This window comes from Streptomyces pseudovenezuelae (assembly GCF_029892565.1).
Lineage (GTDB): Bacteria > Actinomycetota > Actinomycetes > Streptomycetales > Streptomycetaceae > Streptomyces > Streptomyces pseudovenezuelae_A.
The window spans coordinates 109,906-163,997 of the sequence record NZ_JARXVH010000002.1; the positions used below are offsets into that span (position 1 = coordinate 109,906).

General features: G+C 70.9%; 55 protein-coding genes and 2 pseudogenes (2 of these 57 only partly in view). 30 read left to right on the forward strand and 27 right to left on the reverse strand.

Going from position 1 to position 54,092, the window contains the following annotated elements; genetic code table 11:
- On the forward strand, positions 1-803 hold the 3' portion of the coding sequence (gene sigJ / locus M2283_RS05245; protein WP_280874832.1) for an RNA polymerase sigma factor SigJ. Its footprint begins 91 nt before the window's first position; 803 of the gene's 894 nt are visible here — the last part of the coding sequence; its start codon lies off the left edge, out of view; its stop codon occupies positions 801-803.
- Here the strand turns inward: sigJ and M2283_RS05250 are convergent.
- Positions 787-1,974, reverse strand: coding sequence for a serine hydrolase domain-containing protein (locus tag M2283_RS05250; RefSeq protein ID WP_280874833.1), 1,188 nt, complete (start codon positions 1,972-1,974; stop codon positions 787-789). The two genes, sigJ and M2283_RS05250, sit on opposite strands and share 17 nt — an antisense overlap.
- 4 nt (positions 1,975-1,978) lie before the next feature.
- A complete protein-coding gene (locus tag M2283_RS05255) occupies positions 1,979-2,566 on the reverse strand; it encodes a TetR/AcrR family transcriptional regulator (protein ID WP_280874834.1) in 588 nt (195 codons plus the stop codon).
- 68 nt (positions 2,567-2,634) lie between these two features.
- Between M2283_RS05255 and M2283_RS05260 the strand changes: the two genes are divergently transcribed.
- Entirely contained in the window at positions 2,635-3,459 is an 825-nt protein-coding gene (locus M2283_RS05260) for a pentapeptide repeat-containing protein (protein WP_280874835.1), read from the forward strand.
- On the opposite strand, the gene M2283_RS05265 is transcribed toward M2283_RS05260, so the two are convergent.
- Positions 3,427-4,968 (reverse strand): cytochrome P450, encoded by a 1,542-nt coding sequence (locus tag M2283_RS05265; RefSeq protein WP_280874836.1) that lies wholly within the window; start codon positions 4,966-4,968, stop codon positions 3,427-3,429. The genes M2283_RS05260 and M2283_RS05265 overlap by 33 nt on opposite strands.
- A gap of 108 nt (positions 4,969-5,076) precedes the next feature.
- Here M2283_RS05265 and M2283_RS05270 point away from each other — a divergent pair, with 108 nt between their 5' ends.
- Together M2283_RS05270 and M2283_RS05275 are read left to right on the forward strand one after the other, a co-directional pair.
- A complete protein-coding gene (locus M2283_RS05270) occupies positions 5,077-5,682 on the forward strand; it encodes a TetR/AcrR family transcriptional regulator (protein WP_280874837.1) in 606 nt (201 codons plus the stop codon).
- A gap of 112 nt (positions 5,683-5,794) precedes the next feature.
- Positions 5,795-6,520, forward strand: coding sequence for a DUF2470 domain-containing protein (locus M2283_RS05275; protein WP_280874838.1), 726 nt, complete (start codon positions 5,795-5,797; stop codon positions 6,518-6,520).
- On the opposite strand, the gene M2283_RS05280 is transcribed toward M2283_RS05275, so the two are convergent.
- The 3 genes from M2283_RS05280 to M2283_RS05290 form a co-directional block, all read right to left on the reverse strand.
- Positions 6,488-7,720, reverse strand: a complete 1,233-nt coding sequence (locus tag M2283_RS05280) for a lactonase family protein (RefSeq protein WP_280874839.1) — start codon at positions 7,718-7,720, stop codon at positions 6,488-6,490. The genes M2283_RS05275 and M2283_RS05280 overlap by 33 nt on opposite strands.
- Before the next feature lie 167 nt (positions 7,721-7,887).
- Complete coding sequence (locus M2283_RS05285) at positions 7,888-8,970, reverse strand: hypothetical protein (RefSeq protein WP_280874840.1); 1,083 nt, start codon at positions 8,968-8,970, stop codon at positions 7,888-7,890.
- Between the two features lie 55 nt (positions 8,971-9,025).
- Entirely contained in the window at positions 9,026-10,297 is a 1,272-nt protein-coding gene (locus M2283_RS05290; RefSeq protein ID WP_280874841.1) for an FUSC family protein, read from the reverse strand.
- Between the two features lie 165 nt (positions 10,298-10,462).
- On the opposite strand from M2283_RS05290, the gene M2283_RS05295 reads away from it, so the two are divergent.
- The gene (locus tag M2283_RS05295) at positions 10,463-11,803 is read left to right on the forward strand and encodes an erythromycin esterase family protein (RefSeq protein WP_280874842.1); all 1,341 of its coding nucleotides are present in this window, start codon (positions 10,463-10,465) and stop codon (positions 11,801-11,803) included.
- Here the strand turns inward: M2283_RS05295 and M2283_RS05300 are convergent.
- On the reverse strand, positions 11,767-12,354 hold the full coding sequence (locus M2283_RS05300) for a CGNR zinc finger domain-containing protein (RefSeq protein WP_280874843.1): 588 nt from the start codon (positions 12,352-12,354) through the stop codon (positions 11,767-11,769). The genes M2283_RS05295 and M2283_RS05300 overlap by 37 nt on opposite strands.
- A gap of 153 nt (positions 12,355-12,507) precedes the next feature.
- Between M2283_RS05300 and M2283_RS05305 the strand changes: the two genes are divergently transcribed.
- Positions 12,508-13,506, forward strand: coding sequence for a quinone oxidoreductase family protein (locus M2283_RS05305; protein ID WP_280874844.1), 999 nt, complete (start codon positions 12,508-12,510; stop codon positions 13,504-13,506).
- Between the two features lie 33 nt (positions 13,507-13,539).
- Here M2283_RS05305 and M2283_RS05310 read toward each other — a convergent pair whose 3' ends face one another.
- Positions 13,540-14,034: an FBP domain-containing protein gene (locus M2283_RS05310; protein ID WP_280874845.1), complete on the reverse strand. Its 495-nt coding sequence runs from the start codon at positions 14,032-14,034 to the stop codon at positions 13,540-13,542.
- 84 nt (positions 14,035-14,118) lie between these two features.
- On the opposite strand from M2283_RS05310, the gene M2283_RS05315 reads away from it, so the two are divergent.
- Positions 14,119-15,081 carry a DUF3626 domain-containing protein gene (locus M2283_RS05315; RefSeq protein ID WP_280874846.1) on the forward strand — a complete coding sequence of 321 codons (963 nt, stop codon included), beginning with the start codon at positions 14,119-14,121 and terminating at the stop codon, positions 15,079-15,081.
- 44 nt (positions 15,082-15,125) lie between these two features.
- Here M2283_RS05315 and M2283_RS05320 read toward each other — a convergent pair.
- Together M2283_RS05320 and M2283_RS05325 are read right to left on the reverse strand one after the other, a co-directional pair.
- Positions 15,126-15,488, reverse strand: a pseudogene (locus tag M2283_RS05320) (LuxR C-terminal-related transcriptional regulator); the annotation flags it as partial.
- Positions 15,489-15,834: 346 nt separating this feature from the next.
- Positions 15,835-16,035: a hypothetical protein gene (locus M2283_RS05325; protein WP_280874847.1), complete on the reverse strand. Its 201-nt coding sequence runs from the start codon at positions 16,033-16,035 to the stop codon at positions 15,835-15,837.
- 231 nt (positions 16,036-16,266) lie between these two features.
- On the opposite strand from M2283_RS05325, the gene M2283_RS05330 reads away from it, so the two are divergent.
- From M2283_RS05330 to M2283_RS05340, 3 genes are read left to right on the forward strand one after another with little or no spacing between them, the layout of a single operon-like run.
- The gene (locus M2283_RS05330; RefSeq protein WP_280874848.1) at positions 16,267-16,527 is read left to right on the forward strand and encodes a hypothetical protein; all 261 of its coding nucleotides are present in this window, start codon (positions 16,267-16,269) and stop codon (positions 16,525-16,527) included.
- Positions 16,499-17,026 (forward strand): DUF6879 family protein, encoded by a 528-nt coding sequence (locus M2283_RS05335; RefSeq protein ID WP_280874849.1) that lies wholly within the window; start codon positions 16,499-16,501, stop codon positions 17,024-17,026. The genes M2283_RS05330 and M2283_RS05335 overlap by 29 nt, the downstream gene beginning before the upstream one ends.
- A 27-nt stretch (positions 17,027-17,053) precedes the next feature.
- On the forward strand, positions 17,054-17,902 hold the full coding sequence (locus M2283_RS05340) for a helix-turn-helix domain-containing protein (protein WP_280874850.1): 849 nt from the start codon (positions 17,054-17,056) through the stop codon (positions 17,900-17,902).
- 118 nt (positions 17,903-18,020) lie between these two features.
- Here M2283_RS05340 and M2283_RS05345 read toward each other — a convergent pair whose 3' ends face one another.
- Complete coding sequence (locus M2283_RS05345) at positions 18,021-18,218, reverse strand: hypothetical protein (RefSeq protein WP_280874851.1); 198 nt, start codon at positions 18,216-18,218, stop codon at positions 18,021-18,023.
- Positions 18,219-18,498: 280 nt separating this feature from the next.
- On the opposite strand from M2283_RS05345, the gene M2283_RS05350 reads away from it, so the two are divergent.
- From M2283_RS05350 to M2283_RS05365, 4 genes are all read left to right on the forward strand, one after another.
- Positions 18,499-21,732, forward strand: coding sequence for a cytochrome P450 (locus tag M2283_RS05350; protein WP_280874852.1), 3,234 nt, complete (start codon positions 18,499-18,501; stop codon positions 21,730-21,732).
- A 26-nt stretch (positions 21,733-21,758) separates the two neighbouring features.
- A complete protein-coding gene (locus M2283_RS05355) occupies positions 21,759-22,724 on the forward strand; it encodes a phosphotransferase family protein (RefSeq protein WP_280874853.1) in 966 nt (321 codons plus the stop codon).
- Between the two features lie 108 nt (positions 22,725-22,832).
- The gene (locus M2283_RS05360) at positions 22,833-24,122 is read left to right on the forward strand and encodes an ROK family transcriptional regulator (RefSeq protein WP_280874854.1); all 1,290 of its coding nucleotides are present in this window, start codon (positions 22,833-22,835) and stop codon (positions 24,120-24,122) included.
- A gap of 58 nt (positions 24,123-24,180) precedes the next feature.
- Positions 24,181-24,414 (forward strand): hypothetical protein, encoded by a 234-nt coding sequence (locus tag M2283_RS05365; RefSeq protein WP_280874855.1) that lies wholly within the window; start codon positions 24,181-24,183, stop codon positions 24,412-24,414.
- 59 nt (positions 24,415-24,473) lie between these two features.
- Here the strand turns inward: M2283_RS05365 and M2283_RS05370 are convergent, their stop codons facing one another.
- A complete protein-coding gene (locus M2283_RS05370) occupies positions 24,474-25,436 on the reverse strand; it encodes an SDR family NAD(P)-dependent oxidoreductase (RefSeq protein ID WP_280874856.1) in 963 nt (320 codons plus the stop codon).
- Between the two features lie 294 nt (positions 25,437-25,730).
- Positions 25,731-26,753 carry a PHP domain-containing protein gene (locus M2283_RS05375; protein ID WP_280874857.1) on the reverse strand — a complete coding sequence of 341 codons (1,023 nt, stop codon included), beginning with the start codon at positions 26,751-26,753 and terminating at the stop codon, positions 25,731-25,733.
- Between the two features lie 67 nt (positions 26,754-26,820).
- Here M2283_RS05375 and M2283_RS05380 point away from each other — a divergent pair, with 67 nt between their 5' ends.
- Positions 26,821-27,057, forward strand: coding sequence for a hypothetical protein (locus M2283_RS05380; protein ID WP_280874858.1), 237 nt, complete (start codon positions 26,821-26,823; stop codon positions 27,055-27,057).
- A gap of 45 nt (positions 27,058-27,102) precedes the next feature.
- On the opposite strand, the gene M2283_RS05385 is transcribed toward M2283_RS05380, so the two are convergent.
- The 3 genes from M2283_RS05385 to M2283_RS05395 form a co-directional block, all read right to left on the reverse strand.
- A complete protein-coding gene (locus M2283_RS05385) occupies positions 27,103-28,365 on the reverse strand; it encodes a ricin-type beta-trefoil lectin domain protein (RefSeq protein WP_280874859.1) in 1,263 nt (420 codons plus the stop codon).
- Positions 28,366-28,543: 178 nt separating this feature from the next.
- A complete protein-coding gene (locus M2283_RS05390) occupies positions 28,544-29,158 on the reverse strand; it encodes a VanZ family protein (RefSeq protein ID WP_280874860.1) in 615 nt (204 codons plus the stop codon).
- Between the two features lie 92 nt (positions 29,159-29,250).
- Positions 29,251-29,913: a DUF4230 domain-containing protein gene (locus tag M2283_RS05395; RefSeq protein ID WP_280874861.1), complete on the reverse strand. Its 663-nt coding sequence runs from the start codon at positions 29,911-29,913 to the stop codon at positions 29,251-29,253.
- A 210-nt stretch (positions 29,914-30,123) separates the two neighbouring features.
- Between M2283_RS05395 and M2283_RS05400 the strand changes: the two genes are divergently transcribed.
- Together M2283_RS05400 and tuf are read left to right on the forward strand one after the other, a co-directional pair.
- Positions 30,124-31,077, forward strand: coding sequence for a ribose-phosphate diphosphokinase (locus tag M2283_RS05400; protein WP_280874862.1), 954 nt, complete (start codon positions 30,124-30,126; stop codon positions 31,075-31,077).
- A 55-nt stretch (positions 31,078-31,132) separates the two neighbouring features.
- Complete coding sequence (gene tuf, locus M2283_RS05405) at positions 31,133-32,326, forward strand: elongation factor Tu (protein WP_280874863.1); 1,194 nt, start codon at positions 31,133-31,135, stop codon at positions 32,324-32,326.
- 6 nt (positions 32,327-32,332) lie between these two features.
- Here the strand turns inward: tuf and M2283_RS05410 are convergent, their stop codons facing one another.
- Together M2283_RS05410 and M2283_RS05415 are read right to left on the reverse strand one after the other, a co-directional pair.
- Positions 32,333-32,713 (reverse strand): anti-sigma factor antagonist, encoded by a 381-nt coding sequence (locus M2283_RS05410; protein ID WP_280874864.1) that lies wholly within the window; start codon positions 32,711-32,713, stop codon positions 32,333-32,335.
- A 208-nt stretch (positions 32,714-32,921) separates the two neighbouring features.
- Positions 32,922-33,359, reverse strand: coding sequence for a MarR family winged helix-turn-helix transcriptional regulator (locus M2283_RS05415; RefSeq protein ID WP_280874865.1), 438 nt, complete (start codon positions 33,357-33,359; stop codon positions 32,922-32,924).
- Positions 33,360-33,483: 124 nt separating this feature from the next.
- On the opposite strand from M2283_RS05415, the gene M2283_RS05420 reads away from it, so the two are divergent.
- Positions 33,484-34,938: an aldehyde dehydrogenase family protein gene (locus M2283_RS05420; protein WP_280874866.1), complete on the forward strand. Its 1,455-nt coding sequence runs from the start codon at positions 33,484-33,486 to the stop codon at positions 34,936-34,938.
- A 30-nt stretch (positions 34,939-34,968) separates the two neighbouring features.
- On the forward strand, positions 34,969-36,075 hold the full coding sequence (locus tag M2283_RS05425) for an NAD(P)-dependent alcohol dehydrogenase (RefSeq protein WP_280874867.1): 1,107 nt from the start codon (positions 34,969-34,971) through the stop codon (positions 36,073-36,075).
- 27 nt (positions 36,076-36,102) lie between these two features.
- Here M2283_RS05425 and M2283_RS05430 read toward each other — a convergent pair whose 3' ends face one another.
- A complete protein-coding gene (locus tag M2283_RS05430) occupies positions 36,103-37,053 on the reverse strand; it encodes an NADP-dependent oxidoreductase (protein WP_280874868.1) in 951 nt (316 codons plus the stop codon).
- A gap of 71 nt (positions 37,054-37,124) precedes the next feature.
- Here M2283_RS05430 and M2283_RS05435 point away from each other — a divergent pair, with 71 nt between their 5' ends.
- Together M2283_RS05435 and M2283_RS05440 are read left to right on the forward strand one after the other, a co-directional pair.
- On the forward strand, positions 37,125-38,084 hold the full coding sequence (locus M2283_RS05435; RefSeq protein WP_280874869.1) for a GlxA family transcriptional regulator: 960 nt from the start codon (positions 37,125-37,127) through the stop codon (positions 38,082-38,084).
- A gap of 72 nt (positions 38,085-38,156) precedes the next feature.
- A complete protein-coding gene (locus tag M2283_RS05440; protein WP_280874870.1) occupies positions 38,157-39,023 on the forward strand; it encodes a hypothetical protein in 867 nt (288 codons plus the stop codon).
- A gap of 7 nt (positions 39,024-39,030) precedes the next feature.
- Here the strand turns inward: M2283_RS05440 and M2283_RS05445 are convergent, their stop codons facing one another.
- Together M2283_RS05445 and M2283_RS05450 are read right to left on the reverse strand one after the other, a co-directional pair.
- Positions 39,031-39,594 carry a TetR/AcrR family transcriptional regulator gene (locus tag M2283_RS05445; RefSeq protein ID WP_280874871.1) on the reverse strand — a complete coding sequence of 188 codons (564 nt, stop codon included), beginning with the start codon at positions 39,592-39,594 and terminating at the stop codon, positions 39,031-39,033.
- On the reverse strand, positions 39,591-39,953 hold the full coding sequence (locus M2283_RS05450; RefSeq protein WP_280874872.1) for a DUF1304 domain-containing protein: 363 nt from the start codon (positions 39,951-39,953) through the stop codon (positions 39,591-39,593). The genes M2283_RS05445 and M2283_RS05450 overlap by 4 nt, the downstream gene beginning before the upstream one ends.
- A 98-nt stretch (positions 39,954-40,051) precedes the next feature.
- Here M2283_RS05450 and M2283_RS05455 point away from each other — a divergent pair, with 98 nt between their 5' ends.
- The 6 genes from M2283_RS05455 to M2283_RS05480 all read left to right on the forward strand — a co-directional run bounded on the left by M2283_RS05455 (position 40,052) and on the right by M2283_RS05480 (position 45,113).
- Positions 40,052-40,528, forward strand: coding sequence for a GNAT family N-acetyltransferase (locus M2283_RS05455; protein WP_280874873.1), 477 nt, complete (start codon positions 40,052-40,054; stop codon positions 40,526-40,528).
- Positions 40,529-40,786: 258 nt separating this feature from the next.
- A complete protein-coding gene (locus M2283_RS05460; RefSeq protein WP_280874875.1) occupies positions 40,787-42,496 on the forward strand; it encodes an ATP-binding protein in 1,710 nt (569 codons plus the stop codon).
- Positions 42,497-42,501: 5 nt separating this feature from the next.
- Positions 42,502-42,912 (forward strand): roadblock/LC7 domain-containing protein, encoded by a 411-nt coding sequence (locus tag M2283_RS05465; protein ID WP_030043913.1) that lies wholly within the window; start codon positions 42,502-42,504, stop codon positions 42,910-42,912.
- Entirely contained in the window at positions 42,909-43,280 is a 372-nt protein-coding gene (locus M2283_RS05470) for a DUF742 domain-containing protein (RefSeq protein WP_123996251.1), read from the forward strand. Before M2283_RS05465 ends, M2283_RS05470 begins: the two co-directional genes overlap by 4 nt.
- Positions 43,261-43,866, forward strand: coding sequence for a GTP-binding protein (locus tag M2283_RS05475; protein ID WP_280874876.1), 606 nt, complete (start codon positions 43,261-43,263; stop codon positions 43,864-43,866). The genes M2283_RS05470 and M2283_RS05475 overlap by 20 nt, the downstream gene beginning before the upstream one ends.
- Positions 43,863-45,113, forward strand: a complete 1,251-nt coding sequence (locus tag M2283_RS05480; protein ID WP_280874877.1) for a cytochrome P450 — start codon at positions 43,863-43,865, stop codon at positions 45,111-45,113. The genes M2283_RS05475 and M2283_RS05480 overlap by 4 nt, the downstream gene beginning before the upstream one ends.
- Positions 45,114-45,183: 70 nt before the next feature.
- Here the strand turns inward: M2283_RS05480 and M2283_RS05485 are convergent, their stop codons facing one another.
- From M2283_RS05485 to M2283_RS05500, 4 genes and pseudogenes are all read right to left on the reverse strand, one after another.
- On the reverse strand, positions 45,184-46,914 hold the full coding sequence (locus M2283_RS05485) for a hypothetical protein (RefSeq protein ID WP_280874878.1): 1,731 nt from the start codon (positions 46,912-46,914) through the stop codon (positions 45,184-45,186).
- A 329-nt stretch (positions 46,915-47,243) separates the two neighbouring features.
- Entirely contained in the window at positions 47,244-47,399 is a 156-nt protein-coding gene (locus M2283_RS05490) for a hypothetical protein (RefSeq protein ID WP_280874879.1), read from the reverse strand.
- A 178-nt stretch (positions 47,400-47,577) separates the two neighbouring features.
- On the reverse strand, positions 47,578-49,212 hold the full coding sequence (locus tag M2283_RS05495) for an amidohydrolase (RefSeq protein ID WP_280874880.1): 1,635 nt from the start codon (positions 49,210-49,212) through the stop codon (positions 47,578-47,580).
- A 10-nt stretch (positions 49,213-49,222) separates the two neighbouring features.
- Positions 49,223-50,756: pseudogene (locus M2283_RS05500) on the reverse strand (APC family permease).
- Between the two features lie 127 nt (positions 50,757-50,883).
- Here M2283_RS05500 and M2283_RS05505 point away from each other — a divergent pair.
- Positions 50,884-51,603, forward strand: coding sequence for a TetR/AcrR family transcriptional regulator (locus M2283_RS05505; RefSeq protein ID WP_280874881.1), 720 nt, complete (start codon positions 50,884-50,886; stop codon positions 51,601-51,603).
- A 95-nt stretch (positions 51,604-51,698) separates the two neighbouring features.
- Complete coding sequence (locus M2283_RS05510) at positions 51,699-52,163, forward strand: pyridoxamine 5'-phosphate oxidase family protein (RefSeq protein WP_280874882.1); 465 nt, start codon at positions 51,699-51,701, stop codon at positions 52,161-52,163.
- Positions 52,164-52,195: 32 nt separating this feature from the next.
- Here M2283_RS05510 and M2283_RS05515 read toward each other — a convergent pair whose 3' ends face one another.
- Entirely contained in the window at positions 52,196-52,495 is a 300-nt protein-coding gene (locus M2283_RS05515; protein ID WP_432423037.1) for a DUF4235 domain-containing protein, read from the reverse strand.
- Between the two features lie 255 nt (positions 52,496-52,750).
- Here M2283_RS05515 and M2283_RS05520 point away from each other — a divergent pair, with 255 nt between their 5' ends.
- Complete coding sequence (locus M2283_RS05520; RefSeq protein ID WP_280875555.1) at positions 52,751-53,665, forward strand: cation diffusion facilitator family transporter; 915 nt, start codon at positions 52,751-52,753, stop codon at positions 53,663-53,665.
- A gap of 90 nt (positions 53,666-53,755) precedes the next feature.
- Here M2283_RS05520 and M2283_RS05525 read toward each other — a convergent pair whose 3' ends face one another.
- Positions 53,756-54,092 carry the 3' portion of a nitroreductase family deazaflavin-dependent oxidoreductase gene (locus tag M2283_RS05525; protein ID WP_280874884.1) on the reverse strand. 116 nt of this gene lie beyond the right edge of the window, so only the last 337 of its 453 coding nucleotides appear in the window; the start codon falls outside the window, past its right edge; its stop codon occupies positions 53,756-53,758.

The window sequence follows — 54,092 nt, forward strand, 5'->3', positions numbered from 1 at the left end:
AGGCGGAGGACGCCGTCCAGGAGACGTGGGTGAAGCTGAGCCGCACCGAGGCGGACGACATCCGCAACCTCGGCGGATGGCTGACCACGGTGGTCGGCCGGGTCTGCCTCGACCTGCTGCGCTCGCGGAACCTGCGGCGCGAGGAGCCGATCGACGACACGTTCGTCCCGGACCCGGTGATCAGGCCGCTGTCGCAGATCACCGACCCGGAGCAGGAGGTGCTCCAGGCGGACTCGGTGGGGCTGGCCCTCCTGGTGGTCCTGGAGACCCTGGAGCCGGCCGAGCGGCTGGCGTTCGTACTGCACGACATGTTCGCCGTGCCGTTCGACGACATCGCGCCGATCGTGGAACGGAGTTCGGCTGCCACCCGGCAGCTCGCCAGCCGGGCCCGGCGCCGGGTGCGGGGCGCCACGCCGTCGGCGGAACCCGACCTCGGCCGGCAGCGACAGGTCGTCGACGCCTTCATGGCGGCGGCCCGTGCCGGTGACTTCGAGGCGCTGGTCGCGGTTCTCGACCCGGACATCGTGCTGCGCGTCGACTCCGGCGCCCTGGTGGGCGGCGCGGCCGCCTCCAAGCTGGTGCGCGGCGCGAAGAGCGTGGCCGAACAGGCGATGACGTTCCGGCAGTTCGCACCGCAGGCCAAGGTGGTGCTGGTCAACGGCTCGGTCGGGCTGGTCAACGTCGTCGAGGGTCAGGCGCAAGCCGTCATGGGCGTCACCGTCGTCGACGGCAGGATCGTCGCGATGCACATCCTGGCCGACCCGGACCGCCTCGCCGACCTCGACCTCAGCGCGCTGGACTGAGCGTTGGACGGCGCCGCACCGCGTCGTGGAGCGCGTCCAACAGATCCAGCGGCCGGCGATCGGGGAATTCCGCACGCACCAGATTCATCGCGTACGAGAATCCGACGCGCTCACCCGGCCAGGCACCGTGCCGGGAGCCGCCGAAGCCCGCGTGCCCGAAGGTGTCCCGCGGAGGCCCGAACAGGGCCGGTTCGGTGCGGAGTTCGTAGCCCGCGCCGTACGCCATCGGGCTGCCCCACAGCGGTGAGGTGCCGCGCCGCAGCTCCCGGCGGCCGAGTTCGACGGTCGCCTCCTTGAGCACGCGGACGCCGTCCAGTTCACCGCCCCTCGCCAGGCAGGCGTAGAAGCGGGCTATCGAACGGGCCGTCACATGCGCGCCGACGGCCGGGAGTTGGGCCCGGCGGAAGGCGGCACTGTTCCAGAGGTCCGGTGCGTCGGGGGTGGTGAGGGGGTTGCGGACCAGGACGCGCAGCGGGTCGTCGTCATCGTCCTGCGGCAGCAGAACACCCGGGCCCGCGAGCGATGTTGCGGCACGGCCGTGCTCCTCGTCCGGCAGGCCGAGCCACACATCCAGACCGAGCGGCCCGGCGAACTTCTCGGCGAAGAAGGCCCCCACCGTCCGCCCGTCGACCCGGCGCACCAGCTCGCCCGTCAACCAGCCCCACGTCAGCGCGTGATAGACGAACCCGGCCCGCGGATCGTCCGACGGCGTCTGCGCGGCCAGCAGCCTCGCCATGTGCTCGGGATCCAGCAACTCCGCGGTACTGAAGGGCTGTTGCACACCCGGCAGCCGGGCCTGGTGGGAGAGGATCTCGCCGACCGTGATCCGGTCCTTGCCGGCGGCGGCGAACTCCGGCCAGTAGCGGGCGGCAGCCGATTCCAGGTCCAGCAGCCCACGCTCGACCAGCAGCAGGACGCAGGCGGCCGTCAGCCCCTTGGCGCCCGAGAACACGAGCTGGAGCGTGTCGGCACGCCAGGGGCGGCCCGTCGCCGGATCGGCGGTGCCGCCCCAGAGGTCGACGACGAGTTCGCCGTCCCGGTAGGCGGCGAAGGCGGCGCCCGCCTCGCCGCACCGCTCGAAGTTCCCGGCGAAGGCCTCGGTCACGGACTCGAATCCGGGTGCCGTCCATCCCTCGACGCCGCCAGGCGCGGTGAAGGCTTCGGTCGTCATCGCGTCACGCCCCCTCGGCCGCGAGCAGGGTGAGAGCCGCCCGCTTGGCGTCCTGCGCCGCCAGCCCGTCCGGGTCGTGATGATCCGCGACGACCGTGGCGCCCTCCAACAGGATCAGCAACTGCCGTCCCAGGCGCTCCGGTTCGGGTACTCCGGTGCGCTCGGCGATGCCCGTCAGGAGGTCCCGGTAGCGGCCCAGGTGGCGGTCGGCGACCGGGCCGGCGGGTGGCGCGTGGTGCTGGGTCGCGGCGTTGACGATCGCACAGCCGCGGAAGCCGGGTTGCCGGTACCAGTCGCCCAACGCGTCGAAGAGTGCCGCCAGTTGAGCGCGCGGATCGGCCCCCGCCTCCTCGACCGTTGCCGTGAGCCACTGCACGACCCGGTCGCTGCGCGCCGTGAGGACCGCCTCCACGAGGCCGTCCTTGGAGCCGAAGTGCCGGTAGAGAGTCTCCTTGGAGGCGCCCACCGCGCGGCACAGCTCGGCCACGCCGACGCCGTCGAGGCCGCGCTCGTAGAAGATCGCGGTCGCCGAGGCGAGGAGCGCCGCGCGGGTGCGCTCCGGATCGAGGGTCGTGCCTTTCGGTACGGGCATGCGGTAGATGGTACCGATCGGTTCGATGGTGGTCCAGGGAATGGGCGTACCTCGATAAACTGGGCGTCGTGCCAGATCAGACAGTGGAACCGACCGAACTGCGCGCCGACTGCGGGCGGTGCTTCGGGCTGTGCTGTGTCGCGCTCCCCTTCACCGCCTCCACGGACTTCGCGATCGACAAGGAGGCCGGCAGCCCGTGCCCGAACCTGCGGGAGGACCACCGGTGCGGCATCCACGCCCGGCTGCGGCAGGAGGGGTTCAACGGCTGCACGGTCTACGACTGTTTCGGCGCCGGGCAGAAGGTCTCCCAGGTCACCTTCGGCGGGCGGGACTGGCGTGAAGGTTCGCGGGAGGACGCCCGGCGCATGTTCGACGTCTTTCCGGTCGTCCGGCAGCTGCACGAACTGCTCTGGTACCTCACCGAGGCGCAGACCCTCCCCGCCGCGCGCCCGATCCACGCCGATCTGCGGCTGCTGCTGGCGCGGACCGAGGAGCACACCCGCCGTACGCCGGAGGAGCTCGCCGCACTGGACGTGGGCGCGCACCGGCAGGAGGTCAACGTCCTCCTGCTGAAGACCAGCCAGCTGGTGCGGGCGGGCATCCGCGGCCGAAAGAAGGAGCGGCGGGGCGCGGACCTGATGGGCGCCCGGCTCAAGGGCACCGATCTGCGCGGCGCGAACCTTCGCGGCGCCTACCTCATCGCCGCCGACCTGACCGGTGCCGATCTGCGCCAGGCGGACATGATCGGTGCCGACCTGCGCGACGCCGACCTCACCGACGCGGACCTGACCGGCGCCTTCTTCCTCACCCAGCCCCAGGTCAACGCGGCCCGGGGGAGCGCGGGCACCCGGCTGCCGGACTCAGTCACCCGTCCCGTGCACTGGGCAACGTAGGTCCTGCGACGGGGAGTTGTCCGGGGTCGGTGCGGCCGACGCGCTCGCCGTCCGTCGCTCCAGGCGCAGCCGCAGCCCGTCCGGCATCAGCGTCAGACGCTCGGTCACGCGCAGCCGGTATTCCGGGTCGGGCCGCAGCTCGTAGCGGCGCAGCAGCAGGCCGAGGACCAGCGTGGCCTCGTGCAGCGCGAACTGCCGCCCGATGCACGCCCGCGCGCCCGTCCCGAACGGTTTGAAGGTGTGCGGCGCCCGGGAGCGTACGGACTTCGGATCGAAGCGGTCGGGGTCGAAACGCTCGGCGTCCGCGCCCCACACCTCCGGATCGCGGTGCAGCATCGCCGTGAGGACCAGCGCCCACGCGCCGCGCCGCATCGGATGGCCGCCCGCCAGCACCGTGTCCTCGCGGGCCTCCCGGGCGTAGGCCGGCGCCGTCGGCCACAGCCGCAACGCCTCGTCCAACACCCGCCGCACATAACGCAACTTGGCCACCTGGTCGTACCCCGGCACCTCGGCATCGCCCCAGACACCGTCCACCTCGGCCCGTGCCCGGGCCGCCACCTCGGGGTGCAGGGAGAGATAGTGCAGGGCGAAGGAGAGCGCGCCCGAGGTCGTCTCGTGCCCGGCCACCAGGAACGTGATGACCTGCCGGCGGACGTTTTCCGCGGACAGCCGCTCGCCGGTCTCCGAATGGGCCGTCTCCAGCATCCGGTCGAGCAGGTCACCGCCACCGTCGGCGCTCGACGCACGCCGGGCCCGGACCAACTCGTCGACCGTGCGGTTGAGATACGAGATGTCGGCCGCGTTGCGCCGCGAGGCGCCCCGCAGCAGGTACGGAGCCAGCGGCGAGGGCACGGTGTTGAGCCGTTGCGCGTAGGTGAGCGTGCCCACCATCGCGGAGACGAAGGGGTGCGGTCGAGAGCGCTCGAAGGACCCGAAGTCGTGCCCGAACCCGGTGCGCGCGATGGTCTCCAGCGTCAGCTTCGTCATGTCGCCGGGCACGTCCACCGCCCGCCCCGCCGTCCGCTCGCGGTCCCAGTGGTCGGTGAGCCGCCCGGCCACCGCCAGCATCATCGGGTGGTAGGCCTCCATGGCCTCCCGGCTGAAACCCGGCGCCAGGACGTCGTGCGCCAACTGCCAGTTCGGCTCGTGGTTGTACGCCGTGAACAGCCCGTCGCCGGCCACCGGCCGCAGATTGGCGACCCCCAGACCGACATGCTTGGCGAAGCGTGACTCGTCCGCCATGTCGGCCGCGGGCTCCGCGCCCCACACGAACACGAACTCCTTGCCGAACGCCTTGCGCCGGAACACCGGGCCCAACTGGGCGCCGTAGCGCAGGGTGTCCTGCAGCGGAGTGCGCCGACTGGCGCCGATCACGTCGCCGAGGAAGGGGACCCGGTGCGGGGGATGCGGGATGCGCTGCAGCTCCGGCCAGCCCTGTTCGGCGCTGCGGAAACCCCTCGGGAGTCCGTTCCCGCCCGTCGGCCTCGTCTCCGTGTCCGTCTCCGCCATGACGTGATCTCCCTTGATCCAGCGGCAGGTTGAGCATGTTGTACGTGGGTTCAATAGCGTGATTCAGTTTGATCCCCTTGTTGAACTCGCGTCAAGTAAAGTGCGGGGATGGCTGCGAACCAGGGCGAGCGCACGCGCCGCCGGCTCAGCACCGAGGCGCGCCGGGAGCAGCTGCTGTCGGTCGGTGCGCGGCTGTTCTCGGAGAGTCCGTACGACGAGGTGTGGATCGAGCAGGTCGCCGAGATCGCCGGGGTGTCGCGCGGGCTGCTGTACCACTACTTCCCGACGAAACGGGACTTCTTCGCGGCGGTCGTCGAGCGCGAGAGCGAGCGCATGCTGCACATGACGGCGGCCGTCCCCGGGGCCCCGGTGCGCGAGCAGCTCACCGCCGGGCTCGACACGTATCTGACGTACGTGGAGGCGCACGCCCACGGCTTCCGTGCTTTCCACCGTGCCGACGCGGCAGGTGACCAGGCCGTGCGGCGCGTCTACCAGCGGGCGTTGGGAGTTCAGGAGCGTCAGATCCTGCTGGCGCTCGCCGCGGATCCGGAGTTCGGTCCGCTCTTCGAGGAGCGCCCTGACGTCCGTCTCGCGGTCCGTGGCTGGCTGGCCTTCACGACCGCCGTGTGCCTGGAGTGGCTGCGTGGCGGGGAGTTGACGCGGGAGCAGGTGCGGGACCTGTGTGCCCGGGCCTTGCTGGGAGTCATCGCCTGAAAGGAATCGCCTGAAAGGAATCGCCCTGGGGGACGCGCCGAGTGCGCCCCCATGGTTGGCGTGTGCCTGGATCTTCGGTAAGTTAGGCAAGGCTTACCTAAGGAGGTTCGGAATGGGTGACAGCCAGGCCTGGACGGCCGCGCCCCCCGCCGCGGAACGCGCCCGCTCGGTGCTCGCTGCCGCGTGGTCCTGCGCGGTGACCGGAGAGGGCGGCCGTGAGGAGTTCGTCGGCGCGCACACCGTGACCGACAACGGCCGGGTGCTGGTGCAGGTGCCCGAGGACAGCGCGCTCAACGCCGCGGCGATCTGCGCACCCCGCGGAGAGCCGTCCGCCGTCCTGGAGTTCGCCGACGTCGCGCCCGTCCCGGTCCGCAACCGTATCCGGGCCAGGCTCTGGCTCGCCGGGTACTTCGTCCCCGAGGACGGCCAACTCGCCTTCCAGGCAACGCGCGTGGTGCTGCGCCCGCCGTCCGGCGCGGTCGTCGTCGCCCTCGACGAGTTCGCCGCCGCCGCGCCCGACCCGCTCGCCACCGCCGAGGCCCGGCTCCTGACGCACCTCGCCGACTGCCACGCCGACGCCGTCGAGCGGCTCACCCGGCTCGTCGACCACGACAGCCTGCACGGCGCGGTCCGCGTCCAGCCCCTCGCGGTGGACCGGCAGGGACTGACGCTGCGCATCGAGCGCAACCGCACCCATGGCGACGTACGACTGCCGTTCCACAAGCCCGCCGACGACGTCGGGCAGCTCACCGAGCGCATGCACGTGCTGCTCACGCAGGCCAGCAGCGCGTCCTGCCAGCGCCCGCTACAGCGGCAGCGCACAGACGGCGACGGGTGAGGCGAACGGCTCGCCCGTGAGCCGGAGTTCACCGCTGTCCTCGGCCACCTGGAAGACGCTGACGGTGCCGGACTTCTGGTTCGCGGTGAACAGCAGCGTCCCGTCGGGGGAGAAGGCGATCTGCCGCGGGAAGTCGCCGGACACCGGGACCGTGTCGAGCAGCCTCAGCCGCGCGCCGTCGGCCTCCACGGCGTAGCGCGCCAGGCTGTTGTGGCCGCGGTTGGCCAGGTAGGCGTAGGCGCCGTTCGGCGTGACCAGGATCTGGGCCGGGTAGTTGGTGCCCGAACCCGAGCCGGTGGACTGCGGTTCACCGATCGTCAGGCGGCCGGTCGACGGGGTGTAGGCACAGACCGCGATCGTGTCGTCGACCTCGTTCGCCAAGTAGGCGTACCGCCCGCCGGGGTGGAAGGCCAGATGGCGCGGACCGGCGCCCGGGCGGGTCTGCGCGCGGGACGTCTCGGTGAGGCGGCCGGCGCCCTCGTCCAGTCGGTAGGTGTAGACGGTGTCGGTGCCCAGGTCGACGGCGAGCACATGTCCGCCGTCCGGGCTGGTGGCGAACTGGTGGGCGTGCGGGCCCTGTTGGCCCGGTCCGGGCGCTGGGCTGGAGTGCGTGACCAGGTCGGTGCGCTCGCCGAGCGCGCCCGAGGCGTCGATCGGGTGCACGGCCACGCTGCCGGAGGTGTAGTTCGCGCTCAGTAGCCATTTGCCGCTCGGGTGCACGGAGAGGTGGCAGGGGCCCGCCCCGCCGGTGCTGCGGCTGCCCAGGACCTTGCGGTCGGCGAGGCGCACGGCGGTCACGGCGCCGTCCTCGCGCTCGTTCACCGCGTAGAGGGTGCTGCCGTCGGGGTGCACCGCGAGATACGACGGGTCGCCGACGCCGGTGATCGTGCCCGTGCCGGTGATCTTTCCGGTCGCGGAGTCGTAGGTGGCGAGGCCGATGCCCTTGCCGCCTCCGTCGACTGAGGTGTAGGTGCCGAGGTAGAGAGGTCGGGGGCCCACGGGTTCCCGCGTGGGCCGCTGACCGGTGGCGGGGTGCTCCTTCGGGGCCACCGCCTGGTCGGGAGCCGTCGTGGAGGACGTAGGCGTGGATCTGGGCGGGGCCGGCGCGGGCAGCGCCGTCACGGCGGCCGTGCCCGCGAGCGCGCTCATGAAGCGGCGCCTGTTCCAGCCGCTGCCCGTCGCTCCTGTCCCACTGCTCATGTCCGCACCTCAGGTGATCGGTCGCCCCGGTCGTGACAGCCACCTTGACGTGGACCACCCGGCGGACGCAAGAACGGCACCGGGCGTTGCGCGGAGTGCAACGCCCGGCCGTGCCTTGCGAAACGCCGTGCCTTGCGGAAGAGCCGTGTCCTGTGAAACGCCGTGCCCTACCAGTCGCCGTCCTCGACCGGCTTGCCCGATGCGTCACCCAGTGGCTTGACCTGGTGCGGGGTGGGCGGCGCCCAGGGCTCGTGGTCGTCGCCGAGCCACTCGCCGACCGGCTGTACGCCCTCCAGGGTGTCCGTGGGGGCGAGATCGTGCGCGTCCTGGTCGTAGTAGTCGTACCAAGGCAGCCCCGCGCGCGTGTACGCCGCCCGGTCCACCGGTGACGGCGGGGGCGCCTCGCCGGTGATGCGGCGCCACTCCGGCGGCGTCACCAGATGGACGAAGACGCGCCCGGCGGGCTCCTCGGTCCAGTCCGTGAGCGGCCGGTCGTCCGTGTAGACCTCCTGCCGCATCGAGCCGCCGACGCCCAGGCCCATCGCCGCGGTGGCCTGCCGCCGTGCCGCCACCGGGACCGGCCCGCCACTCGGTGCGGGCGGGGCCGACATGGGCATCGCCGCGCCGTAACCCCCGGCCGCCATGGGCATCGCCGCGCCGTAGCCCCCGGCCGCCATGGGCATCGCCCGCGCCCGCTCCGCCCGGCGCCGCTCTTCCGCCCGCCACTCGGCCAGCTCCCGTTCCCTGAGCGGGAAGGACTGCAGCTGTACGCCGCCCCAGACCTCCTCGCCGGTGACCTGGCCCTCGACGGTCGCGCCCAGGCCCAGCGGCACCGCCACGAACTGGCGGACCGTGCCCTTGCCCGAGTTGATGCCGTCCAGCCAGGGCTGGCGGGGCAGCACCACGTAGTTCTGCGGCTTCCGGGCCAGCCGGTCGCTCCACGGCTTCCCGGAGACCGCGCACACCTTGCCCACCCCGACCTGCAGGGCGGCCGGCTCCGTCGTCCCGCCGAAGCTCAGCCACATCGCCTCACGCAGATACACCGGCAGCATCACACCGCCGCGCGCACGCCACTCCTCGGGCACCGTGTCGGGGAAGTCGGCGACCCGTCGGACCGGGAACTCGCCGAGCCCCGGCGGCAGCGGGTGAGTGCCCGTCTCGGGCAGCCGCAGGGTACGGATGAACCGCACAGCCACTCCGCCTGGCAGCCGCAGTGTGTTCCCGTCGATCCGCACGGTGCTGTCGGTCATCCGCCCGCCCCCTCGTAGCCGGTGCCGGAAACGTACGTCGCCCCCGGTGACTTCGTCACCTAGAACGACGGGGGGTGTCGCCACGGTTCCGGCGCAGGGCGTCCGGGACCCGCGGCAGGTCGGAATCGTGAAGGGCTTCCTGCAGCCGGGTCAGCCGCGGCATGCGCTCGCGCTGCTCCTGGGAGACGCGGTCCAGCTCCTCCAGGAGCCGGCGCGAGCGGTGCTCGGTGTCCAGCTCGTCGAGGGTGCGGTTGACCTCGGTCAGCACGGCCCCGTACAGCTGCCAGGTGCGGGCGTCGCGCTGGACCTCCTCCAGGAGCAGCAGGGCCAGCTTGTCTCGGGTGGCCGCGGCCTGGCGCAGCTCGGCGGCGAGCCGGGCCTCCGCCGACTCCGCGCTCATGCTGACGTCGGCGGTGACAAGGACGGCGAAGCTGACCACGGCGTCGGCGACCTCCGACAGCAGCCGCTCCACCACGCTCCCCGTCTCGGCCGGGAACAGCGGCTCGGGGTCGCGCTCCTTCGCCAGGTCGGTGAAGGTGCGCGCCAGCACGCGCAGCACCACCGTGCAGATCTCCAGCGTGTCCAGCCCCGTCCGCAGCACCACCCGGTGCAGCAGCCCCTCACGCACGCGTGGATTGAGCCGCAGGCTGTCCTCGGCCTGCCGCAGCGCCGCGTCCACGTCGATGATGTCGTGGTCGAGCCGGCGCGCCTCGTGCAGCCGCTGGGTCGCGTGTTCCACCGGCGTACGCCCCGCGGCCTCCTCGCCCATCCGCAGCATCAGCCGCCGCACCCGCCGGGCCAGCCCCTCGATCGACTCGCCCGCCTCCTCCACCCACACCGGTGGTGCGAGGAGCAGATTGCAGCCGAGCCCTACGACCGCGCCGATCAGCGTCTCCACCACCCGCGCCCAAGCCGTGTCCCCGACGGTCGTCACCCCGAGCACCAGCATCGCGCTGATCGCCACCTCGGGCACGTACTCGTTGACCCGCACCAGCCGTCCCACGACCAGTGAGGCCAGGATCAGCAGCGCGAGACTCCACCAGGTCAGGCCCACCAGGAGGCTGAAGGCGATGGCCACCAGCACACCGGCCACCACGGCGTTCACACGCCGGATGCCATTGGTGAGCGTGGCGTACAGGGTGACCTGGACGACCAGCAGGGCCGTCAGGGGAGCGGTGAGCGGCGCCGGCTCGGGGCTCAGACGCAGGGCGACGACGTAGGCCACCGTCGCCGCGACCGCCGATCGCAGCGTCTGCACGACCACAGGGTCCCTACGTCGCTTCACGAAGCGCACGAGGGACGACCTCCACTCACGTACATCACGCATCCTCGGGCCCTTCCCCTTCTACCTTCGCATCGAACCCGTCACCGAGGCCGGACATCGAAGATCGTGAGCGGAGGAAAACCCCCGACGCGACCCCGTGGTTGTCCGCACCTCACGACGGAGGACTGCCGGATGGTCGACGCCGGGCCGTCCCGGGAGCCTTGGATCATGACAAGGCATCGGACCGCGATCGTCCTGACTCTGCTCCTCGGCCTCGGAGCCACCGCGACCGTCACCCCGGCCGTCGCCGCGCCGCCCCCTCGGTCATCTCCGTCCGTCGTCGACGCGCTCGACCACGCCGCCCACCACTTACGGACCGTCGAACCGGGCGGCGACACCCGGGACTTGAGCCCCCTCGACCGGATGATCGGCGGCGCACGGGTCGTCGGCCTGGGCGAGGCCACCCACAGCTCGCACGACTTCTTCGCCCTCAAGGACCGCGTCTTCCGCCACCTGGTGGAGAAGAAGGGCTTCCGCACCTTCGCCCTGGAGGCCAGTTGGAGCACCGGACTGCGCCTCGACGACTACGTGGTGCACGGCAAGGGGGACCCCCGGCGCATCATGCGGGAGGAGTTCCAGCGCGACTACCTGTGGTGGAACAACGCGGAATACCTCCAACTCGTCGAGTGGATGCGGTCGTACAACACCCACCACCCCGACGACCCCGTCCGCTTCATGGGCGACGACCTCGCCTGGACGGGCCGCGAGGTGTACGACGAGGTCACGGACTACGTGGCCGCCACGCACCCCGAGTCGAGCGCACGCCTCGACGAGCTGTACCGCGGCCTGCGGCCCGACGTGTCGACGGGGACGTACATCGAGAGGTACCTGAACAAGCCGTACGCCGAGCGCATGGACATGGCGCGGCGCACCGGCGAGGCGCTTGACCTGCTGCGACGGCAGGCGCCGGGCACGGACCGGAAGGCCTACGAGTGGGCCGTGCAGCAGGCCACGGCGATCGACCGGACGGCCCGGCAGTACGCCTTCGACTTCGAGGACCCGGCCCAGCTCGCCGAGTCGATGCGCTACCGCGACGAGGCCATGGCCGCGAACACCGTCTGGTGGCAGGAGCACACCGGCACGAAGGTGCTGCTGTCCGCGCACGACGCGCACATCGGCTATGTGACGAGCGAGCCCGCCCGCTACCCCAAGATGCAGGGTGCGTTCCTGCGCGACCGCCTCGGCACGAAGTACATGAGCGTCGGCCTGACCTTCGACCGGGGCTCGTTCAACGCCACCGGACCCGACGGGGCCATCCACCGCTGGACGTTGGGCCCGGCGCCCGCGGGCAGCAACGAGGAGACCCTCGACCGGGTCAGGGCCCGGGACTACGTCGTCGACCTGCGCTCCGTCGGTTCACCGGCCCGCGAGTGGCTGGCGGGAGCCCGGTCCACCCGCACCATCGGCACCGACTACCCGGACGGCCCGTACGACATCGCCCTCGCCCGCACCCACGACGTCCTGATCCACCTTCACCGGGTGTCGGCGGCCCGGCTGCGGGACCGGTAGCCGGCGACCTTGGCCAGGTTGCCGCAGCGCTCCATGGAGCACCAACGTCGGCGCCGGGCCTGGGAGTCGTCGAGGAACAGCAGTGAACAGCCAGGGTTCTCGCACTTCTTGACCCGCTCCAACAGGGGGCCGCCCACCAGGAGTACGGCGTCCCGGGCGACCGTGGCCAGCGCCGCGCGGGCCGGGTGGCGTGAGGTCCAGCGCACGGGGCCCAGCTGGGGGGCGAGGTCCGGCCGGGCGGCCAGGTCGTTGACCCGCTGCACGTCGGCCGCGTCCGGTCGGCGCCCGTCCATGGCGGCTCGCAGGACGCGGTGGATCGCCTCGCGCAGGACCCGGGCGTCGACGAGGTCCCGGGAGGCGACCCGCACCGGTTCGTCGCTCGCGGCGAGCTCCGCCTCCGTGATCCAGCGGGACAGCGCGGCCGTGTCCGGGATCCGCTCCAGCGGGGTGGCATGCCGCCGGCCCAGCGTCGCCACGAAGTCCAGGCAGGGGCGGCCACCGATGAAGGGGAAGGCGAGTGCCGGGTCGGCGGGTACGGGGGCGCTGCTCATGGGGGTGAGGGTACACCGGTTCATGCGGTGTCGTATCCGGATGTCTGTATCTGGGCGCCAGCCCTTGACACTGGTTGAAGTGGTGTCGGATGGTGACACCACTTCAACCGGTGTCAGTCGTCTCGGTGGCTGCGGCAGGAAAACAGGTGCGGTATGCGTGCGGTACGGATCGACGAGTTCGGCGGGCCCGAGGTGCTGGTGCCGGTCGAGATGCCCGACCCCGTGGCGGGGCCCGGACAGGTGCTGGTGCGGATCGCGGCGGCGGGCGTGAACCGCGCGGACGCGCTGATCAGGGCCGGGCTCTACCACCGGGCCGGGCGCCCGCCGCTGATCCCCGGGGTCGAGGCGGCGGGGATCGTCGCGGCCGTGGGGGAGGGGGTGAGCGAACTCGCCGTAGGGCAGCGGGTGATGGCGCTCGACGGGATCAGCGCCCCTGGGTTCTATGCCGAGTTGGCGGTGGTTCCGGCCGAGCGGGTGACCGTCCTGCCGGACGGTCTCGGCCTGACCGAGGCGGCCACGCTGCCTGTCGCCTGGCTCTCCGCCTGGTACTGCCTGCGGAGCCTCGCCCGGGTCACCAAGGAGGACACGGTGGTGGTGAAGGCCGCCGCCAGCGGCGTCGGAACCGCGGCCGTACAGATCGCCGCCGAGACCGGGGCCCGGGTGATCGCACTCGCGGGCTCGGCCGAAAGGGCCGCGTGGGCAGGGGAGTTCGGGGCCCAGGACGTCCTTGACACCTCCGCGTTTCCCGACGACGCGGAGGTCGAGGAGATCCTGCGACTGACCGACGGCCGCGGCGCCGACGTCGTCCTGGACACCGTCGGCGGCCCGGCGTTCGGGCGGAGCCTGCGTGAGGTGGGGCACGGCGGCCGGGTCGTCGCGCTCGCCAACGTCGCGCTGGAGCCCAGCACCGTCGACACCCGCGACTTCTATCCGAAGAACGCGGCGATCCTCGGCTTCCAGCTCACCAACCTCCAGATCCACGGCTATGACCCCCGCGCGGACCTGCGTGAACTGGCCGAACGGGTCGCCGCCGGGGCCTATCGCGTGCCGGTGGAGACCGTCGTACCCCTCGAAGAGGCACGGGCCGCGCACGAGCGGCTGGCGAGCCGGGACAACCGGGGGAAGATCGTGCTGGCGGTGGCGGATCTCTGAGGGGCGGTCGTCGGACGTACGGCCCTGTCGGCGTCAGACGTACAGCTTGTCCAGGAAGTTCGACAGGTTGCCCGTCGTCCGGGCGACCTGCTCGGCCAGGGTCAGGCTCTCCTCGAAACGCGCGCCGCTCCGGGAGATCTTCTTGCCGCGTACGTAGAGGGAACACGCGAGGTCGGCGCACATGTACAGGCCCACGGAGTTCCCGTCACGGCCCGCCTGGCCGGCCTTGCGTGCGGTCATGAGCGAGACGCCGCCGCGTGGGTGGGTCGTCAGGCACAGTGAGCACATGCTGCGGTGCATGTAGCCGTGCTGTGCGGGCGGGAAGCGCAGAGTCACGCCCACGAGCCCCGCCTCACGCTCCATGACCAGATAGCTCCGGTCGGGCGCCCCGGGATCGCGCCAACCGAGGAAGTCCAGGTCGTCCCAGGGGTGTTGGTCGAGGTCACGGGGGACCGCGAGGCGTTTGGCCTCTCCCTTCGAGCAGTTGACAAATGAGTTGCGGATGTCGGGCGCGGTGAGTGATCTCATGGGTGGGGCTCCTGCGATCGAGGGCGAAAACCTAGGGCTCCTAGGTTATGGGCAATGGTATATAGCTTCAGTGAGGGGAAGCCAATGGATTTCGGGCACGTCGGGTCGTCGCGGGCGCGTCGGGCGCTGGGTCATGTCGCGACACGCTCGGCGGGGCCGACCGTCGCCCCGCACCTCCGGATCACCCTGAACTTCCATCCCGACCGCCTCGCGGGCGACCTCCCCGTCCTCCTGCGGCTGGCCCAAGACGGCGCCTACCACTCGCAGTTCGTGACGGGCACCAGCAACGGCGGCCTCACCGCGCACCCCGGCGGCGACCGCTGGCGCTGGGAGAGCCGGATCTTCGGCGGTTCCTACGACGATGCCGTCGCGCACGACCGACCCGTGTACGGCGCCCTGAACTTCCGGCACCAAGTGGTGGGCGCCGCCCCGCGGTTCGGCTCCTCGCACTTCCGGCTCGCCCCGGCCGCCCTCGCCCGCGCCACCTTCTGCTACCCCGACAGCGCGGCCGAGCCGACCGACTTCGGCGTCGCCGCCGGCATGTCCCTCATCGCCCAGGCCGAGGCCGACGAGCAGGACGCCCTCGACGACTACATCGAGGCACAGGTGCACGGTGGCGTCGGGCTGGTCGGGGACGTGGAGGCCCTGGTCCTGGACGCGAGCTACCGGGGGACACCGGTCGAGGCCGCGGCGGAGCACCTCCCGTGCGCCGTCGAGTGGCACCCGGGGTACGTCCTGTCCGTGCCGGAGCTGCGCCGGCATGCCGACTATCGGGGCCAGGAGTACGTCGACCTCGGCGCCCGGATCGCCGAAGGCGGCCGCGTGGACCCACGGATCATCGGCGATGCCGCCCGCACCGGCCTCTACGAATTGCAGGACCTGAAGAAGGTCTGGCACACGCTGGCTCGATTCGGCGCGCCGGAGGGCGCGGGAACGGCGAACGGGGCGGGAGTTTCGGCAGGGCCCGCGGAGGGCCGGTCGGAGTCGGTGGCGAGCACTCCGCGAGGGGCTGGGAGCCCGCCGCAGGAGACCGCGAGCCCGCGCTAGCCGGCGCCCGCGTCCGCGTCCGCCCCACCCACCGGTACCGGCGGCTACACCCCCGCCACAAGCACCCCTTTCGCATAGGCCCGCGCCACCAGTTCCGTCCGGTTCGTCGCGCCCCACCGGGCTGACAGCCGCCGCAGGTGATACGTGACGCCGTCCGTGGTGAGCCCGGTCTCGCGGGCAGCCTTGGCGGTGGTCGCGCCACCGGCGAGCAGCGCAAGGATCCTGCCCTCCATCGGCGTGACCGGAGTGCCCCGCGCCGATGACTCCGCGCTCGGCTCACGCTCGCCGAGGACGCGCAGCATCACCAGCAGGGCGGGGCGACCTACAACTGCCAGAGCCCCGACAGCTTCCGCAGGACCGCGAGGGTCATGCCACCGCAGGCGGCGGCGTCCGTCATTTCGCTGCCTCGTTGATCGTTCACGAAGATCGGTCTACCAACTCGTCTTGCTGTATGAGTGCCAGTGCCCGCCGTTGCCACCCCGCGGCGGATGGCCGGCGGGCTCGGTACAGCGGACGCTCGTACGCGGGTGCTCGGCCCAGCAGTAGCCGTGACCGTGGAGTCCGCCGGGAAGCTTCGTCCTTCTCACCTGGCGTCTCCGGTCTTCGCAGTATCACGGCGGCCGTGGCACACACAGCCGCACCGCAGGGTCTGGATGGGTGCCTCCCAGGAGGGCGCGCCCTGTCGGCGGATCATCTTCGTCCCGGGACACAGACTGCATGCCTTGAGGTGACACTCCGGGGTGCTCTCGGTACTCATGGCCGGTCGGCGAACGGCACCAGGTGGTAGGTGTCGCGGCACGGGCCGCAGGCGAAGAGGTTCCCGGCTCCGCTGGGACCTGATCCCGCCTCCGTCACCTGAATCAGCCGGACGCCCTCGCTCATCCTCTTGTGCCAGGAGCAGTAGCCGTAGGCGGTGGGCGTCAGAGAGCTATATACGTTCGTACCTTGCGGCATGTCGGCGCTCCTCAAGGCGTCCGGTCACTCCCCGTGGAGGCGACCGCCTCTTCGGGGATCGTTCGTCACTCCGGACGCTAGGAGCGCGATCTGCGCCACCTCCAGCAATGTTCACAGATGTTCACAAAAATCATTCTCGGCAGGTCGTTTGCCCCAAGGCCCTCTTGACGAGTACGCCCAACGACGTGAACGTGTGTACATCCGTGTACACCGACGCTGCCGGAGGCGGCCATGTCACTACGGTTCATCGGAATCGACCCGAACACCGGGCAGGGCGAGAGCCCTACTGTCTGGGTCGACGACAGCAAGAGCGAACTCGTCATCCAGGGGTGGAAGCCCGACACGACGACGCAGGCGGAATGCGCCGCCTTCACGGTCCCCGGCCACGCGGTGGGGATCCCGGACAACGAGCAGGTCGTGCGGATCCCGGCCCGAATGGTGCCCATCATCAGGGAGGCGTGTGATGCCGCAGAGCGTGCCGAGCTTTGCTGACCTGATTGACAGCGCCACCGAGTCCGCCGTCCACCTGGAGATGCGGGACAGCTACGGGGTGGCCACCGAAGCCGACGCCCTCGAACGGTGGCGCCGCACAGGGGAGGTGGACACCGACCCCGACTCCCCGTACTGGACACCGTGGACCGAGCTGGTCCGCCGGACGGTCGCCCGGGGCGTGCCGGTACGCCGTGCCCGGATCGTTTCCGAGCCGGTCTCCGACTACATCCGCTACGAGCACGCCGGCACCGTCGTGAACATCGCGGCGGGCGAGCAGGTCCGCTGGCTTCCGCGTCGGCACGCCAGCACCATCGCTCTGCCCGGCAACGACTTCTGGCTGATCGACAGCCAGCTGATCCGCTGGAACCATTTCACCGGCGACGGTGGCAGCGCTCCCGGCGAGATCAGCGAAGACCCGGCGGCGGCACGGCTGTGCGCCGACGCTTTCGAAGCCGTGTGGGCTCGGGCTATCCCGCACGACGAGTACAAGATCAGCTGACGCGAACGAAGGGTCCGGCCGCACCACATGGCAACCTCCCCGTCCTCCTCGGCGCAGGCTGCGCGCCAACGCGTCGCGCGGCGCCTGCGTGACCTGCGAGCGGACGCAGGGCTGACCGGGACAGAGCTGGCCGAGCGCTGCGGCTGGACCCACCCCAAGACGTCCCGCCTGGAGAACGGCCGTACACCGCCCACCCCCGACGACATCCGCCGCTGGTGCCAGGCATGCGGCGCCGACGACCAGGCCGCCGACATCGTCGCCCAGTCCCGCGATGCGGAGACGGCGTACATGGAGTGGCGGCGGCAGGTACGCGCCGGACTCAAGCGTCTGCAGGACAGCTACATCAGCCTCTACCGCGGCACCGCACTGTTCCGGATCTACTCGCCCACGCTGGTGCCCGGTCTGCTTCAGATCGAGGGCTACGCGCGCGCCATCCTGTCCGGCGTCGCCGCCCTCTACGAGGCGCCCGACGACTCCGACGAGGCCGCCGCCGCCCGCATGGAGCGGTCGAAGATCGTGCACGAGCCCGGACACCGGTTCGTCATGGTGATCGAGGAGAGCGTGCTGTACCACCAGCTCGGCGACGCCGACACGATGGCCGCCCAGCTCGGCTACCTCCTGACCGTCGGCGCGCTGCCCTCTGTGTCGCTGGGCGTCATCCCGCACGCCGTGCAACGGACGGTGTGGCCGCAGGAGTTGTTCCATGTGTACGACGACCAGCTCGTCTCGGTCGAGCTGATGTCCGCCCGCGTCAGGGTCACGCAGCCTTCCGAGGTGGCGCTGTACGTGAGGGCGTTCGAGCAACTGCGCGGTATGGCGGTCTACGGGGCGGAAGCCCGAGCGCTGATCGTGAAGGCCATCGAGGCGCTGCGGTGACCGGCACTGACGCCGAGCTGATCAGTGATGGCCCTGGCGCTCAGGCTCCGAGTACGCCGGATCATCTGGCGCACCTTGATCCGGCGCGCGTCGATGGTCAGCGGCTCACGGGTCTGGCTCATCGTGCGTCACCCTCCACTGCGAGGGTCAGCAGGGCGATGGCGACCTCATACCGGCCGATGAGACGGCACAGATCCTTCTCGTTGAGATCCTCGTAGTTAAGGCCGTCCGTCTCGACGAGCAGCTGGCGCGCGACGGCTACGTGGTGGCGAGCGGCCTCGTCGAGCACACAGCGGCTGACGGGTACGTTTTCCACGGGTCTGGCCTTGATCAGTAAGGATCCGGATCAAGGCCCCGGGGTGGTGGTGGGCTCACCGTTCGGGGCCGCCGCCGTCTCACACGTGTCTCACGGACTGTGTGCGAGTTGGCGGACTTGGAGCCTCTGACCTGGACGTTGAGTGGTCCTACGGACTCACGCAAGCCCTGTTGGACGCTTTCGACTGCACAATCATGTAGTGCACCGGCACAGGCCGCCGCCCCCGGTCGACCAACCTGGATCGCAGTACTCCCGTACCGCGAAAGGCAGTTGTCGCGCCATGCCCCCCACCGCACTGCACCCCCACACTTCCGACGCCCCTCACACGCCCTCCGGGGTTCCCGTCGTCGACGTCACCGCCACCGGACCCGGCCGCACGCCGATCCAGCAGGTCATGGCCCTTATGCGGGAGCACGGGCCGGTGCTCGTGCGGCGGCTGCACGGGCGGGAGACGCTCTTCGTCGGCGATCTCGACCTGGTGGCCGACCTCGCCGACGAGAAGCGGTTCGCCAAGCATGTCGGGCCGGCTCTGGAGAACGTGCGGGAGTTCGCGGCCGACGGGCTGTTCACGGCGTACAACGACGAGCCCAACTGGGCCAGGGCGCACGACATCCTGATGCCCGCCTTCGCGCTGGGCTCGATGCGTACCTACCACCCCGTGATGCTGGAGGTGGCCCGTCGGCTCATCGCCTCCTGGGACCGGTCCGCCGGCACCGGGCAACCGGTGAACGTGCCCGACGACATGACCCGGATGACTCTCGACACCATCGGGCTGGCCGGGTTCGGTTATGACTTCGGGTCGTTCGGGCGGGACGAGCCCCACCCGTTCGTCGAGGCGATGGTCCGCTGCCTGGAGTGGAGCATGAACCGGCTCGCCCGCACCCCGGGTGAGGACCACTCCGCCGCCGACGCGGCCTTCCGGGACGACTCGGCCTACCTCGCCCAGGTCGTCGACGACGTCATCGCCTCCCGCACCGGAACAGGAGCCGGCGCCGAGGGCGATGCCGAGGACCTGCTCGGGCTGATGCTCACCGCCCGCCACCCCGTCGACGGCAGCAGGCTCGACACCGCCAACATCCGCAACCAGGTCATCACCTTCCTGATCGCGGGGCACGAGACGACCTCCGGCGCGATGTCCTTCGCGCTGTACCACCTCGCCAAGGACCCCACCGCGCTGCGGCTCGTCCAGCGTGAGGCCGACGCGCTGTGGGGCGACCGGGCCGACCCCGAGCCGACGTACGAGGAGGTCGGCAGGCTGACGCACACCCGCCAGGTGCTCAACGAGGCGCTGCGGCTGTGGCCGACGGCCGCCGCCTTCAGCCGGCACGCGCTGGCGGACACGCTGCTCGGCGGGCGGATCCCGCTGCGTGCCGGGCAGGCCGTCACCGTGCTGGCGCCGATGCTGCACCGGCAGCCCGTCTGGGGCGACAACCCCGAGCTGTTCGACCCCTCGCGGTTCACCCCGGAGGCCGAGGAGGCGCGCTCGGTGCACGCCTTCAAGCCCTTCGGTACCGGTGAACGCGCCTGTATCGGGCGGCAGTTCGCGCTGCACGAGGCGACCATGCTGCTGGCCATGCTGGCCATGCTGGCCATGCTGGCCATGCTGGTCCACCGCTACCGGCTGCACGACCACGCCGACTACGCGCTGCAGGTGAAGGAGACCCTCACCCTCAAGCCCGAGGGCTTCACCCTGACCCTGACCCCGCGTACGGCCGCCGACCGGGAACACGGCCCGCTCCCGGGCGTGATGCCCGCGACATCGGAGGCCGTGTCCGCCCCGGACACCCTCCCCGCCCGCGTCCGCCCCGGCACCCGCGCCCTCTTCCTGCACGGCAGCAACTACGGCACCTGTCGCGAGTTCGCCGCCCAACTCGCCGACGAGGCGGCCGAGATCGGCTGCGAGACCGAGGTCGCGTCCCTCGACGCCTTCAGCGGCGGCCTGCCCACCGACCGGCCCGTCGTCATCACCGCCGCCTCCTACAACGGCCGCCCCACCGACGACGCCACCGCCTTCGACGCCTGGCTGGAGGAGACGCACGAGCTGACCGACGTCACCTACGCCCTCCTCGGCGTCGGTGACCGCAACTGGGCGGCCACCTACCAGTATTTCCCGACCCGGATCGACGAGCGCCTCGCCGAACTGGGCGCCGCCCGCCTCGTCGACCGCGTCGCCGCCGACGCCTCCGGCGATCTCACCGGCTCCGTAAGGGAGTTCACGACCCGACTGCGCACGGCCCTGCTGGAGGAGTACGGCGACCCGGACGCCGCCGCCCCGGCCGACGACGAACCCACGGTCGCCTACGAGGTCCGCACGCTGACCGGCGGCCCCCTGGACGCCCTCGCCGAACGGCACGGACTCGTCCCCATGACAGTCACCGAGGCCCGCGACCTCACCGCCCCCGGACACCCGCGCCGCAAGCGCCTGGTCCGCGTTGCCCTCCCGGACGGCACCGCCTACCGCACGGCCGACCACCTCACCGTCCTGCCCGTCAACGCCCCGGCCCTCGTCGCCCGCGCCGTCACCGCACTCGGCGTCGACCCGGAAGCCGTCCTGGACATCCGCGCGACCCGCCCGCGCCGCGACGGACTCGCGGTCGACCGGCCTTTGACGGTACGTCGACTGCTCGCGCGCCACGCCGAGTTGCAGGAGAGGCCGACCCCGGCCCAGCTGGCCGCGCTCGCCGCCGCCAACCCCTGCCCGCCCGAGAGGGCCACCCTCGCCGCGCTCACCGCCGACGACCCGCGCACCCTCGTCGAGGTGATCGAGGACCACCCCGCGCTGCGCTCCACCCTGACCTGGCCGCAACTCCTGGAGATCCTCACCCCGCTGCGCCCCCGCCACTACTCCGTCTCTTCCTCGCCCGCCGTCGACCCCGGCCACGTGGACCTGATGGTCTCCCTGCTGGAGGCCCCCGCCCGCTCCGGCAACGGCGTCTACCGGGGTACGGGGTCGGGCTATCTCGCCGACATCGAGCCCGGCGACACCCTGTACGCCCGGATCCAGCCCTGCCGCGAGGCCTTCCGTATCGACCCCGGCGACACCTCGACCCCGCTGATCATGGTGGCTGCGGGCACGGGCCTCGCGCCCTTCCGCGGTGCCGTCGCCTACCGCACCGCCGCCCGTGCCACCGGCACCGAACTCGCCCCGGCGCTCTGCTACTTCGGCTGCAACGCGCCCGACGCGGACTTCCTGCACGCCGAGGAACTGCGCGCCGCCGAGACCGCCGGAGCCGTCTCCCTCCGGCCGGCCTTCAGCACCGTCCCGGCGGGCGGCGTGACCTTCGTACAGCACCGCATCGCCGCCGAGTCCGACGAGGTCTGGGACCTGCTCGGCGCCGGGGCCCGCGTCCTTGTCTGCGGTGACGGATCACGCATGGCACCGGGTGTGCGGGACGCGTTCCGTACCCTGTACCGCAACCGCACGCCCGGCGCGGACGGGACGGCGGCCGACAACTGGATCAACGGACTGATCACGGACGGACGTTACGTCGAGGACGTGTACGCCGCCGGCTGAACCGAACGGGGAGAGGTGGGCGCACAGTGACGGACACCTGGGAACGGGCCCGACGCGTACTGGAGGCGGCCGGTATCCCACCCGAACGGCTCGCCCGCCTCACCCCCCTGACCGGCGGCACCTACAACTCCGTCGAGGACCTCCGCCTCACCGACGGCGCCCGTTACATCCTGAAGGTCGCCCCGGACACCGAGGGCCTGCACCACGAACGCCGACTCCTCGTCTCGGAGGCGGAGTTCTACGAGGGGGCGGCGCACGCGGACGTACCGGCCCCGCGCGTCGTGGCGGCCGGCGGACCGTGGCTGCTCATGACCGTCTGCCCCGGCCGGCCCTGGGGCGACTTTCTCCACGCGGACGAACAGGTGGACCTGCGCACGGAGTTGGGCCGCCTGGTGGCCCGTCTGCACCGTGTCACCGGACCGGGCTTCGGCTATCCGTCCGGCGCCCTCGGCCCGCTCGCCCCCGACTGGCGAGCGGCCTTCACCGGCATGCTCGACGCCGTCCTCGACGACGCACGCCGCTACCGGCCCCGACTGCCGCGCCCCGTCGACGAGATCGCCCGCACGCTGCGGACCGCGTACGACGCGCTCGACGAGGTCACCGCCCCGAGCCTCGTCCACTTCGACCTGTGGCCGGGCAACATCCTGGTGGACCGCTCGACGCCCCGCGCGAGCATCGGCGGGCTGATCGACGGGGAGCGCATGTTGTGGGGCGACCCGCTCGCCGACTTCGTCTCCCTGGCGCTGCTGGGTGACATCAGGAAGGACGAGGCGTTCCTCGCGGGCTACCGGGAGGCGGGCGGCCGGGCCGAGTTCGACGTCCCGGCACTGCTGCGGCTCGCGCTCTACCGCGCCTACCTCTACCTGATCATGCTCACCGAAGTGGTCCCGCGCGGCGGGGACACCGGACCCGACAGCTGGGTCCAGGATGCGGTCGCCCCAGAACTCATCGCGGCGCTGGACCATATCGAAGAGCTCCGCACTACGTCCTGACTTCCCCCTTGTCTTACCTCACTACGTGAACTAAGGGTTGGTCGAAAGTCGCGCCGGGCCTGCTCCGAGGGGTATGTTGCAGGTCGAACCGGGTTAGAAGGGAGCCACATGGCGGGGCGCAACGGGCGAACGGTGCGGGACCTCAGGCGAGCCAACCGCACGGCCGTGCTCCAGCGGCTCTACTTCGACGGACCCCTCAGCCGCTTCGAACTCGGCCCGGCGACCGGACTCAGCTCCGGCTCGGTCAGCAATGTGGTCGCGGACCTGATCGCCGACGGACTGGTCGAGGAGGCCGGCAGCGTCGACTCCGACGGCGGCCGCCCCCGCACGCTGCTGCGGGTCGCCCCCGGCAGCGGCCACATGATCGGCGTCGACGTCGGCGAAACCCGGGTGCGCATCGAGCTGTTCGACCTCACCCTCACCGAACTCGCCCGTGCCGAACGCCCGTTGGCGAAGCAGCGCTACGAGGTCGAAGTGATCGTCGGCCACATCCGCGACGGCGTCGACGAGGTGCTCGCCGCCGCCGGCATCGACCCCGAGCAGCTCCTCGGCGTCGGTATCGGCGTCCCCGGCATCGTGGAACGCACCCCGGAGCGCGGGGCCGTCGTGCACGGGCAGACCATCGGCTGGGACGCGGTCCCGCTGGAGAGCCTGCTGCGCTCGACCTCCCAACTCCCGGACGCCGTCCCGTACTTCATCGACAACGGCGCCAAGACCCTCGGCCAGGCCGAGATGTGGTTCGGCGGCGGACGCGGCGCGCGCAACGCGATCGTGGTCCTGTTCGGCTCCGGCGTCGGCGCCTGCCTGGTCACCCCCGAGGTGGAGCACGGCCGCGCGGTCGAGTGGGGGCATCTGACGGTACGGGTCAGGGGACGCCGGTGCCGGTGCGGCGCCCTCGGCTGCCTGGAGGCCTACGCGGGCGCGGAGTCCCTGCTCGACCGGTGGCGCGACGAGGGCGGCCGGCCCCCCGAGGGCACCGACGAGGAGACCGCGATGACCGCGATGCTCGCCGCCGCCTACCCGGCCGAGGGCACGGAGGCCGACCCGGTGGCGCTCGCCGTCCTGGAGGAGACCGCCGAGTACCTGGGCGCGGGCCTGTCCGACCTGATCAACCTCTTCCAGCCCGAGCGCATCCTGATCGGCGGCTGGGCGGGTCTCCAGCTGGGCTCCCGCTTCCTGCCCGCCGTACGCCGGCACGCGATGTCGTACGCGCTGCGTTATCCGGCGGAGAAGGTGACCGTCGAGCTCGGCCTGCTGGGCCCGGACGCGGTCACCGTCGGTGCCGCGATCCTGCCGCTCGCGGACTTCTTCGCCCGCGGCGGCCGACGCGTCGAGCCGGAGCCCGAGGGTCCGGCGCCCGCCTGGCGCACGGCACTTGAGGAACGCGCTCCGCACTGAGGTTTCGGCCGGCCGCCGGGCAGGTACCCGCGTCCCTCGACGACCGAAGGAGTGCACCGTGGCCGACGAACACCACAAGGGTCCGGACGGCGGGCCCGTACCCCGGGATCTGCCCGACCAGCAGGCGCGCGAGGGCGAGGACCCCTGGGAGGCGGCCCCCGGCGCGGACGCCTGGGACGGCGCCGCCGAGGACGTCCCCGACACCGACGAGGCGGGCACGGGCCGGCAGGGCGCCGCGCGCCCCGCGACGGTCCATCCCGAACACCCGACACCGGACGAGTCCTCCGCCTGAGCCGACGCGGCGCATGACGGCGGAGGGCATCGATCCCTGTCGTCAGAACATGAACGTCGTCAGACGGCGAAGGCGTTCACGCCGGTCAGTTCCGCCGACAGATCCCACAGGCGGGCCGCCTGCTCGGGGTCCGTCGCCCAGGCCTTGACGCCGACCCGCTCGTCGTCCGCCGGGGCGGGCTCGGCGACGTCGCAGTCCTCCAGATAGACGCCGCCGAGGTCGTCCAGCTGGGGCGAGGTGGCCGCCCACACCTGGGTGGCCGCGCCCTGCTCCGGGGACTTGAAGCCCTCCGGCTTGAGCGGGTTGCCGTCGGCGTCGATCCAGCCGCGCTCCACCATCTCCTCCTTGGCCAGGTGCCGCTGGAGAGGCGTGAGGATGCCGCCCGGGTGGAGCGAGAAGGCGCGGACCCCGGCGTCACGGCCGAGGCGGTCGAGGTGGACGGCGAACAGGACGTTGGCGGTCTTGGCCTGGCCGTAGGCCTCCCACTTGTCGTAGCCGTGCGTCCACTGCACGTCGTCCCAGCGCATGCCGGCGGCGTGGTGGCCACGGGAGGAGACGGAGACGACGCGGGCGCCGCCCGGCTCTATCGCCGGCCACAGCCGGTTGACGAGGGCGTAGTGGCCGAGGTGGTTCGTCGCGAACTGGGCCTCCCAGCCCGGTCCGACGCGCGTCTGGGGGCAGGCCATGATCCCGGCGCTGCCGATGAGGATGTCGATCGTGCGGCCGGAGGCCAGGAAGCGCTCGGCGAAGCCCCGCACGCTCTCCTGGTCCCCGAGGTCCAGCTCGTCCACCTCGACGCCGTCGAGGCCCGCCAGCGCCTCCTCGGCGGTCGCCCGGCGGCGCGCGGGGACGACGACATGGGCGCCCGCGTCGGTGAGCGCGCGGGTGGTCTCCAGGCCGAGGCCCGAGTAGCCGCCGGTGACGATCGCGAGCTTTCCGGTCAGGTCGATGCCCTTGAGGACCTCGTCGGCGGTGCTGGTGGCGCCGAAACCGGATCCGATCCTGTGCTGTGCAGTGGTCATGTCCGAAACGCTACGGATTGGAGTGCTCTCGAAGTCAAGCGGAACCGGCGCGACCGCCCCCCGGACATGGGGAAGCCCCGACCGGACGGGGGAATCACGGTCGGGGCGGCCAAAGGGTGGGCACGGATGGCGGTCGCCTCTCGGCGAAAGGCTCCACAGGGCTTCAGCCGAACGATCGTCCCTGTGGGCAAAAGGTGAGGCCCGGGGACACTGTCCCATCCGCACCCACGTGTTGTTCAACGGGCAACCTCCCCGTGGTGTTCCTGGCCGCGTCCGGATTCGGGGTGACGTGTGTCACCGCTCTCGGCTCCAGGTCAGCAGCGCCTCGGCCGACCACGTGTTCACCACCCGTTCGGCGGCCACCGCGCACTCCTCCGCCCGTGCGCAGCCGAGGATCTGCCAGTCCAGCTGGCCGGGCGCGTGGGCGTCGGTGTCGACCGAGAAGAGCACTCCGGCGTCGACGGCCTGCCGCAGCAGTCGCCGCGGCGGATCCAGCCGCTCCGGACGGCTGTTGATCTCCACGGCCGTACCCGACTCGGCACACGCGGCGAACACCTCGTCCGCGTCGAACTCCGACTCCGGACGGGCGGAACCCCCGTTCCGCCCGATGAGCAACCGCCCCGTGCAGTGCCCGAGGATGTCCGCGTGCGGATTGCGTACGGCGGCCACCATGCGGCGGGTCATCGAGCGGGCGTCCATGCGCAGCTTGGAGTGCACCGAGACCACGACTACGTCGAGGCGCTCCAGCAGCTCAGGTTCCTGGTCCAGGGAGCCGTCGTCGAGGATGTCGCACTCGATCCCGGTGAGCAGCCGGAAGGGCGCCCAGGAGACGTTGAGCTCCGCCACCACGTCCAACTGCTCGCGCAGCCGCTCGGGCGACAGGCCGTTGGCCACGGTCAGCCGGGGGGAGTGGTCGGTGAGCACCGCCCAGTCGTGCCCGAGGCGGGCCGCCGTGCGGCCCATCTCCTCGATCGGGCTGCCGCCGTCGGACCAGTCGGAGTGCAGATGACAGTCCCCGCGCAGCAGCTCTCGCAGCCGCTCCCCGCCACGGGGACGGGGTTCGGGCTCGGCCTGCTCCAGCTTCGCCAGGTACTCCGGCACCTGCCCGGCGAGCGCTTCGCGCACCACCTGGGCCGTCTTGGGGCCGATGCCCTTGAGGGACTCCAGCGTCCCGGCGGCCGCCCGCTCGCGGATCTCGTCCTCGGGCAGGTCCGCCAGCACCCGGGCGGCGCCGCGGAAGGCGCGGACGCGGTACGTCGGCGCCAGGGACCGCTCCAGCAGGAAAGAGATCCGGTCCAGTGCGTCCAGGGGATCCACGGCGGCCTCCTAGGGGGATGAATCGGCAGATTCGCGACTCCGGAATGAGCTATCTACGCTCTATTTCATGACCGAAATCGCGAGCCCGCACATCTCCCACCCGCGGATCCTGGTTCTCGGGGTGCAGCCGGGCACACCGCCGTTCCGGATCGTGGAGATCGACGGTCTGGTGGTCGGCGAGGCGAAAGCCGTCACCGACGTGCTGGAGGTCGCCGCCGTCTTCGGCATCACGGTCCATGACATGGACGATCCGGAGGTGGTGCGGTGGGTCGGCGGCGACAAGTTCACCTGGCGGCTGCGCTAGCCAGGGCCTGACCGCCGGATCAGGCCCTGGGTCGTCGGCTTCGGGTCAGCCGACCGTCCACTTCTGGTTTGCGGCGCCCGAGCAGGTCCAGATCTGCAGCCGGGTGCCGTTGGCGGAGTTGTTGCCGGTCACGTCCAGGCACTTGTTGGCCTGTGGATTGACGATGTCGTTGGCCGAGCTGACGGCCCACTTCTGGGCGGCGGAGCCGTTGCAGTCGTAGAGCTGGGTCGTGGTGCCGTCGGCGGTGGCGCCGCCGGTCACGTCCAGGCACTTGCCGAGCGCGCGGATCGTGCCGTCGGAGCCCACCGTCCACTGCTGGGCGGCGGATCCGTTGCAGTCGTAGAGCTGTACGGCGGTGCCGTTGGCGGAGCTCGCCCCGGCGACGTCCGCGCACTTGCCGGCCAGGCCCCTGATCGCCCCGCCGCCGGAGGGCGTGTCACTCGTGGTCACCGAGACCGAGTCCACCACCAGCTGGGCCGGGAAGGCCGTGGAGCTGTTGGGGTCGCCGGGCCAGTAGCCGCCGACCGCGAGGTTGAGGATCAGGAAGAACGGCTTGTTGAACGCCCAGGTGTTGCCGCCCACGTCGGCGGGCGTGCGCGTCTGGTAGACGACGCCGTCGACCGACCACTTGATCGAGTTGGGCGCCCAGTCCACGGCGAAGGTGTGGAAGGCGTCCGCGAAGGCCTGGCCGTTCGACAGGGTGTAGCCGGCGCCTATGCCGGCCGAGCCGGAGTAGCCGGGGCCGTGGATGGTGCCGTGGACCGTGGAGGGCTCGAAGCCGACGTTCTCCATGACGTCGATCTCACCCGAGTTGGGCCAGCCGACCGAGCCGATGTCGGTGCCGAGCATCCAGAACGCGGGCCACATGCCCTGCCCGCGCGGGATCTTCATCCGGGACTCGACATGCCCGTACTGCGCGCTGAACTTCCCGGAGGTGTTCATCCGGGCCGAGGTGTACTGACAAGTCCCGTACCAACACTGGTAGTTGGCCGGGTTCTCCTTCTTGGCCGTGATCACCAGGTGGCCCTGGCCGTCCAGGGCCGCGTTGTTGGCGCCGGACGTGTAGTACTGGCGCTCGTGGTTGTTGACGTTGTCGCCGGTCTCCAGCGACCACCTGGAGGAGTTGACGGCGCTGCCGGCGGCACCGTCGAAGGTGTCGGAGAACACCGTCGCGGCGGCGGAGACGTCCGAGGCTGAGGCGGAGACATCCGATGGATCCGCGTGCGCCGCGCCGGTCGCGGCGGACGCGACCAGCACGGCGGACAAGGCGGCGAACAGGCATCTGCGGAGCAGGCGTGGGGAGGCCACGTCTCTGTCCTTCCGTACGGCGGCCGAGCACAGAGGTGAGCCGACCGAGTGGGGGGGTGAAGGCTTCGCCTGTTGATTTAAGGAGTGAGATAAGGGGGAGTCAATACTTTGGTACGGACCAATTGTTGACAATCAAGAACCCGGACGGCCGGATTCCGTTCCCCCGCACGTCGGAGGGCTAGGCCCCCTTCGACTCCTTCGCCGACTTCTCCTTCTCCGCCCTCCGCTGGGCCGACCTCACCTTGCGCGGCTGGCGCCTGCGCGCGTGCACGACCCGGCCCATCCGCCGGCCCAGCAGGAGGTAACCGATCAGCGCGCCACTGGTGTTGAGGATGACGTCGTCGATGTCGAAGGCGCGGCCGGTGATGAGCGCGCCCTGGGCGAACTCCACCAGCAGCATGACGACGGCCGTCAGCAGGAGCACGCGCAGTAGCCCGCGGGCCTTCGGGGCCAGGACGGGGATGAGGACGCCGAACGGGATGCCGAGCACGACGTTGCCGCCGATCTGCTTGACGGCGTCCCGCAGGGCGGGTTGGTCGAGATAGGCCTTCAGCGAGCGGCCCGGATGGAGGTTGGTGTGCACGAGAGCCGTCGACGCGGGCGACGGCTCCAGTGTCAGCCGGGCCAGCACCACGGCGAACGCCACCATGAACCCGAAGGCGCACAGCATCGCCAGGAGGCGGATCGGGAAGGGCACGACATGCCGTTCGACGGTGGCCGGCTGCTCCTCGCCCTCAGTCTTGGCGGAACGCAGACGCCAGCCGGCGCGCGGTCGTACGACTGTCCGGGCCATTCAGTCCTCCGGTCTTCAACACTCTGATGTGGAAGGGCGGTTACCCGCGAACCCTCCGAGGATGCCGTGCGCCCGCCCCGATCCGGAGAGGATCAGGATGCGAAGGTGACGTGCACCACCTTGAAGCCGAGGGAGTGCAGCAGACCCTCGAGCATGTCGGTGGTGTTGGTCTCGGCGCGCTTGGTCAGGCCGCTGTCCTTGGCCGCGTCGCCGATGTGCTTGACCGCGAGTTTCTGCACGGCCTGTTCACTGTTGGGGTTGTCCGAGAAGAAATCGCCGAGTCGGTCCAGGAGCCCGCGCTGCTTGGACACGGCGTAGGAGCGGTCCGGGTTCAGGGCGGGCTTGCCCAGGGCCGCGTGCGGCAGGTTGAGCGTGGCGGACGTGCGGTCCTTGTTGACCGTCACGTCGTCCTTGCCGACCTTGCCGAGGTCGACATAGGCCTCGACGGTGCCCGCGCCCACGTACAGGACGCGGGAGCCGCGGATCGCGTCGGGCAGGTACTTGGTGTCCTTCTCCAGGTCCACGACGACCTGGAAGTTGCCGGACGCGGCGTCGTAGCGGCTCATGTCCTGAATGGACTGCAGCAGGGTGGGTCCCGAGCGGTCGGTCGTCTCCGTACCGAACAGGTCCTTCAGACCGGGGATCACACTCAGCGTGACCCCGATGAAGAACACCGCGAGCACCAGTACTACGGCGCACACCGCTTTGACCCAGCCCGGCATCCGCCGGGACACGCGCCTGATGGGAGTCGTCATGGTGACGGCCCTCCTTCCTAGTGACCGGATGCCCCCCAAAAGCCTTGTCAGACCGCCCTGTTGCCGTATCGGGACACGCGCCTGGGGCACGTGGGGGCGCACCGGCGGACGCACCCCTCCCTACCTGCGCGTCGGCGGCGTGCGGCGGCCCGTTCTCCGTGGTCAGTAGCATGAGGCCGACCCCCGGATTGATCATGCGAGGAGCGGACCGTGCGAGACATCTCCGTGTTCAGCGGCAGTGCCCACCCCGATCTGGCGGCGGAGGTCTGCGCGCATCTCGGTGTGCCGCTCAGTCCGACCCGGGTCAGCCGGTTCGCCAACGACTGCCTGGAGGTGCAGCTCCAGGCCAACTGCCGGGAACGGGACGTCTTTCTGATCCAGCCGCTGGTCAAGCCGGTCCAGGAGCACCTGGTCGAGCTGCTGCTGATGTGCGACGCGGCGCGCGGGGCGTCGGCGGGGCGGATCAGCGTCGTCATGCCGCACTACTCCTACGCGCGCTCCGACAAGAAGGACGCGCCCCGCATCTCGCTCGGCGGACGCCTGGTCGCCGACCTGCTGGTGGCGGCGGGCGCCAGCCGGGTGCTGGCCATGACCCTGCACGCGCCGCAGGTGCACGGCTTCTTCTCGGTCCCGGTCGACCATCTGCACGCCCTGCGTGAACTGGCCGTGCACTTCCGGCAGTACGACCTGTCCCGGACCACCGTGGTCTCCCCGGACCTCGGCAACGCCAAGGAGGCCGCCGCGTTCGCGCGGTTGATCGGCGCCCAGGTGGCGGCCGGCGCCAAACAGCGGTTCGAGGACGACCGGGTGTCGATCAGCTCCGTCATCGGCGACGTGGCCGACCGGGACGTCATCGTGCTGGACGACGAGATCGCCAAGGGCAGCACGGTGCTGGAACTCCTCCAGCGGCTGCGGGAGTTGGGGCCGCGCTCGATCCGGGTCGCCTGTACGCACGGTCTGTTCGCGGACGGGGCGCTCAAGCGGATCGGCGAGCAGCCCGACGTACTGGAGATCGTCTGCACCAACACCGTGCCGGTGCCCGAGGAGGAGCGCACGGAGAAGCTGCGGGTCCTGTCCATCGGCCCGGCACTCGCCGAGGCCGTACGCCGCATTCACAACGGCGAGTCGGTCAGCGCCCTGTTCGACGCGCCGCCGAACGAATAGACATGAGGGAGCGGAGCGACGCTCGGCGGCACACGGATGCTCAGGAGGGGTTGCAGTGGCCAAGGCGAAGTTCGAGCGCACGAAGCCGCATGTGAACATCGGCACCATCGGTCACATCGACCACGGCAAGACGACGCTCACGGCGGCCATCACGAAGGTCCTGCACGACCGGTTCCCTGATCTGAACCCGTACACGCCGTTCGACCAGATCGACAAGGCGCCCGAGGAGCGGCAGCGCGGCATCACGATCTCCATCGCCCATGTGGAGTACCAGACCGAGCGCCGGCATTACGCGCACGTCGACTGCCCGGGGCACGCGGACTACATCAAGAACATGATCACCGGGGCCGCGCAGATGGACGGCGCGATCCTGGTCGTCGCGGCCACCGACGGACCGATGCCGCAGACCAAAGAGCATGTGCTGCTGGCCCGGCAGGTGGGTGTGCCGTACATCGTCGTCGCCCTCAACAAGACGGACATGGTGGACGACGAGGAGATCCTGGAGCTCGTCGAGCTGGAGGTCCGGGAGCTGCTGAGCGAGTACGAGTTCCCCGGCGACGACCTCCCGGTGGTGCGGGTCTCCGCACTCAAGGCCCTGGAGGGCGACCCGGAGTGGACCGCCTCGGTGCTCGAACTCCTCACCGCGGTCGACGAGTTCGTGCCCGAGCCGGTGCGGGACGTGGATCAGCCGTTCCTGATGCCGATCGAGGACGTGTTCACCATCACCGGTCGCGGCACCGTCGTCACCGGCCGGATCGAGCGCGGCACCCTGCACGTCAACCGCGAGGTCGAGATCATCGGCTTCCACGAGGACAAGACGAAGACCACCGTCACAGGCATCGAGATGTTCCGCAAACTGCTCGACGAGGGCCGGGCCGGCGAGAACGTCGGACTGCTGCTGCGTGGGGTCAGGCGCGAGGACGTGGAGCGCGGGCAGGTCGTCATCCAGCCCGGATCGGTCACGCCGCACAAGGACTTCGAGGCGCGCGCCTACATCCTGTCCAAGGACGAGGGCGGCCGGCACACGCCCTTCTTCGACAACTACCGTCCGCAGTTCTACTTCCGCACGACCGACGTGACGGGTGTGGTGACGCTGCCCAAGGGCACCGAGATGGTCATGCCGGGCGACAACACGACCATGAACGTGCAGCTGATCCAGCCGATCGCCATGGAGGAGGGCCTGAAGTTCGCCATCCGCGAGGGCGGCCGGACGGTCGGCGCCGGTCAGGTCACCAAGATCCTCAAGTAGCGGCGCTCACACGGAACCGGACGTGGCCTCGGGCTGGCCCAGGGCCGCGTCCAGGGTGGCGTGCGGCGGCAGCAGCCGGGTGAGCCCGGTGACCCGCATGACACGCAGGGTCAGGGCGTGCGTGCAGACCAGACGCAGCTCGCCGTCGTGGTCCAGGATCCGGGCGCGGGCCCGGTACAGCAGCCGCAGTCCGGAGCAGTCGAAGAACTCGACGTCCCGGAGGTCGATCACCAGCCGGACGTCGGGGCGCGCCGTCACCCGGTCCAGATGCGGACCGATCTCCACGGCGGCGGCGATGTCGATCTCGCCGTGCAACTCCACGACCGTGTGTCCGCGGTCCTCGTGCACGCGCAGATGGGGGGTGGGCGGCGCAGGTTCCTGCGGCACGACGACATCGCCTCCAACCTGCTCCGACTGCGGCGGGGACCGCAGGCCACCGGGGTCTGGGGTGACATCGTGCAGCGAGCGTACGAGTGCAGCCCTGCCCCGGGCTCCCGAGCGAGCGCAAATCCGTTCCCCGCTCTGCAAGTTACCCTCGATCGAGTGAATTTGAGCATGTTCGATTGACATATGTCTTCGAATTGGAGCGACGAGTCTACGAGAGTGCGTGCCAGGCCTTGGAGAGTGCCTGGCGGAGCTGCTCCGTCTGGTGCGGGGTGAGGTCGCTCACCATCCGCTCCTCCAGCTCCCGCACCGGCCCGGCGCAGCGCCCGAGCAGGTCGCGCCCCTCCTCGGTCAGCAGGATCAGCAGCTCGCGGCGGTTGCGCGGATTGCGCTCGCGGCGGATCAGCCCGCGGCCCTCCAGAGACCGTACGAGATCGGCGATGGACTGGGCGGTGACGAATGAGTCGCGGGCCAGCTGGGCCGCCGACAGCCCGTCGTGCCGCTCCAGGACGGTCAGCGCGGTGTACTGCAGCGCCGTGATCCCGGACGACCTGACCAGGTCGTCGAGGCGGGAGCGCGCGGCGAGTTCCACCTGCTTGACCATGTAGAGCAGGGACGGGGGTGCCTTCGTTGCCTGGTTGCCGACCATGGGTTCAGCCTAGAACATTGACAGGAAACCTGTCTGTAATCAGACTGCGGACCAGACGGTCAACCAACAGGAATCCTGTTGGTTGAAGACTTAGCAATCTTGGCGATGAGGCTGAGGAGTGGTGATGACCGCCTTCGAGATCGAACCCGGACGGCTGTTCGTCGCGGGACAGTGGTGCGAGGCCGCGGACGGAGCCCGCATCGAGGTGGTCGACCCCTCCCGGGGCGCGGTCGTCACCACCGTCGCGGAGGCGGGCGCTGCCGATGTGGACGCGGCCGTACGGGCGGCGCGGGAGGCATTCGACGGCGGCGGGTGGTCCGGGCTGAGCGGCCGCGAGCGGGGCCGGGTGCTGCACCGGGTCGCCGAGCTGATCCGCGAACGGGCGGACGAGGTCGCCGAGTTGGAGAGTCTGGACGTCGGCAAGCCCATCACGCTGTGCCGCGCCGTGGACGTGACCAACACGGCCAACGACTACGAGTACTTCGCCGCCCTCGCCTACTCCCTGGACGGCGCCGTCCGCGACACACCCATGAACGCCCTCGCGTACACCAAGCGCGAGCCGCTCGGCGTCGTCGCCGCGATCACCCCCTTCAACTTCCCACTGATCCTTGCCGGTTCGAAGATCGGCCCCGCGCTCGCGGCCGGCAACACGGTGGTGCACAAGCCGGCCGACGAGACCCCGCTCAGCGCGCTTTACATGGCCCGGCTGTTCCAGGAGGCCGGTGTCCCGGACGGCGTGGTCAACGTCGTCACCGGAACCGGCCCGGTGGCCGGAGAGGCACTGCTGCGTCACCGCGGGGTCGACAAGGTCGCCTTCACCGGCTCCACCGCCGTCGGCCGCCATGTGGCGAGCACCGCAGGCGAGGCGCTCAAGCCGGTCACGATGGAACTCGGCGGCAACGCGGCCCACCTCGTCTTCGAGGACGCCGACCTGGAGAAGGCGGTCGGCGCGGTCATCAAGGCCTTCGTCTTCAACACCGGGCAGTTCTGCATGGGCGGCCCCCGACTGCTGGTGGCCCGTTCGGTCTACAGCACCCTGCTCGGCATCCTCGCCGAGGCCGTCCCGGGCGTACCGGTCGGCGACCCGAGGCTGCCCGAGACCGTCGTCGGACCGATGGCGGGGGAGAAGCACCTCAAGAAGGTCGAGGAGTACGTCGACCTGGCCCGCAAGGAGGGCGCCCGCATCGTCTGCGGCGGCGAGCGGCTCGACCTGGACGGCGGCTACTACTACAAGCCCACGGTGATCGCCGACCTGTCGAACGACTCCCGGGTCGTCCAGGAGGAGGTCTTCGGCCCGGTCCTGACCGTGCAGCCCTTCGACACCGAGGACGAGGCCGTCACGCTCGCCAACTCCACGCCGTACGGCCTGGCTTCGGGCATCCAGACCGGCAACCTCGCCCGCGCCCACCGCATCGCCGACCGGCTGCAGGCGGGCATCGTCTGGATCAACGACTGGGCCATGCTCGACCCCGCGGTCCCCTTCGGCGGCGTCAAGGACTCCGGCTTCGGCCGCGAGTACGGCCCCGAGGCGCTCGGCGCGTACACCAGGGTCAAGTCCGTCGTCGTCTCGCTCGACTGAACACGCCTGAAGGCAAAGGGAGTTCGTACGATGTCCATCACCACCCGCGCCGCGGTCGTCGAGTCCGGCGGAGCGCCCTTCACCCTCGCCGACGTCCAACTCGACGAGCCCGGACCGCACGAGGCCGTGGTCCGCATGGTGGCGACCGGCCTGTGCCACACCGACCTCGGCGTCGCGAGCGGCGGCCTGCCCTTCCCACTGCCCGGCGTGCTCGGTCACGAAGGCGCCGGGGTCGTTGAAGCCGTGGGCCCGGCCGTCACCGGCGTCGCCCCGGGCGACCACGTCGTGCTCTCCTTCACCTCGTGCGGCGAGTGCCGCAACTGCCACGGCGGCCACCCCGCGTACTGCGCGACCTGGCTCCCGCTGAACCTCATCGGCGGTCGTCGCGCCGACGGGACGAGCACCATCAACCGGGACGGCACTCCGCTGGGCGGGCACTTCTTCGGTCAATCGTCGTTCGCCGAGTGGGCGTTGGTGGACGAGCGCAGTCTCGTCAAGGTCGACCCGGAGGTGCCGCTGACGTCCGTCGCCCCGCTGGGCTGCGGTGTACAGACCGGCGTGGGCGCCGTCTGGAACGTACTGAAGCCCACCACCGGCAGCACCCTCGTCGTCCTTGGCGCCGGAGCCGTCGGCCTGTCCGCCGTCATGGCCGCCGCCCTCACCTCCGCGACCCGCATCGTCGCCGTCGACCGGATCGGCGAACGGCTCTCGCTGGCAAGGGATTTGGGCGCCACCCACACCGTCGACGCCGGCACGGCCGACCTCGCCGAGGCGCTGGCGGAGATCACCGACGGCCAGGGCGCCGACGGCGTCGTCGAGACCACCGGCAACGTCGGTGTGCTGCGCCAGGGCGTCGACGCGCTCGCCGCCCGCGGCACCCTGGTCGTCGTAGGAGCCCCGCCGTTCGGCACCGAAGTCGCCCTGGACGTCAACGGGTTGCTCGGCGGCAAGCGGATCGTCGGGCTCACCCTCGGCGACGCCGAGACGCAGTCCTTCATCCCGGCCCTGGTCCGGCTGGTGAAGGACGGACGGCTCCCGCTGCACCGCCTGATCAGCACCTATCCGTTCGCGGAGATCGATCAGGCGGTACGGGACATGGGCGCGGGCAAGGCCATCAAACCGGTGCTGACGTTCTGACCGGCGTCCGCCTTTGAGACGGACGCGTCAGTCCATCAGCAGGACCAGCTTGCCCGCGGTGCGGCCGGTGGCGCCGAGCGTGTGTGCCTCGGCGGCGTCGGCCAGCGGGAAGGTCCCGGCGATGGTGGCGCGCAGCCTGCCCGCCTCCACCAGCTCCGCGATCGCCGCCATGTCGCTGTGGGAGGCGTCGACCAGCATGCGCAGCGCCCGTACACCGAGCCGCTCGGCCTCCTCGTAGAAGTCGTTCGAACCGATCGGCACGATCGAGACCAGCTGCCCGCCCGGGCGCAGGACGCGCATGGAGCGCAGGGCGGTGTCGCCGCCGAGGGTGTCCAGGACGATGTCGACGTCCTTCACCACCTCGGTGAAGTCGGTCTCCCGGTAGTCGATCGGTTCGTCGACGCCGATCGAGCGCAGGAAGTCGTGCTTGCCCGCGCTCGCGGTGCCGATCACGTACGCGCCGCGCGCCTTGGCGATCTGCACGGCCACGTGCCCGACCCCGCCGGCCGCCGCGTGGATCAACACCCGCTGTCCGGGCTGGACGTCCGCGTACTCGACCAGTCCCTGCCAGGCGGTCAGCGAGACCAGCGGCAGCGCGCCCGCCTGGGTGTGGTCGATCGAGGCCGGCTTGTGCGCGAAGGTGCGCGCCGGGGCGGTGACGTACTCGGCGTGCGAGCCGTGCCCGTACGGGTAGGACAGCATGCCGAAGACCTCGTCGCCGGGCTGGAAGCGGGCGACGCCGACGCCGACCGCCTCGACCACTCCGGAGACGTCCCAGCCCAGGGTGAAGGGCGGCTGCCCCAGGAAGCCGCCGGTCTTTCGGTGCTTCCAGTCGGTCGGGTTGAGGCCGGCGGCGTGGACGCGGACCAGCACCTCGTTGGTGCGCGGCTCCGGGCGTTCCAGCTCCACGATCTTGAGGACCTCGGGTCCGCCGAGGGTGTCCTGGCTGATGGCTCGCATCGTGTTCACAGTGCTCATGGTGAACCAGCCTGCCCGGGGCCGCCCGACAGGGAAATGGCACGATGGCCAACCTTCGATAGGATCGTGCCATGCGAGGAAACAGTCGAGTGGAACGGGTCGTGGTGCTGGCCCTGGACGGCGTGCACCCCTTCGAGCTGGGCATCCCCAACCGGATCTTCGAAGCGGCCGACGGCCGGTACGAGGTGCTGACCTGCTCCGTCGACGGCCGTCCTGTGCGCACCAACGCCGACTTCACCGTCGGCGTCCCGCACGGGCCCGAGATCCTGGCCACGGCCGACACGGTGGTGGTCGCGGCCGTCGCCTCGTCCCGGGTGACCGCCGACCTGTCGGACGAGCTCCGTGCCGCGCTCGCCCTCATCCGGCCCGACGCGCGCATCGTCTCCATCTGCACCGGCGCCTTCGTGCTCGCCGCCGCAGGTCTGCTCGACGGCCGCAAGGCCACCACGCACTGGCAGCTCGTCGAGCCGTTCCGGCGCATGTACCCGCACATCGACCTCGACCCGGACGTCCTCTTCGTCGCCGACGGACGGATCCTGACCTCGGCCGGTGCCGCCTCCGGCGTCGACATCTGCCTGCACATCGTGCGCGAGGACCACGGCAGCGAGCTCGCCAACACCGTCGCCCGCAGCCTGGTGGTCCCGCCGTTCCGCGACGGCGGTCAGGCGCAGTACATCGAACAGCCCATGCCCGAGCCGGGCGCGGCGAGCACGGCCGCCACGCGCGCGTGGGCCCTGGTCCACCTCGACGAACCACTGACCCTCGCCGACCTCGCCCGGCACGCCGGGATGAGCATGCGCACCTTCGCCCGCCGCTTCAACGACGAGGTCGGCGTCAGCCCCGGCCGCTGGCTCATCCAGCACCGGGTCGCCCACGCCCGGCACCTGCTGGAGTCCAGCGACCTGTCCGTGGACCAGATCGCCGGCCAGGTCGGCTTCGCCACCGGCGCCTCGCTGCGCCAGCACCTGCACGCGGCGATCGGCGTCTCACCACAGGCGTACCGGCGTACCTTCCAGGCCGCCGCGCACTGATCGTGAACGTTCCGCGGCACTGCCACGTCGGAGGACTGGATAACGCAGGCAGGTGGAACGGGGGCGGCAGTGATGCGCGGACGTCTTGTGGTGGCGACGGTGGTGGTCGCGTCGGCGGCCGTGGCATGCGGCAGCGAGAAGGGCCAGGACATGGTCGTCGCCGGGACCGCTCCGGCCGTGCCCTATAGCGGGCCCCTGCACGTGCCCACGAAGAACCTCGACGAGGACAGCGCCCGCGCCACCCGGATCGAGTCGGGCGCGGCGGGCCGGGCCCTGGAGTGCGACGGGGAGATCTACTCCGGCGGGGGCAGCGACCCGTGGAGCAAGGGCGACGGCGCCTCGACGCCAGAGGAGGGACTGCGGGCCTTCTTCGACATGGAGCAGCCCGCCTACCCGGACCACGGCTACCGCGTCGAGCGGAGAGAAGCGGACCGCGTCCTGTACTCCTTCGACGTCGCCGGGCGGACCAAGGTCGCCGTCGTCGTCGCCAAGGACCAGAAGAACAGGCCCGGTTGGGGCCCGGACACCAGCGCCTCCTGCGATCCGGCCGAACTCCCGGCGAGCTACACCGACGGGCAGTGGTACGAGATCTGGACCGACGCGCGGGGCAAACGGGTGCCGATCGCCAAGGTGCACAGTTCCGTCGGTGCGGAGCACTGCGACTGGGAGAAGGCACACTTCCTGTCGCTGGGGGAGGGCGAGGGGGACATGCAGGGCAGGCTCTACGCCCGCGATCCCGACGGCGTGCTCGCCGACTCCATGCTGACCTCGGCGTACGACGGAGATGTCCGGATGCCCGCCGACGCCCACGACACCGGATACCGTCGCGGCGGCTGGCACTTGTGGCTGACGGACGACGACTCGTCCAGGGCGTACGTCCGTACGGCCGACGGCGTCGAGGCCTGGCCGCAGGTTCGTCCGGGCCGGCTCTGCGACTGAGGGACCGTCACCTGCTCGCGTGCAGTGCGACCAGCAACTGCCAGACCTGGTCGGCGACTTGGGGCGCGTCGGCGTCCAGGAGTCCGTGCAGCCAGTCGGCCAGGACGCCGGCGAAGGTCGCGGCGACCGCGGAGGCGACCAGCGGGGCGTCCGCCGCGCCCGCCCGTTCACGCTCGCGCAGGCTGTAGGCCCGCAGATCCCGGTGCAGCACCCGGCCGAGCGGGCCGCCGCCGCCCGGGGCGAGCAGCGCGCGGTACAGGCCCGCGTGGGGGGCGAGCGAGGCGAAGAACTCGGCCAGCGCGGGCGGCGCGTGCACCGGATCGGGCCGCCCCTGCCAGGAGTGCAGCGCGTCCACCGCCTCCCGTACGACGTCCGCGCAGGCGTCGACGGCCAGGGCCTCCAGGTCGGCGTAGTGGACGTAGAAGGTGGCCCTGCCCACCCCGGCCCGGCGCACCAGGGCGGCCACGCCGACCTCCGCCAGCGGGTGTTCGGCGCACTCGGCGAGCAGGGCCTCGCGCAGCCGCGCCCGGGTCCGCGCGGCCCGTGGGTCCTCCGGCGCGGGGCGTGTCACTGCGCGATCAGGACGGCGGCCAGGGCGATCGCGCCGGGCAGTGCCTGCGCGAACAGGATGCGGCGGTTGGCGGTCACCGTGCCGTACACGCCCGCGATCACGACGCAGGACAGGAAGAAGACCTGGACGCGGAAGCCGGTCGGGTCGGCCGCGATGAGGCCCCAGACCAGTCCGGCGGCCAGAAAGCCGTTGTAGAGCCCCTGGTTGGCGGCCAGCGGGGCGGTCGCCTTCGCCATTTCCGGGTCGAAGCCGTGCAGCCCGCGCCCGGGCTTCTTCTCCCACAGGAACATCTCCAACACCAGGATGTAGGCGTGCAGGGCGGCCACCAGACCGACGAGCACGTTCGCGACCGTCTCCATGCTGAACTCCATTTCGTGGACAGGTGTCCATCATAGCTGGACATCTGTCCAGGAAATCTCACCGGACGATGTCAGTGTCGGTCGCTAGCCTCGGGCCCATGACTGGTGGAGAGCTGATCGTTCGAACCGCCCGCGCCGAGGACATACGGGGGCTCGTCGCCTCCAGTACGCGGCTGTTCGCGGAGGACGGCGGCACCCGCGACGCGAGCATGAACGTCGACTGGCCGCGCGAGCACGGAGCCGCGTCGTTCGCCGCCGCCCTGGAGGACCCGGCGCGGCTCGTCCTCGCGGCGGAGTGCGACGGACAGGTCGTCGGCCACCTGATGGGATCCGTCAGCGGGCCCACGGACAAACGGCTGGTCATTTCCGCGACCCTGATCAGTCTGTACGTCCGCCCGGAACACCGGCGTGCGCGGGCCGGGGCCCGGCTCGTGGGGGAGTTCCTGGACTGGGCCCGACGGGAGGGGGCCGAGCACGCCGAGGTGACCGCGTACTCGGCGAACGCCGACGCCATCCGGTTCTACGAGCGCAACGGCTTCGGCGCCATGACGCTCACATTGCGCCAATCCCTCTGACGTGCGGGTCCAACGCCGAGGGCCCAACACCCGGGTCGGGAAAGCGGTTTGTCGACGAACGGACCATTGGCCAACAATGACGGAATCCCCACTTCCGCCAAACGATCTAGGTTGATCTTTTAGGGTCGGAACCCGATAAGCTCCCTCCCGACGCTGCGAGTTGACCCGATCGCGTTCGGTCATCTCGTGTCGCGTGGTCATGAGTGCGGTCCCCCAGCACATTCCCCTTGTTCGATCGGGTTGCTTCGAAGGATGCAGATGGAACTCGCCACTCCGCCGCCGGCGGCGCGGGCCCCTGTCGCCTGGTACAGCTGGTGGTTGATGCCGCTGGCCTTAGGCGGCGGAACAGTAGCCGCCACGTTCATGAGCTCCGAGCGAATAACGGCCGCCGTCGCCGGTGCCGTGGCCACGGCCGCGAGCGCCGTCTGCGTACGGCTGTTGATTCGCACCCGGACGCAACTGCGTCGGGTCGAGGGCTCCTTCCGCAGCTCGCAGGTCGAGCAGTCCCAGCAGTGGCAGCAGCATGTCGCTGGCCTGGAGCGGAAGTTCACCGCCGAGCGCGGCTCCCTGGAGTCCCAGCTCGCCGACCAGTCCGGTGCCTACGAGGCACAACTCGCCGAGCAGACAGCCGCGTTGGCGGCCCAGCTCGCCGAGCAGACCGCCGCGTTCGAGCTCCGGCTGACCGAGCAGGCCAAGTCCTACGAGGCCCAGCTCGTCGATCAGGCCGAGGTCTGGCAGGAGCAGGTCGCCCACCAGCAGACCGCGCTCGCCCAGCTCGGCGACGAGCAGCTGCCGAACGCGCTGGTACAACTGCGCGCCGGTGATGCCGTCGACGACCTTCTGCCCGAGCCGAGCCAGTGCGCCAAGGTCGGCGCCGACTTCCAGGCCGACCTGCGCAAGGTGCTCAGGACCGCCCTCATCGGCGTGGAGGAGGAGTTCAACCGCTCCACCTCGGCCGAGCAGGCCGTCATCAGCATCGGCAACCGCATCCACGTCCTGACCAGCAAGCTGCGCGGTCGGCTGCACGAGATGCAGGGCGAGCACGGCCGGCTGCCGGCCGTCGCCCGCGGTCTGATGGAGCTCGACCAGGAGCTAGGCCCCGCCGACTCGCTCGCCGCCAGCATCGGCGTGCTCGGCGGCTCGGACCGGCCCGGACGCCAGTGGCAGGAGCCGCAGCGTCTGCTCAGCGTGATGCGCGGCGGCATCGGCCGGATCAAGGACTTCCACCGCGTCGAGGTGCGCCATCTGCCCGAACTCGGCGTGGACGGCGGCCTGGTGGACCACCTCACGCTGATCTTCGCCCACCTGCTGGACAACGCGGCCCGCTACTCGCCGCCCACCGAGCCGGTGGTCGTCTCCGGCAAGGAGGTCCCCAACGGCGTCGGCATCGAGATCCAGGACTCCGGCAAGGGCCTGAGCGAGGAGAAGAAGCGCGAGGCCGATGACGCCCTGGCCGGCACCGGGGTGGGCGCGGGTCTCGGCGGTATCTCGGAGGACGCCAACATCGGTCTGCGCGTCGTCGGCGCCCTCGCCCGTCGCTACGGCATCCGCGTCACCTTCGCGGACTCGCCGTGGCTCGGCACCTCGGTGGTTCTCGTGGTCCCGCACAAGTACTTCAGCCCGCTGCCCGCGACCTCCACGGCCCAGCCGGTCCAGGCCGCACAGCCCGCCACGGCCGTCCCGGGCCGCACGGCGGCGGTGGACGAAGTACCCGAGGCGGAGGCCGAGTTCGGCGAGGCCGCGGACACCACACCCGGAGGACTGCCCCGGCGCCGCAGCAAGCGGAACGAGGAGCCACAGCCGAGGGCCGTGGAGCGGACCGAGGAGTCGACGGTCTTCGCCGTCCCGCCGGACGAGTCCTTCGCCGGCCTGGCCGCTTTCGCGACCGCCGGCCGGGAGATCACCGAGGAGGACGCGGCGCCGGCCGGCCGTGAGTCCACCGAGCACCGCACTGAAGAGAGCGACTAGTCCACATGACGCAACAGGGAACCGACGTGAGCTGGGCGCTCCGCGATCTGGTGGAGTCCATCCCGGAGATCCGTTTCGCCCTCGTGGCCTCCAGTGACGGTAAGGCCATCACCAGCTTCGGTGCCGAAGACCCCGACGACGTCGACCGGTTCGCGGCCGTCGTGGCCGGACTGCAGGCCCTCGCCCAGCCCGTCGCCGAGCAGTTCCCCAAGTACGCGGGGCAGCTGCGGCTGGCGATGATCGAGGTCGATGGCGGCCACCTCTTCGTCGTCCGCGCCGGTGTGGAGACGTATCTCGGCGTGCTGGCCCGGGAAGGCCTCGACCAGGGCCTGCTCGGCCATCAGATGAGGGATCTCGCCCGCAGGATGGGTGAACTCCTCGGCACCACTCCGCGCCTGGAGGAGCACTCTGGATGAGTGCTCCCCGTCCGCCCACGGACCCGTCCGGTCTTGAGCGCTACTACGTCCTCACCGGAGGACGCAGCGGACCGGGCGGTTCGGCGTCGAGTCTCGACGTGGCGACCCTCATCGTCTCCCTGACCGCCCCCGTACCGGGCATGCAGCACGAGCACGAGGAGATCGTCCGGCGTTGCCGCGATCCGCTGTCGGTGGCCGAACTCGGCGCCCACCTCGGACTCCCCTTCAACATTCTCGCGGTGCTGCTCGCCGATCTGCTCGAGGCAGGCCGCGTCGACGCCCGTGATCCGATCCCGGCGCACGACGCCGGTCGCGGGCCCGACCTCGCGCTCCTTGAGGAGGTACTCAGTGGACTTCAAAGGCTTTGACCATCCCGGCCGGCCGGCCGGCGGGGGAACCCGCTCGGTGAAGGTGATGATCGCCGGCGGCTTCGGCACCGGAAAGACCACCATGGTCCGCTCCGTCAGCGACATCAAGCCGCTGACCACCGAGGAGACGCTCACCCAGGCGAGCGCCGACGTCGACCACCTCATCGGTGTCGCCGACAAGACGGAGACCACCGTCAGCCTGGACTTCGGCAAGATCAGCCTCAACGAGAGCCTGATGCTGTACCTGTTCGGCACCCCCGGCCAGGAGCGGTTCTGGTTCCTGTGGAACGGCCTGTTCAAGGGCGCGCTCGGCGCGGTCGTCCTGGTGGACACCCGCCGGCTCGCCTCCAGCTTCCGGGCGATCGAGGAGATGGAGCGGCAGAACGTCCCCTTCGTCATCGCGCTGAACGTCTTCCCCGACTCCAAGAACCACCCGGTCGACGAGATAAGGGACGCCCTCGACATCTCCCCGCACACCCCGGTCGTGGCCTGCGACGCCCGCGACCGCGACTCCAGCCGCGATGTGCTCGTCGCCCTGATACAGCACCTCAAGGACCGCTCGGCCGTCGCCCTGGAGTCCCGATGAACGACCAGCCCTTAAGTGGTCCCGACGCCCCGCGGGGCTGCCCCGTCGCCCACGGTTCGGCCGACGTCACCCGGTTGTTCGGGCCGGAGGCGTCGACCGACCCGCTCGGCATCTACGAGCGGCTGCGCAAGGAGCACGGGTCTGTCGCACCTGTGCTCCTCGAGGGTGACGTTCCGGCCTGGCTGGTGCTCGGCTACCGGGACAACCGGCGGGTGCTGGACAATCCGCGCCAGTTCAGCCGGGACGCGCGGATCTGGCGGGACTGGCGGGAGGGGCGTGTCGACGAGACGTCACCGTTGATCCCGATGGTCGGCTGGCGGCCCGACTGCGTGTCCCAGGACGGCGAACCGCACCGCCGGCTGCGCGGCGCGGTCACCGACGGGCTGCTCGCGGCGTCCAGCCGGGGCGTGCGGCGACACACCACGTACTACGCGAACAAGCAGATCGACGCGTTCGCCGACGCCGGGCGCGCCGATCTGGTGGCCGACTACGCCGAACACCTGCCGATGCTCGTGCTCACCCGGATCCTGGGCCTTCCAGCGGCGGACGGGCTACGCCTGGTCGAGTCGTGCGCCCAGGTCTTCAAGGGCGGCGAGGGCGCCCTTGAGCACAACGGCCGGATCATGCAGATCCTCTCGGACCTCACCGATCGCAAGCGGGCCGAGCCGGGCTCCGACTTCGCCACGGCCCTGCTGGAGCACCCGGCCGGCCTCGACCACGACGAGGTCGTCAGCCATCTGCGCCTGGTGCTGATCGCCGGACACACCACCACCAGCAACCTGCTGGCGCGGGTCCTGCACCTGGTCCTCACCGACGCCGCGCGGCTGTCCGGGCTGGTCAGCGGGCAGCTGAACATCTCCTCCGTAGTGGAGGAGGTCATGTGGGACACCCCGCCGCTGTCCGTGCTGCCGGGCCGGTTCGCGGCCGCCGACCTGGAGCTCGGCGGCCATCACATCCAGGAGGGCGAACTGCTCGTCCTGGGCCTGGCCGCCGGCAACCTCGACCCGGAGGTACGGCCCGACTCGGCCGTCGCTCTGCAGGGCAACCAGGCGCACCTGGCGTTCAGCGCCGGACCGCACGAGTGCCCGGGGCAGAACATCGGCCAGTCCATCATCGAGATCGGCGTGGACGTCCTGCTGCACCGGCTGCAGGGCCTCCGCCTGGCCGTGCCGTCGGAGGAGCTCTCCTCGACCGCCACCACCTGGGACTCCCGGCTCGACAACCTCCCGGTCGAGTTCTCCGTCTGACACCACCGCTGCCCGGCCGGACCCCGGCCGGGCAGTGCTGTCTGCGCACACCTGGAACAGGATCGAGGCGTCAGCCGTCGAGCCAGTCGCCTGCGACGTCCGTGGGGCGGTATCCCGTGGCGTTCCAGAGGAAATGCGGGTGGGCGGAGCCGAACATGTAGGCGAGCAGTGTGGTGTCCTCCCGCCCGGTCCGAGGGTCGTGCAGGGCGTGAAACCTTTCGGATCCGATGACGCCGGCGTCTTGTTGGACCTGACGGGCGCGGGCCGTCGACGGCGCGGCGCTGGATGCCTCCACGGCCGCGATGTAGGTGCGGCGCAAGATCTCCCATGCGTTGTCGGTGTCGCCGTGCCAGGGGCCGTGCAGCGCTTCGAAGGCATGGAGCTCGGCGTCGAAGAGGGGCCAAGTCTCGGGGTACTGGGCTTGGCAGCGTGCGGACAGCTCGGCGGCCCGAGCGCTCAGTACCGGTGCGGTGGGCCGCGGGGCGATGGTGAGAGTGGTGCCGCGGGTGAAGATGCCGGTGCACGGGTTGGGCTGCAGGTCGCAGAGCGGGCACGCCTCGGCCGGGGGGAGGCCCGCGGTGATGCCGTCGAACCACAGGGCGTGGCGGCCCGTGAGCCCCATCCAGACGATGGTGGTGGTCATCAGCCAGGTGTTCCACATCGGGTCGTGCGCCTCGGGCATGCAGCCGTACTTGACGATGGCTATGGCGCAGGCTGCGTAGAGGGCCTTGCTGTGGGTGGGCATCTCGGCGAGCCAGAAGTTGCTGATCTCGCCGGTGAGGGCGTCCGCTCTTACGTCGGCCATGTCGTCGATGACGCGGCACAGCAGCAGGGAGGCGAGGTTTTCTTCCTGCCAGAGTTCGGTGTCGGGGGCGACGTGCCAGAACAGGCAGTCCAGCATCTGCAGGATCGAGTAGGTGCTCTGGCTGAGCGGGTTGGTCTGGGGGAGCGTGACGCTGCCCGCGTGGTGCTGTTGGAGCCAGTACTCGTCGACGGATCGCTTGTGGGCTGCGAAGAGTCCGGAGACCAGGGCCCGTGCGCTGTTGGTGCTGAAATTCTCGGCCAGGCGGTCTTCGACGTGTTGGGTGAGGCGCGTTGTGTCGATGGTGTCGATCACGCGTTTGTATTCGTGGAAGACGAGGATGTCGTCTTCGAAGCGGTGGCGGTGGCCGAGGTCTCGTTCAAGGTCGTTGAGCTGCCGGGTCCAGGACCATCCGCCGGTCAGGACGCTGTCGAGTTCCCGGCGGTTCGGCCAGGTCTTGACGGTGAGGGGACGCCCGGCGCTCTGCCGCCAACGGTAGTCGTCCAGTGTGCGTGCGGGGGGCGTGGGCAGCCGAAGGCACAGAGGGCAGGTGCAGACGGCTGACTGCTCCTCCTCGCTCGGTGGGGTGAGTGCCCGGCTCCTCCAGGCCCCTTCCAGCATCATGCAGGTCAGCCGGCAGACCTCAGTATCGGTGCTGACTTGGGGGAAGGCTGCTTCTATCACGCGCAGGCTGGTGTCGAGGTGCCTCAACCTGGCGTAGCCCTCCTCGTCGGGCGGGAGGAACGCGGGTCGCGCCAGATGGAGGGCTCCCTCCACTTGCAGCGTGGTGCTGTAGTGCGGGGATCCGAGTGCGGCCAGCCGCTGTTGAGCGGCGTTCTGGGAGCTTCGGTACTGCTCCGTGCTCTCGTTGATGCGTTTCGCCAGGAGGCGGGTCAGGGTGTTCCCCGCCTCCGTGGGCTGGAGCTGGGCGCTTGGCTGCGCCGGGAGCGAGCTGTCGGCGGACCCCTTCGGAAGAGCACCTACGACTCGAGATTTCACACCGGTCTCCGATCAAGCTGTGGTCATGACAACGGAATCGATCGACCGTGGTTGTCGGCCGGTCGGGTCCGAGGGTTTTCTGTGACTTCTGCGACGGCCTCGCCGAACAGCCGGACTCGCGCGACAGGCCCCGCGCTTGTGCCGCGAACGACCGCGAGGGGCACGACTGCCGCGGTGACGGCCGAGGAAGCGGAGCGGATCCGCCCGCTTGCCCTTTCGAGGACGAACCGCCCCGAACCCGCTAGGTTCTCGAACGCGGCGAGCCGCTCGTCCACGGCGGATTCATCCTCGACACCGGCGGCCTTCCATGAACGGCGGCCCTTGTCGCATCACTCCTGTTGCAGGACGAGCACCCGCATCGCCGCCTCAGCTGTGTCGATCAGGAAGCACTCGCGGCCCCGGCACGGCTGGCGCTCCTGGGCGGACTCCAGATGTCTGCTGACGGGCATGTCGAAGGGGAGGTCGAACGTGACGTCCTGAGGCATGCGCTTCCTTCCGGGAAACGGCGATACAGAGCCCCCCGCCCTGCGAGCGGGTGGCCGAGACGGCCACCCGTGCATTCGAACTCAGCTTCTATGGCCGAAAGTTGAACCTCAAACCGGTACGAGGCTTCCCAGAACCTAAATGATCAACACGTGACCTGTCCGTGATCTGTGTTACTGCTCATGCCTCCTGAGCTGCGTATACTCGCGCGCCCCCCACGTATGTCCGCGCGACCCGCGCCTCCGCGATCGCCTCCGTCGGCCCGTCGAACGGATCGCGGTCCAGCATCACGAGATCCGCGAGGGCTCCCACCCGCACCTGCCCGGTGTCGTCGAGGTGGTTCACATACGCCGAGCCCGCCGTGTACGCCGTCAACGCCTCGGCGAGTCCGATGCGTTCGGCGGACAGGAACACCGGCGTGTCGCCACCGTCGGGCGCCACGCGGTTGACCGCGACATGGATTCCCTGGAACGGATCGGGGCTGCTCACGGGCCAGTCGCTGCCCGCCGCGAGCCGGGCGCCGGAGCGCAGCAGCGCCCCGAACGGGTACTGCCACGCGGCCCGTTCGGGCCCGAGGAAGGGAATGGTCAGCTCGTCCATCTGCGGCTCGTGGGCCGCCCAGAGCGGCTGGATGTTGGCGATGGCGCCGAGCCGGGCGAAACGCGGCACGTCGTCGGGGTGGACGACCTGAAGATGCGCCAGGTGGGGCCGCGTGTCGCTCGGTCCGTTCGCGGCCCGCGCCGCCTCGATCGCGTCCAGTGCGTCGCGTACGGCACGGTCGCCGAGGGCGTGGAAGTGGCACTGGAAGCCGAAGGCGTCCAACTCGGTGACATATGCGGGGAGTTGATCGGCGTCGAGAAAGCTGGTGCCCCGGTTGGCGGTGGCGCAGCCGCACTTGTCCAGATAGGGGTCGAGCAGCGCGGCGGTCCCGGTCTCGGCGACCCCGTCCAGCATCAGCTTGACGCTGGACGCGCGGAACCGCCCGTGGCTCAACTCCTGCCGCTTCTCGACGAGTTCGGGAATCTGCTCGGCCCCGCGCTCGCGGTCCCACCACAGCGCCCCGACGACCCGCGCGGTGAGCAAGCCGTCCCGGGCCGCCGCGAGGTACGCCTCGGACGGGTCGTCCATACCGAGGAAGTCCCCGACGAGCGCGTCCTGCCAGGCCGTGATGCCGAGCGCGTGCAGATGGCGCTGCGCGTGCAGCAGGGCCGCCAGCCGGTCGGCCGGTGTGGCCGGCGGGGTGAGCCGCCCGACGAGCTGCATCGCACCTTCCTGCAGCGTGCCGCTCGGCTCACCGGCCGCGTCCCGCTCGATGCGCCCGTCGGCCGGGTCCGCGGTGTCGCGGGTGATGCCCGCCAGCTCCAGGGCACGGCTGTTGGCCCAGGCGCCGTGATGGTCGCGGTTGGGCAGGTAGACGGGCCGGTCGGGTACGACCGCGTCCAGGAGCTCCTTCGTCGGCACACCGCCCTCGAAGGCCTCCATCGACCAGCCGCCGCCGGTGATCCACTCCAGCTCCGGGTGGGCGTCGGCGTACGCGCGCACCGCGGCCACGGTCTCGGCGGCCGTCCGGGTCCCGGTCAGGTCGCACCGGGTGAGTTCGAGGCCGGCCGGCAGGGGGTGGACGTGCGCGTCCTGGAAGCCGGGCAACAGCAACCGCCCGGCCAGGTCGACGACTTCGGTGCGCGGCCCGGCGAGATCCAGGACCTCGTCGCGCCCTACGGCGACGATGCGGTCGCCGCTGACGGCCACGGCGGTCGCGGTGCGGCCCTCCGGGGTGAGGACGGGGCCGCCGGTGAAGAGAAGGTCTGCGTGCATGGTCCGTTTCCTAGTGGGGTGCCGGGAGCAGGTGCGGGGCGTCGGCGTCGGTGCCCTCGCCGGTGCGGAAGTACGGAGATCTGCGCACCCACTTGGACCACGCGGCGGCCACGAAGCCCGACGCGATCATCACCAGCGGGGTGAGCAGCAGGAACCAGCCGTTGTCCGCGCTGAGTTCGAGATGGTCGGTGGAGGTGTAGAAGGACCAATGGTCGGTGGAGGTGTAGAAGGACCAGCCGAGGTAGCCGCCCAGGCCGAGCAGCGCGGCGGCGCTCAACGCCGGCAGCACCACCGCCCGTACGCCTTCCTTGAGGTCCTCGCGCAGCAGCGAGCGGAAGCGCACGGCAGCCGCCAGCGCGGTCAGCGCGTACGACAGGGCGACCACGATCCCCACCGCGCTCACCGTCGCCATGATCAGGTCCGCGAGCCGGGGGATGACCAGGGCGAGCGCCGCGACCGCCGCCGCCAGCGCGCCGATCAGCAGGGTGCCGGCGGCCGGAGTCCCGTACCGCGGGCTGACCTTGGACCACACCGGCCCGAGCGTACGGTCCCGGCTCATCGCGAACATCGCGCGGGCCGTCGGGATCACTCCTGCCTGCAGCGAGGCGACCGCCGAGAACATCAGCGCCACCAGCGGCAGTGCGGCCAGCGGCTGGTCGGCCAGCCGGTCGCCGAAGAACGCCAGTCCCTCGGCGCCGTGCCCGACCAACTCCGGTTCGGACAGCACCCGTTGGAAGGCGACCGAGCCGAGCAGGAACAGCGCCAGCATGGTGAACAGGGTGATGAAGCCGGCCCGGGAGGCGTCCCGCGGGTCGCGCACCTCCTCGTTGACGCTGAACGCGGCCTCGAAACCCCAGTAGCAGAACACCGAGAGCAGCAGCCCCTGCGCGAGGGCGGTGGCCGAGGGAATGGCGAACGGGTCGAACCAGCTCAGGCTGAAGGCGTGCGGGCCGGTGACGATGCCGTATCCGCAGAACCCCAGCAGGACGACGTACTCGAAGACCAGCAGCCCGCTCTGCAGGCGCGCGGCGGTGCGGATGCCGGTGACCGCGGTGAGCGTGACCGCGAGCAGGACCACGACGCCGATGGCGGTGGTCTGCGCGGTCGAGCCCGCGTCCAGGGTGAGCCCGCCCACCCGGTGCCTCGGCCTCGCCGGCCAGCTGGATCAGGGCCGAGCCGGTGACCGCGGTCGTGTACGCGAGGAACGCCACCGTCGCCACGATGTTGACCCAGCCGACCATGAATCCGAGCCACGGACTGAGTGAACGGCCCACCCAGACATAGCCGTTGCCCGCGTTCGGCTCCACCCGGTTCAGCCGCGAGAATGCGCCCGCGATGCCCGCGATCGGCAGGAACGCCAGCAGCATGATCGCCGGCAGATGCAGCCCCACCACTCCGGCCGTGATGCCCAGGCCGATGCCGATGGTGGTGGTCGCGGCCGTGCTGGAGGCGGCGACGGCGACGCCGTCCAGGAGACCGAGGGACCTGCGCAGCTCGGATTCCGGCCGCGCGGGTGGGTCGGCTCCGTAGGGCTTCTCGGTCATGGCCGGGTCTCCGCTCGCACCTGGGGGGCCTGACAGGCCCCGGTGACCGCACATGAAACTGCCCGCGCACTTAACAGGTCAACGATGTTGTCATAAGGTGCGGGCACCGGCCCCAGGGAGGCAGTCCATGAGCGAGCGCGTCGTCCCGGCCGCCGACCGGCGGCGCAGGCGCCCCACCAAGGCGGGCGTCGTCCTGTCCGAGGAGCTGATCGTCGAGACGGCCCTGAGGCTGATCGAGGAGCACGGCGCCGACGCCCTGTCCGTGCGCCGTCTCGGCCGTGCCCTCGGCGCCGACCCCAGCTCGCTGTACCGCTACTTCCGCCACACCGACGACCTGCTGCTCGCCGTCGCCGACGAGCTCATCGGCCGTACCCTGCGCACCTGGTGCCCCACCGGCGACTGGCGTGCCGACCTGCGCGACCTCGGTCTGCGGATGCACGCGGGCGCCCTCGCCCAGCCCAGGGCCGCCGTGCTCAGCTCGTACCGGGTGACCGGGCGGGTGCACGAGATCCAGGCCGTGGAGGCCATCCTCGGCGTGGTGCGCGGCGCCGGCTTCCCCGACCCCGAGGCCGTGCGGATCTACCACGCCTTCGTCGACCAGTGCCTCGCCTTCGGCGCCCTCGACTCGGCGAGCATCGCGATGCCGAAGACGGCCCGCGCGGCGGACGCGGACGTATGGCGGGCGACGTACGCCAGGCTGCCCGCCGCCACCCACCCGCACATCGCCGCCACCGCCCGCCACCTGGTCGCCGACATGCCACGCAGCTCGTACCCGGCCGCCCTGGACCTCCTGTTGAGCGCGGCGGCGGCACGGCTCGCGGAGATCCGGGCGGGGGAGGAGGGGTGACGGTCACATCGCGGGGCGCCCGAGCGTCATCCCCGTGACAGCAGGTTGTCCGTGATCAAGCCATCGGTCCATCGGTCAGAGAAGGACGTACGACAATGAATCGGCCACCCGCGCGCGATCCCGAACAGCGCAAGCAGGACACGCTCCACCGACTCGAACACGACGAGGACGTCTGGGTCGCCACCGCGGCGCCCGACGGCGGCACGCCGTACCTCGTCCCGCTCTCCTTCCGCTGGGACGGTTCGACGCTGCTGCTCGCCACCCCGGCCACCAGCCCCACCGGCCGCAACCTCAAGGCGACCGGCGTCACGCGCCTCGGTGTCGGCCCGACCCGGGACGTGGTCATGATCGAGGGCACGGTCGAGACGCTGGCCCCCGCGGACCTGTCCGAGCGGGAGGGCGACCTGTTCGCGGCGAAGTGCGGCTTCGATCCACGCCGACTCACCACCTCCTACCTGTACTTCAGGGTGTTCCCGCAGCGCGTGCAGGCCTGGCGGGAGGCGGACGAACTGGACGGGCGTGAGCTGATGCGGGCCGGGAAGTGGCTGGTCGCCGACTGATACCGCCTCCGGAGGACCGCTCCTCCGGCCGGTCAGTCCCTGCCGCCCTTGGCGTCGCCCGGCCAGACGCCGGTTCGGCGCTCGACGGCCGTCGCGCCCGCGCGGTCCGCCGCGCTGCGGGCCACGGCGAACAGGGCGCCCTGGATCGCGGCGGCCACCAGGACCTCCGTCCAGCCACGGTCCCGGTCCAGCGCGTCGGGTGCGTTGTCCTCCTGCCGGATCGCCTTCCACGTCTTCTGGAAGGCGAGGCCGGCCAGCGTCCCGCTCACCCAGCCCAGCGCGAAGCCGAGTGGCTTGTAACCGAGGGGGAGTTTCAGCTTCTTCTGCTTCATCGTCTTGGCCACGTGTCTCTCCTTCGAGTGGTCGATGCCGACGGTGTCACCGAAGCCGAGTGTCCGGAAGAGGCTGTGGGCACACCCGTCTCCCGGGATCCCGGCGCGTGTGAGCCGCGCGCTCAGGGGCAGTCGGCGAGGGTGACTGGGACAGCGTCTGCACAGCAACCCGAAAAAACATCCGATAAGGCACCCGAGGAAACACCCGAGGAAACGCCCGCGAAGAACTCCGACCGCAGGACCCGCGTCACCGTCCTGGTGGCGCTCGCCGCCAACCTGGTGATCGCCGTGGCCAAGGCGGTCGGCGGACTGCTCGCCGGTTCGCCGGCCCTGCTGTCGGAGGCCGCCCACTCCGTGGCCGACAGCCTGAACGAGGTCTTCCTGCTGGCCGCGCTGCGCCGCAGCCGCCGCCCCGCCGACCGGCGCCACCCCTTCGGCTACGGCAAGGAACGCTTCTTCTGGTCGCTCCTCGCCGCCGTCGGGATCTTCGTGATGGGCGGCTGCTTCTCCTTCTTCCAGGGCTTCGAGGCCCTGAGGAACGGCGCCGAGGAGAAGCACAGCGGCTATGTGATGGGCCTGATCGTCCTGGGTGTCGCCTTCGTCGCCGAGGGCCTCTCGCTGGTCAGGGCGCTGCACCAGGCGCACCGGCAGGGCGGCCGGAGCGGACTGCGCGACCCGGCGCTGCGCACGGTCATCGCCGAGGACGGGACGGCGGTGCTCGGTGTGACGCTGGCCGCCGCCGGGATGGCGCTGCACATGGTCACCGGGCAGGTGGCGTGGGAGGCGTCGGCCTCGATGGCGATCGGTGCGCTGCTCGTCTTCGTCGCCTACCGCCTGGGCAGCGACGCCCGTGACCAACTGATCGGCGAGGCCGCGGACCCGGAGGCGGCGGACCGGATCCGGGAACTGCTGGAGGAGCAGCCCGAGATCGACAGCGTGGAGGCCCTGTTCACGATGAAGACGGGCCTCGACAGCGCGCTGGTGGCGGCCCGGGTGGATCTGGTGGGCGGCCTGGACAGCGAGGTGGTCGAGGAGGTCGCCGTCCGGATCAAGCAGACCATCTCTGACGCCGTGTCCGAGGCGGACCAGATCTTCCTGGACATCACCGACCGGCAGGCCCGGGAGGCAGAGGAGAGCCCCGCCGCGACGGGGGAACGCGGCGGGGCCTGACGCACGCGTGCCCGGGGACACCCGGGTCATGCACCCCTGTCCGAAATTTTTTTTCGGAACCTGGTCAGGGGGTGTGCGTCCGAACTCGGATCACGCGTTCCCGGCGCCCGGTTCGAGAACGAAGACGGGAATCTGCCGGTCCGTCTTCTTCTGGTAGTCGGCGTACGGCGGATAGGCCGCGACGGCGCGCTCCCACCACTCGGCCTTCTCCGCACCGGTGACCTCGCGGGCCGTCATGTCCACCGGCTCCGGCCCGTCCTGGAGCTCCACGTGCGGGTCGCCCTTGATGTTGTGGTACCAGACCGGGTGCTTGGGCGCCCCGCCCTGAGAGGCCACCACGGCGTACCGACCGTCGTGCTCGACGCGCATCAGCGGCGTCTTGCGGATCTTGCCGCTCTTGGCGCCGCGGGTCGTGAGCACGATCACC

What these genes read in the sequence shown, in the direction of transcription:
- M2283_RS05255 (WP_280874834.1), bottom strand. Translation starts at nt 2,566, where the DNA reads ATGCCCGTACCGAAAGGCACGACCCTCGATCCGGAGCGCACCCGCGCG.
- M2283_RS05310 (WP_280874845.1), bottom strand. Translation starts at nt 14,034, where the DNA reads ATGAGATCACTCACCGCGCCCGACATCCGCAACTCATTTGTCAACTGC.
- M2283_RS05420 (WP_280874866.1), top strand. Translation starts at nt 33,484, where the DNA reads ATGACCGCCTTCGAGATCGAACCCGGACGGCTGTTCGTCGCGGGACAG.
- M2283_RS05290 (WP_280874841.1), bottom strand. Translation starts at nt 10,297, where the DNA reads ATGCGTGATGTACGTGAGTGGAGGTCGTCCCTCGTGCGCTTCGTGAAG.
- M2283_RS05515 (WP_432423037.1), bottom strand. Translation starts at nt 52,495, where the DNA reads ATGAAGCAGAAGAAGCTGAAACTCCCCCTCGGTTACAAGCCACTCGGC.
- M2283_RS05270 (WP_280874837.1), top strand. Translation starts at nt 5,077, where the DNA reads ATGGCTGCGAACCAGGGCGAGCGCACGCGCCGCCGGCTCAGCACCGAG.
- M2283_RS05470 (WP_123996251.1), top strand. Translation starts at nt 42,909, where the DNA reads ATGAGTGCTCCCCGTCCGCCCACGGACCCGTCCGGTCTTGAGCGCTAC.
- M2283_RS05360 (WP_280874854.1), top strand. Translation starts at nt 22,833, where the DNA reads ATGGCGGGGCGCAACGGGCGAACGGTGCGGGACCTCAGGCGAGCCAAC.
- M2283_RS05415 (WP_280874865.1), bottom strand. Translation starts at nt 33,359, where the DNA reads ATGGTCGGCAACCAGGCAACGAAGGCACCCCCGTCCCTGCTCTACATG.
- M2283_RS05285 (WP_280874840.1), bottom strand. Translation starts at nt 8,970, where the DNA reads ATGACCGACAGCACCGTGCGGATCGACGGGAACACACTGCGGCTGCCA.
- M2283_RS05250 (WP_280874833.1), bottom strand. Translation starts at nt 1,974, where the DNA reads ATGACGACCGAAGCCTTCACCGCGCCTGGCGGCGTCGAGGGATGGACG.
- M2283_RS05335 (WP_280874849.1), top strand. Translation starts at nt 16,499, where the DNA reads ATGCCGCAGAGCGTGCCGAGCTTTGCTGACCTGATTGACAGCGCCACC.
- M2283_RS05430 (WP_280874868.1), bottom strand. Translation starts at nt 37,053, where the DNA reads ATGAGCACTGTGAACACGATGCGAGCCATCAGCCAGGACACCCTCGGC.
- M2283_RS05425 (WP_280874867.1), top strand. Translation starts at nt 34,969, where the DNA reads ATGTCCATCACCACCCGCGCCGCGGTCGTCGAGTCCGGCGGAGCGCCC.
- M2283_RS05280 (WP_280874839.1), bottom strand. Translation starts at nt 7,720, where the DNA reads ATGAGCAGTGGGACAGGAGCGACGGGCAGCGGCTGGAACAGGCGCCGC.
- M2283_RS05275 (WP_280874838.1), top strand. Translation starts at nt 5,795, where the DNA reads ATGGGTGACAGCCAGGCCTGGACGGCCGCGCCCCCCGCCGCGGAACGC.
- M2283_RS05340 (WP_280874850.1), top strand. Translation starts at nt 17,054, where the DNA reads ATGGCAACCTCCCCGTCCTCCTCGGCGCAGGCTGCGCGCCAACGCGTC.
- M2283_RS05490 (WP_280874879.1), bottom strand. Translation starts at nt 47,399, where the DNA reads ATGCCTCAGGACGTCACGTTCGACCTCCCCTTCGACATGCCCGTCAGC.
- M2283_RS05495 (WP_280874880.1), bottom strand. Translation starts at nt 49,212, where the DNA reads ATGCACGCAGACCTTCTCTTCACCGGCGGCCCCGTCCTCACCCCGGAG.
- M2283_RS05440 (WP_280874870.1), top strand. Translation starts at nt 38,157, where the DNA reads ATGCGCGGACGTCTTGTGGTGGCGACGGTGGTGGTCGCGTCGGCGGCC.
- M2283_RS05350 (WP_280874852.1), top strand. Translation starts at nt 18,499, where the DNA reads ATGCCCCCCACCGCACTGCACCCCCACACTTCCGACGCCCCTCACACG.
- M2283_RS05325 (WP_280874847.1), bottom strand. Translation starts at nt 16,035, where the DNA reads ATGCCGCAAGGTACGAACGTATATAGCTCTCTGACGCCCACCGCCTAC.
- M2283_RS05380 (WP_280874858.1), top strand. Translation starts at nt 26,821, where the DNA reads ATGACCGAAATCGCGAGCCCGCACATCTCCCACCCGCGGATCCTGGTT.
- M2283_RS05435 (WP_280874869.1), top strand. Translation starts at nt 37,125, where the DNA reads ATGCGAGGAAACAGTCGAGTGGAACGGGTCGTGGTGCTGGCCCTGGAC.
- M2283_RS05395 (WP_280874861.1), bottom strand. Translation starts at nt 29,913, where the DNA reads ATGACGACTCCCATCAGGCGCGTGTCCCGGCGGATGCCGGGCTGGGTC.
- M2283_RS05480 (WP_280874877.1), top strand. Translation starts at nt 43,863, where the DNA reads ATGAACGACCAGCCCTTAAGTGGTCCCGACGCCCCGCGGGGCTGCCCC.
- M2283_RS05510 (WP_280874882.1), top strand. Translation starts at nt 51,699, where the DNA reads ATGAATCGGCCACCCGCGCGCGATCCCGAACAGCGCAAGCAGGACACG.
- M2283_RS05460 (WP_280874875.1), top strand. Translation starts at nt 40,787, where the DNA reads ATGGAACTCGCCACTCCGCCGCCGGCGGCGCGGGCCCCTGTCGCCTGG.
- M2283_RS05295 (WP_280874842.1), top strand. Translation starts at nt 10,463, where the DNA reads ATGACAAGGCATCGGACCGCGATCGTCCTGACTCTGCTCCTCGGCCTC.
- M2283_RS05305 (WP_280874844.1), top strand. Translation starts at nt 12,508, where the DNA reads ATGCGTGCGGTACGGATCGACGAGTTCGGCGGGCCCGAGGTGCTGGTG.
- M2283_RS05390 (WP_280874860.1), bottom strand. Translation starts at nt 29,158, where the DNA reads ATGGCCCGGACAGTCGTACGACCGCGCGCCGGCTGGCGTCTGCGTTCC.
- M2283_RS05455 (WP_280874873.1), top strand. Translation starts at nt 40,052, where the DNA reads ATGACTGGTGGAGAGCTGATCGTTCGAACCGCCCGCGCCGAGGACATA.
- M2283_RS05465 (WP_030043913.1), top strand. Translation starts at nt 42,502, where the DNA reads ATGACGCAACAGGGAACCGACGTGAGCTGGGCGCTCCGCGATCTGGTG.
- M2283_RS05315 (WP_280874846.1), top strand. Translation starts at nt 14,119, where the DNA reads ATGGATTTCGGGCACGTCGGGTCGTCGCGGGCGCGTCGGGCGCTGGGT.
- M2283_RS05450 (WP_280874872.1), bottom strand. Translation starts at nt 39,953, where the DNA reads ATGGAGACGGTCGCGAACGTGCTCGTCGGTCTGGTGGCCGCCCTGCAC.
- M2283_RS05370 (WP_280874856.1), bottom strand. Translation starts at nt 25,436, where the DNA reads ATGACCACTGCACAGCACAGGATCGGATCCGGTTTCGGCGCCACCAGC.
- M2283_RS05505 (WP_280874881.1), top strand. Translation starts at nt 50,884, where the DNA reads ATGAGCGAGCGCGTCGTCCCGGCCGCCGACCGGCGGCGCAGGCGCCCC.
- M2283_RS05300 (WP_280874843.1), bottom strand. Translation starts at nt 12,354, where the DNA reads ATGAGCAGCGCCCCCGTACCCGCCGACCCGGCACTCGCCTTCCCCTTC.
- M2283_RS05330 (WP_280874848.1), top strand. Translation starts at nt 16,267, where the DNA reads ATGTCACTACGGTTCATCGGAATCGACCCGAACACCGGGCAGGGCGAG.
- M2283_RS05265 (WP_280874836.1), bottom strand. Translation starts at nt 4,968, where the DNA reads ATGGCGGAGACGGACACGGAGACGAGGCCGACGGGCGGGAACGGACTC.